The 44,792-nt window shown below is 60.9% G+C and carries 49 protein-coding genes, 1 tRNA gene and 1 rRNA gene (1 of these 51 only partly in view); 13 read left to right on the top strand and 38 right to left on the bottom strand.

Annotated elements, in window-relative coordinates; translation table 11 throughout:
* Together rrf and HDE79_RS15515 are read left to right on the top strand one after the other, a co-directional pair.
* Positions 1-89 (top strand): 5S ribosomal RNA (gene rrf / locus HDE79_RS15520); the annotation flags it as partial.
* A 150-nt stretch (positions 90-239) separates the two neighbouring features.
* The gene (locus HDE79_RS15515; RefSeq protein WP_184603017.1) at positions 240-923 is read left to right on the top strand and encodes a rhomboid family intramembrane serine protease; all 684 of its coding nucleotides are present in this window, start codon (positions 240-242) and stop codon (positions 921-923) included.
* A gap of 13 nt (positions 924-936) precedes the next feature.
* Here HDE79_RS15515 and HDE79_RS15510 read toward each other — a convergent pair whose 3' ends face one another.
* Both HDE79_RS15510 and HDE79_RS15505 read right to left on the bottom strand, forming a co-directional pair.
* Positions 937-1,665, bottom strand: coding sequence for a glutamine amidotransferase (locus HDE79_RS15510; protein ID WP_184603015.1), 729 nt, complete (start codon positions 1,663-1,665; stop codon positions 937-939).
* Between the two features lie 33 nt (positions 1,666-1,698).
* Positions 1,699-3,534: a GspE/PulE family protein gene (locus HDE79_RS15505; RefSeq protein WP_184603013.1), complete on the bottom strand. Its 1,836-nt coding sequence runs from the start codon at positions 3,532-3,534 to the stop codon at positions 1,699-1,701.
* 111 nt (positions 3,535-3,645) lie between these two features.
* Between HDE79_RS15505 and glyQ the strand changes: the two genes are divergently transcribed.
* Complete coding sequence (gene glyQ / locus HDE79_RS15500) at positions 3,646-4,554, top strand: glycine--tRNA ligase subunit alpha (RefSeq protein ID WP_184603012.1); 909 nt, start codon at positions 3,646-3,648, stop codon at positions 4,552-4,554.
* A complete protein-coding gene (gene glyS / locus HDE79_RS15495; RefSeq protein ID WP_184603010.1) occupies positions 4,551-6,698 on the top strand; it encodes a glycine--tRNA ligase subunit beta in 2,148 nt (715 codons plus the stop codon). The genes glyQ and glyS overlap by 4 nt, the downstream gene beginning before the upstream one ends.
* A 68-nt stretch (positions 6,699-6,766) precedes the next feature.
* Here the strand turns inward: glyS and HDE79_RS15490 are convergent, their stop codons facing one another.
* A complete protein-coding gene (locus HDE79_RS15490) occupies positions 6,767-7,339 on the bottom strand; it encodes a helix-turn-helix transcriptional regulator (protein ID WP_255488437.1) in 573 nt (190 codons plus the stop codon).
* 363 nt (positions 7,340-7,702) lie between these two features.
* Between HDE79_RS15490 and HDE79_RS15485 the strand changes: the two genes are divergently transcribed.
* The gene (locus tag HDE79_RS15485) at positions 7,703-9,577 is read left to right on the top strand and encodes an MFS transporter (protein ID WP_184603008.1); all 1,875 of its coding nucleotides are present in this window, start codon (positions 7,703-7,705) and stop codon (positions 9,575-9,577) included.
* Between the two features lie 21 nt (positions 9,578-9,598).
* Here the strand turns inward: HDE79_RS15485 and ampE are convergent, their stop codons facing one another.
* From ampE to HDE79_RS15445, 8 genes are all read right to left on the bottom strand, one after another.
* Positions 9,599-10,468 (bottom strand): regulatory signaling modulator protein AmpE, encoded by an 870-nt coding sequence (ampE, locus tag HDE79_RS15480; RefSeq protein WP_184603007.1) that lies wholly within the window; start codon positions 10,466-10,468, stop codon positions 9,599-9,601.
* Between the two features lie 154 nt (positions 10,469-10,622).
* Positions 10,623-11,597 carry an NAD(+) diphosphatase gene (nudC, locus tag HDE79_RS15475; RefSeq protein WP_184603005.1) on the bottom strand — a complete coding sequence of 325 codons (975 nt, stop codon included), beginning with the start codon at positions 11,595-11,597 and terminating at the stop codon, positions 10,623-10,625.
* A 13-nt stretch (positions 11,598-11,610) separates the two neighbouring features.
* Positions 11,611-11,979: an iron-sulfur cluster insertion protein ErpA gene (gene erpA, locus HDE79_RS15470; protein WP_179480793.1), complete on the bottom strand. Its 369-nt coding sequence runs from the start codon at positions 11,977-11,979 to the stop codon at positions 11,611-11,613.
* Positions 11,980-12,290: 311 nt separating this feature from the next.
* Entirely contained in the window at positions 12,291-12,710 is a 420-nt protein-coding gene (locus tag HDE79_RS15465; protein ID WP_184603003.1) for a polymer-forming cytoskeletal protein, read from the bottom strand.
* Complete coding sequence (locus HDE79_RS15460) at positions 12,697-13,449, bottom strand: DUF6776 family protein (RefSeq protein WP_184603001.1); 753 nt, start codon at positions 13,447-13,449, stop codon at positions 12,697-12,699. The genes HDE79_RS15465 and HDE79_RS15460 overlap by 14 nt, the downstream gene beginning before the upstream one ends.
* A 117-nt stretch (positions 13,450-13,566) precedes the next feature.
* Positions 13,567-14,037 (bottom strand): bacterioferritin, encoded by a 471-nt coding sequence (bfr, locus tag HDE79_RS15455; protein ID WP_184603000.1) that lies wholly within the window; start codon positions 14,035-14,037, stop codon positions 13,567-13,569.
* 167 nt (positions 14,038-14,204) lie between these two features.
* The gene (locus HDE79_RS15450) at positions 14,205-14,405 is read right to left on the bottom strand and encodes a (2Fe-2S)-binding protein (protein WP_184603085.1); all 201 of its coding nucleotides are present in this window, start codon (positions 14,403-14,405) and stop codon (positions 14,205-14,207) included.
* A 57-nt stretch (positions 14,406-14,462) separates the two neighbouring features.
* A complete protein-coding gene (locus HDE79_RS15445) occupies positions 14,463-15,023 on the bottom strand; it encodes an RNA pyrophosphohydrolase (protein WP_184602998.1) in 561 nt (186 codons plus the stop codon).
* A gap of 179 nt (positions 15,024-15,202) precedes the next feature.
* On the opposite strand from HDE79_RS15445, the gene HDE79_RS15440 reads away from it, so the two are divergent.
* Both HDE79_RS15440 and HDE79_RS15435 read left to right on the top strand, forming a co-directional pair.
* Positions 15,203-15,279, top strand: a tRNA-Met gene (locus HDE79_RS15440).
* Positions 15,280-15,500: 221 nt separating this feature from the next.
* Positions 15,501-16,733 (top strand): integrase arm-type DNA-binding domain-containing protein, encoded by a 1,233-nt coding sequence (locus HDE79_RS15435; protein WP_343205984.1) that lies wholly within the window; start codon positions 15,501-15,503, stop codon positions 16,731-16,733.
* A gap of 74 nt (positions 16,734-16,807) precedes the next feature.
* Here the strand turns inward: HDE79_RS15435 and HDE79_RS15430 are convergent, their stop codons facing one another.
* Positions 16,808-17,011, bottom strand: coding sequence for a hypothetical protein (locus HDE79_RS15430; protein ID WP_184602995.1), 204 nt, complete (start codon positions 17,009-17,011; stop codon positions 16,808-16,810).
* Positions 17,012-17,259: 248 nt separating this feature from the next.
* Here HDE79_RS15430 and HDE79_RS15425 point away from each other — a divergent pair, with 248 nt between their 5' ends.
* Both HDE79_RS15425 and HDE79_RS15420 read left to right on the top strand, forming a co-directional pair.
* On the top strand, positions 17,260-17,532 hold the full coding sequence (locus HDE79_RS15425; protein ID WP_184602993.1) for a hypothetical protein: 273 nt from the start codon (positions 17,260-17,262) through the stop codon (positions 17,530-17,532).
* Positions 17,533-17,641: 109 nt separating this feature from the next.
* Positions 17,642-17,851, top strand: a complete 210-nt coding sequence (locus tag HDE79_RS15420) for a hypothetical protein (protein WP_184602992.1) — start codon at positions 17,642-17,644, stop codon at positions 17,849-17,851.
* Positions 17,852-17,885: 34 nt separating this feature from the next.
* Here the strand turns inward: HDE79_RS15420 and HDE79_RS15415 are convergent, their stop codons facing one another.
* From HDE79_RS15415 to HDE79_RS15385, 7 genes are all read right to left on the bottom strand, one after another.
* Positions 17,886-20,576: a toprim domain-containing protein gene (locus HDE79_RS15415; RefSeq protein ID WP_184602990.1), complete on the bottom strand. Its 2,691-nt coding sequence runs from the start codon at positions 20,574-20,576 to the stop codon at positions 17,886-17,888.
* Positions 20,573-20,836: an AlpA family phage regulatory protein gene (locus tag HDE79_RS15410; RefSeq protein WP_221440181.1), complete on the bottom strand. Its 264-nt coding sequence runs from the start codon at positions 20,834-20,836 to the stop codon at positions 20,573-20,575. Before HDE79_RS15410 ends, HDE79_RS15415 begins: the two co-directional genes overlap by 4 nt.
* Positions 20,833-21,015 (bottom strand): hypothetical protein, encoded by a 183-nt coding sequence (locus tag HDE79_RS15405; protein ID WP_184602988.1) that lies wholly within the window; start codon positions 21,013-21,015, stop codon positions 20,833-20,835. Before HDE79_RS15405 ends, HDE79_RS15410 begins: the two co-directional genes overlap by 4 nt.
* A gap of 65 nt (positions 21,016-21,080) precedes the next feature.
* Positions 21,081-21,251, bottom strand: a complete 171-nt coding sequence (locus HDE79_RS15400; protein WP_184602986.1) for a hypothetical protein — start codon at positions 21,249-21,251, stop codon at positions 21,081-21,083.
* Between the two features lie 24 nt (positions 21,252-21,275).
* Positions 21,276-21,620 (bottom strand): hypothetical protein, encoded by a 345-nt coding sequence (locus tag HDE79_RS15395; protein WP_184602984.1) that lies wholly within the window; start codon positions 21,618-21,620, stop codon positions 21,276-21,278.
* Positions 21,621-21,652: 32 nt separating this feature from the next.
* Positions 21,653-21,952 carry an ogr/Delta-like zinc finger family protein gene (locus tag HDE79_RS15390; RefSeq protein WP_184602982.1) on the bottom strand — a complete coding sequence of 100 codons (300 nt, stop codon included), beginning with the start codon at positions 21,950-21,952 and terminating at the stop codon, positions 21,653-21,655.
* Entirely contained in the window at positions 21,949-22,257 is a 309-nt protein-coding gene (locus HDE79_RS15385; protein ID WP_184602980.1) for a hypothetical protein, read from the bottom strand. The genes HDE79_RS15390 and HDE79_RS15385 overlap by 4 nt, the downstream gene beginning before the upstream one ends.
* 42 nt (positions 22,258-22,299) lie before the next feature.
* On the opposite strand from HDE79_RS15385, the gene HDE79_RS15380 reads away from it, so the two are divergent.
* The 3 genes from HDE79_RS15380 to HDE79_RS15370 all read left to right on the top strand — a co-directional run bounded on the left by HDE79_RS15380 (position 22,300) and on the right by HDE79_RS15370 (position 28,239).
* Positions 22,300-22,704: a helix-turn-helix domain-containing protein gene (locus HDE79_RS15380; protein ID WP_184602978.1), complete on the top strand. Its 405-nt coding sequence runs from the start codon at positions 22,300-22,302 to the stop codon at positions 22,702-22,704.
* 646 nt (positions 22,705-23,350) lie between these two features.
* On the top strand, positions 23,351-27,559 hold the full coding sequence (locus HDE79_RS15375) for a putative toxin (RefSeq protein ID WP_184602976.1): 4,209 nt from the start codon (positions 23,351-23,353) through the stop codon (positions 27,557-27,559).
* Positions 27,559-28,239, top strand: coding sequence for a hypothetical protein (locus tag HDE79_RS15370; RefSeq protein WP_184602974.1), 681 nt, complete (start codon positions 27,559-27,561; stop codon positions 28,237-28,239). Before HDE79_RS15375 ends, HDE79_RS15370 begins: the two co-directional genes overlap by 1 nt.
* A 65-nt stretch (positions 28,240-28,304) precedes the next feature.
* On the opposite strand, the gene HDE79_RS15365 is transcribed toward HDE79_RS15370, so the two are convergent.
* The 14 genes from HDE79_RS15365 to HDE79_RS15300 form a co-directional block, all read right to left on the bottom strand.
* Positions 28,305-29,327 carry a phage late control D family protein gene (locus tag HDE79_RS15365; RefSeq protein ID WP_184602973.1) on the bottom strand — a complete coding sequence of 341 codons (1,023 nt, stop codon included), beginning with the start codon at positions 29,325-29,327 and terminating at the stop codon, positions 28,305-28,307.
* On the bottom strand, positions 29,324-29,785 hold the full coding sequence (locus HDE79_RS15360; RefSeq protein ID WP_184602971.1) for a phage tail protein: 462 nt from the start codon (positions 29,783-29,785) through the stop codon (positions 29,324-29,326). Before HDE79_RS15360 ends, HDE79_RS15365 begins: the two co-directional genes overlap by 4 nt.
* 3 nt (positions 29,786-29,788) lie before the next feature.
* Positions 29,789-32,533, bottom strand: a complete 2,745-nt coding sequence (locus HDE79_RS15355) for a hypothetical protein (RefSeq protein ID WP_184602969.1) — start codon at positions 32,531-32,533, stop codon at positions 29,789-29,791.
* Positions 32,534-32,536: 3 nt separating this feature from the next.
* On the bottom strand, positions 32,537-32,650 hold the full coding sequence (locus tag HDE79_RS15350; protein WP_184602967.1) for a GpE family phage tail protein: 114 nt from the start codon (positions 32,648-32,650) through the stop codon (positions 32,537-32,539).
* 8 nt (positions 32,651-32,658) lie between these two features.
* Positions 32,659-32,982, bottom strand: a complete 324-nt coding sequence (locus HDE79_RS15345) for a phage tail assembly protein (protein WP_184602965.1) — start codon at positions 32,980-32,982, stop codon at positions 32,659-32,661.
* 38 nt (positions 32,983-33,020) lie between these two features.
* Positions 33,021-33,530, bottom strand: a complete 510-nt coding sequence (locus HDE79_RS15340) for a phage major tail tube protein (RefSeq protein ID WP_184602963.1) — start codon at positions 33,528-33,530, stop codon at positions 33,021-33,023.
* A gap of 57 nt (positions 33,531-33,587) precedes the next feature.
* Positions 33,588-34,766: a phage tail sheath protein gene (locus HDE79_RS15335; RefSeq protein WP_184602961.1), complete on the bottom strand. Its 1,179-nt coding sequence runs from the start codon at positions 34,764-34,766 to the stop codon at positions 33,588-33,590.
* Between the two features lie 22 nt (positions 34,767-34,788).
* Positions 34,789-35,148: a GPW/gp25 family protein gene (locus HDE79_RS15330; RefSeq protein WP_184602960.1), complete on the bottom strand. Its 360-nt coding sequence runs from the start codon at positions 35,146-35,148 to the stop codon at positions 34,789-34,791.
* Positions 35,148-35,747: a phage baseplate assembly protein V gene (locus HDE79_RS15325; protein ID WP_184602958.1), complete on the bottom strand. Its 600-nt coding sequence runs from the start codon at positions 35,745-35,747 to the stop codon at positions 35,148-35,150. Before HDE79_RS15325 ends, HDE79_RS15330 begins: the two co-directional genes overlap by 1 nt.
* A gap of 121 nt (positions 35,748-35,868) precedes the next feature.
* Positions 35,869-36,558 (bottom strand): hypothetical protein, encoded by a 690-nt coding sequence (locus HDE79_RS15320; RefSeq protein WP_184602956.1) that lies wholly within the window; start codon positions 36,556-36,558, stop codon positions 35,869-35,871.
* Positions 36,558-36,959, bottom strand: coding sequence for a hypothetical protein (locus HDE79_RS15315; protein ID WP_184602954.1), 402 nt, complete (start codon positions 36,957-36,959; stop codon positions 36,558-36,560). Before HDE79_RS15315 ends, HDE79_RS15320 begins: the two co-directional genes overlap by 1 nt.
* Before the next feature lie 21 nt (positions 36,960-36,980).
* Positions 36,981-38,870 (bottom strand): tail fiber domain-containing protein, encoded by a 1,890-nt coding sequence (locus HDE79_RS15310; protein WP_184602952.1) that lies wholly within the window; start codon positions 38,868-38,870, stop codon positions 36,981-36,983.
* The gene (locus tag HDE79_RS15305) at positions 38,867-39,439 is read right to left on the bottom strand and encodes a phage tail protein I (protein ID WP_184602950.1); all 573 of its coding nucleotides are present in this window, start codon (positions 39,437-39,439) and stop codon (positions 38,867-38,869) included. The genes HDE79_RS15310 and HDE79_RS15305 overlap by 4 nt, the downstream gene beginning before the upstream one ends.
* Entirely contained in the window at positions 39,432-40,373 is a 942-nt protein-coding gene (locus tag HDE79_RS15300) for a baseplate J/gp47 family protein (protein ID WP_343205983.1), read from the bottom strand. The genes HDE79_RS15305 and HDE79_RS15300 overlap by 8 nt, the downstream gene beginning before the upstream one ends.
* 400 nt (positions 40,374-40,773) lie before the next feature.
* Here HDE79_RS15300 and HDE79_RS15290 point away from each other — a divergent pair, with 400 nt between their 5' ends.
* A complete protein-coding gene (locus HDE79_RS15290; RefSeq protein WP_184602946.1) occupies positions 40,774-41,520 on the top strand; it encodes a site-specific DNA-methyltransferase in 747 nt (248 codons plus the stop codon).
* 102 nt (positions 41,521-41,622) lie between these two features.
* Here HDE79_RS15290 and HDE79_RS15285 read toward each other — a convergent pair whose 3' ends face one another.
* The 5 genes from HDE79_RS15285 to HDE79_RS15265 form a co-directional block, all read right to left on the bottom strand.
* The gene (locus HDE79_RS15285; protein WP_184602944.1) at positions 41,623-42,648 is read right to left on the bottom strand and encodes a hypothetical protein; all 1,026 of its coding nucleotides are present in this window, start codon (positions 42,646-42,648) and stop codon (positions 41,623-41,625) included.
* Positions 42,649-42,746: 98 nt separating this feature from the next.
* Positions 42,747-43,214, bottom strand: coding sequence for a phage virion morphogenesis protein (locus tag HDE79_RS15280; protein WP_184602942.1), 468 nt, complete (start codon positions 43,212-43,214; stop codon positions 42,747-42,749).
* Positions 43,211-43,693, bottom strand: a complete 483-nt coding sequence (locus tag HDE79_RS15275; RefSeq protein WP_184602940.1) for a phage tail protein — start codon at positions 43,691-43,693, stop codon at positions 43,211-43,213. The genes HDE79_RS15280 and HDE79_RS15275 overlap by 4 nt, the downstream gene beginning before the upstream one ends.
* Positions 43,690-44,184, bottom strand: coding sequence for a hypothetical protein (locus HDE79_RS15270; RefSeq protein WP_221440179.1), 495 nt, complete (start codon positions 44,182-44,184; stop codon positions 43,690-43,692). The genes HDE79_RS15275 and HDE79_RS15270 overlap by 4 nt, the downstream gene beginning before the upstream one ends.
* Positions 44,181-44,792, bottom strand: partial view of an N-acetylmuramidase family protein gene (locus HDE79_RS15265; protein WP_184602938.1) — the 3' portion only. 207 nt of this gene lie beyond the right edge of the window; 612 of the gene's 819 nt are visible here — the last part of the coding sequence; its start codon lies beyond the right edge, outside the window; its stop codon occupies positions 44,181-44,183. Before HDE79_RS15265 ends, HDE79_RS15270 begins: the two co-directional genes overlap by 4 nt.

Here is a 44,792-nt window from a genome sequence, read left to right as displayed (position 1 = left end):
CACCTGATCCCATCCCGAACTCAGAAGTGAAACGCGCATGCGCCGATGGTAGTGTGGCTTTGCCATGCAAGAGTAGGTCACCGCCAGGGGCCTTATACCCTCAAACCCCTCGATCGTATGATCGGGGGGTTTGTTTTTGGGCGACATGTTTATTTGCCTCGCTGGACAAGCTCGCGAGCCTCCCTACGGCCTTATGATGGTCGGACCCGCGTCTTGGGTCAGGTGCCGAAGGACTGAATTTGTTTATCCACGTCGAAACTCGCCGCCGACCGCGCTGGCACTGGGCAACCTTGCTGGTGGTCACGGTCTGCGTGGTGTGTTTTCTCGCGTTGGCGCTGACGCCGGAACCCCAGCGCGGCCTGTTGTTGCTGGAATGGGGAACGGTACCGGCCAACATATTCAATTCGCACGAACCGCTGCTTCCGCAGCTGGCCGATCCTGCGTTGCTGCGATTGTTCACGGCACTGTTTATCCACGTGACCTGGCTGCATCTGCTGAGCAACATGCTCTTTCTGGCTATCTTCGGGCTACCCGGTGAGCGCGCGCTTGGCTCGTTTCGATTTCTGCTGCTATTCGTCCTGGGCGGAATCGTTGCCAACCTGATTGGTGCCCTTTCGCTGGCGGGTGTCCGGCTGCCAATCATTGGCTGCAGCGGGGCGGTATCCGCCGTGGTCGGCACATATGTCGCGTTGTTTCCCCGGGCCAAGCTTGGACTGGTCTTGCCGCTGGGTTTGTATCTGGAGTTCGTGCGGGTGCCGGCCTTTTTGCTGATCGGCCTGTGGGCGCTGCTGCAGCTGCTCTTCAGCTATATCGGACCGAGTTATGGTGCTTACGTCTGGTGGGCACATATCGGCGGATTCATGTTCGGGGTCGTATTCGCGCTGTTTTCGCGTGATTCGATCGGCCGCCGGTTACGTGGCTGAGTCATTAGCTGACTCAGCCAATGGCATGACTCCAACCATGTACACGCGAAAAATGACGAAGCAACCGCCGAGCCATCGGCGTGGCGGCGACTGCTTTGAAAACCCCTGTCGGGTCTGAACCTTCCTGCCGCATATCGGCGTGCTTGCGTCTGACGTAGGCGCGCATTACCTCGGCATTGAACTCAGGATGGAACTGCGTACTGATCGCGCTTGGCCCATAACGCAGCAGTTGATGCGGGTCACGCGTTGATCGCGCCAACACGGTCGATCCGCTGGGTGGCTCAAGCACGCTCTGCTCGTGGGTCGTATGCGCCCGAAAGACGGCCGGAAGGCCAGCCGTCAAAACATCGTGCGAAGCATCGTTGATGAGTTCGATTGGTTGAGTTCCGATCTCACGCCCGCCGGGAAGGTAATCGACCCGCCCACCCATAGCGTGTGCCATCAGCTGATGGCCATAACAGACGCCGAATAGCGGCAGCTCCAGATCCATCGCGTCGCGTATCCAGCCAGCGGTGCGTTCGCTCCAGGAAGCGCGCTCGGTGACCATGGCCGCGGATCCGGTAATCATGGCGCCGGCGACTTCGTGCGGCGGGGGCAACGACTCTCCGGCACTTACTTCAACCACTCGCAGTCGATGAGGTTCGACCCGCGTGCCGATTCGGAACCAGTGCGGAAAGTCGCCGTGGCGCCCACGAATGGGGTCTGGTGCTCGGCCAGTTTGAATGATCAGTACAGGTTTCATGCGGTACCAAATTGCGTGACGTTCTGGACGTCTTTACGGCTGTGCATCTTCGGGTAGCGTATCGTCAAAATTCTCAACCGGCGGCAGAACGGAAAGTATTTCTTGCACGGTTGTCAGGCCTACCGCCACCTGGTCAGCGGCGGAAATGCGCAGCGGTCGCATGCCTTCCAATAGCGCGGCCTTGCCAAAGTTGCCAAGATCCAGTTCGGCCGAGATGAGGCTGCGCAACCGCGGCGACAGTTTCATCATTTCGTAGATGCCGGTGCGGCCCAGGAAGCCGGTATTGCGACACTCGAGACATCCGAGCGGCTCAAAGACCCTTTCGGGAACAGGGATATCCCAGCCATGAGTAAGCACGTTCCATGCTTGTGGATCCTGTGTCGTCGGCTGTTTGCAATGCGGGCATAGGGTTCGCACCAGTCGCTGTGCGACCACGCCGGTCAGGGTGGACTGGATCAGATAATGCGGTACACCAAGATCCAGCATTCGGGTCACTGCACTGGGCGCGTCGTTGGTGTGCAACGTCGACAGTACCAAATGGCCTGTCAGCGAAGCCTGCACCGCCATCTGTGCGGTTTCGAGATCGCGAATTTCGCCAACCATGATGATGTCCGGATCCTGTCGCAGCAGCGTGCGCACGCCGGCGGCAAAATCCAGGTCGATCGCCGCGTGCACCTGCATCTGGTTGAATTCTGGCGAGACCATTTCGATAGGATCTTCCACCGTGCACACATTGAGTTCCGGCGTGGCCAGATGCCGCAATGTGGAATAAAGCGTCGTGGTCTTACCCGAGCCGGTGGGACCCGTCACCAACACGATGCCGTGCGGGCGTTCGACCATGCTGCGCCAGAGGGCACCTTCGCCAGGCGAAAAACCGAGCTGGGCAAAATCCTTGACGACCAGATCCGGGTCGAAGATACGCATTACCACTTTCTCGCCGAAAGCGGTGGGCATGTTGGAGATACGCAGCTCCACCTCGCGGCCGGATGCCGAACGCGTCTTGATGCGACCATCCTGCGGTCGACGTTTCTCCGCCACATCCATGCGCGCCAGAATCTTGATGCGTGCGGTGACCGCCGTCATCACGGGTGACGGCAACTCGAAGACCTTGTGCATGCGGCCATCGATGCGGAAGCGGATCAATCCGACTTCACGACGGGGTTCCAGATGGATATCCGATGCACGCTGTTCGAACGCGTACTGCAGCAGCCAGTCGACGATGTGCACGACATGGCGATCATCGGCGCCGACCTCGCCGGTCTTGCCCAATTCGACCAACTGCTCGAAGTTGAGGATGGCGGAGGAGGTCTGGCTGGTGCCCTTGGCATCGTGCGCGAGCTGAATCGAACGCTGTACGCCGTAAAATTCCTGCAGATAGCGATTGATGTCGATTGGGCTGGAGACCACGCGCTGCACATCCCGGCGCAGCATCTGCGCCAGGTCGACAGCCCAGGCCGCGTCGAACGGTTCACTGGTGGCGAACGTCACCTCGCCCGGTGCGACGGCCACCGGCAGAATGCGGTGACGCTGCGCATAGGCATGGCTGACCACCTGAGTTACCGAGCCCGCGTTGATCTTCATCGGATCGATTTTCAGATACGGCAGGCCGGCATGACCGGCCAGCCATTCGGTCAACGTTTCCAGTCGCAGCGGTCGGCCAGGATCGCGCTGGTTGACCATCTTGGCGTTGGCGATCAATACCAACGGATGCAGCTCTACCGTGGCGCGGCCGGCGCGCGCGCCCATGCGTACCTGCTTGGCATCGTCGGCGAGCAGGTAACCATCAACCACCAGCGCTGCCAGCATATCGTCCAGCTCGAGGCGGCCACGCCGGCCGAGCAGGGATGCGATTTGCGGTGATACAGCCATCCAGACGTGCCTCCGATAATGTCGCTTCTTGCGGGCATCCTATCGGAAGCATCCGGTAGAAAAGCAAGCTGCAGCTATACTAATACGCTTTATCCACGGTCACGGAAAACCATGTCCGCGCGCACCTTTCAGGACGTCATCCAGACTCTCAACCGCTACTGGGCGGAACAGGGTTGTGTGCTGCTGCAGCCGCTCGATCTCGAAGTCGGCGCCGGTACGTTTCATCCAGCCACCTTTCTGCGATCGCTCGGTCCCGAGCCGTGGGCAGCTGCTTATGTGCAGCCCTGCCGCCGGCCTACCGATGGCCGTTATGGCGACAATCCAAATCGCCTGCAACATTACTACCAGTATCAGGTGATGTTGAAGCCGAACCCGGAGAACATCCTCGAGTTGTATATCGGTTCGTTGAAAGAGCTGGGCATCGATCCGCTGGTGCACGATCTGCGCTTCGTCGAGGACAACTGGGAATCACCGACGCTGGGCGCCTGGGGGCTGGGTTGGGAGGTCTGGCTCAATGGGATGGAAGTCACCCAGTTCACCTATTTTCAGCAGGCTGGCGGCCTGGAGTGTCGGCCGGTGACCGGCGAGATCACCTACGGGCTCGAACGCCTGGTGATGTACCTGCAGAACGTGGACAGCATCTACGACATCGTCTGGACCCACGCTCCACACGGGGTCGTGACGTATGGCGACGTGTTTCATCAGAACGAAGTCGAGCAGAGTACCTATAACTTCGAACAGGCCAATGTGCCCGAGCTGTTGCATTGGTTTGACGTCTGCGAGACCAATGCCAACCAGCTGATTGCCGCCAATCTGCCGCTGCCGGCATATGAGCAGGTCATGAAAGCCAGTCATACCTTCAACCTGCTCGATGCGCGTCGCGCCATCAGCGTCACCGAGCGCCAGCGCTACATCCTGCGTGTACGCACGCTGTCGCGCAGCGTGGCCGAAACCTATGTGGCGCAGCGGGAGAAGCTCGGGTTTCCCGGCCTGAAACAGTCCAGGGAGCAGGCCGCATGAGCGCCGCCAAATCGCTGCTGATCGAGCTGGGTACCGAAGAGCTGCCACCCAAGGCGCTGGATGAATTGTCCGCGGCGTTTTTGCGTGGCATCAACGATGGACTGGCGAAGCGCGGGATTGCTGCTGATTTCGATCAGGCCAAGGCGTATGCGTCACCGCGTCGTCTGGCCGTCCATGTTCCGAACGTAGCGGCGGCGCAGCCGGAGCAGGTCGTCGAGCGTCGTGGACCGGCGCTTAGCGCCGCGCTTGATAAAGAAGGCCAGCCATCCAAGGCGTTGCTGGGTTTTGCGCAATCGTGTGGCGTCGACGTCGCGCAGCTTGAAAAGCTCGAAACCGACAAGGGCGGCTGGTACGTCTGTCGCTCCGTCAGAGCGGCTCAGCCGCTGGCGGCATTGTTGCCGGAAATCGTTGACGAGGCATTGAAGGCATTGCCGATCCCCCGGCCGATGCGCTGGGGCAGCCACGACTACAGCTTCGTGCGCCCTGCGCACTGGCTGGTGATGCTCCATGGCGCCGAGATCGTCGACGGACAAGTGCTGGGTTTGGCGAGCGGCCGCAAATCGCACGGTCACCGCTTCATGCATCCCAAGCCGGTGCATGTCGCGGATGCCGATAGCTGGCTGGATGCGATGCGAGCCGCCAAGGTGGTGGCGGAACCTACCGAGCGCCGTCAGCGTATTCGCGATGAAATTGCCGGGGTCACGGTGCAGACCGGCGGTGTGCCACGCGTGAATGACGGGCTCTTGAACGAGATCGCCAACCTTACCGAGTGGCCCGTCGCCATTAGCTGCACCTTCGAGCGCGAGTTCCTCACCGTGCCGCCGGAAGCGCTGGTGATGACGATGGAGACCAACCAGAAATTCGTGCCGGTGTTTGATACCGAAGGCAAGTTGACCGAGCATTTCATCGGCATCGCCAACATCGAGAGCCGCGACCCAGCCGAGATCCGCAAGGGCTATGAGCGCGTCATACGTCCTCGCTTCGCCGACGCCAAGTTCTTCTGGGATGAGGATCTAAAAACGCCGCTGGCCTCATACATGGCACAGCTGAAGAACGTCACATATCAACAGTCGCTCGGCAGTCTGTGGGACAAAAGCGTGCGCGTGGCCGAACTGGCGCGGATCGTTGCCAATAGGGTAGGCGTCGATGCCGGTCAGGCGACGCGTGCGGCGGCGTTGAGCAAATGCGATCTGTTGACGCGGATGGTTGGTGAATTTCCAGAACTGCAGGGCGTGATGGGTCGCTACTACGCCATGCATGATGGCGAAACACCCGAAGTAGCCGAGGCGCTGGACAATTTTTATCAGCCGCGCTTTGGCGGCGACGCGATTGCAACAGGCAAGGTTGGCCAGGTATTGGCCGTGGCCGAGCGGCTCGACACGCTGGCCGGCATTTTTGCGGTCGGCATGAAACCCAGCGGCAACAAGGATCCATTTGCCTTGCGTCGCGCGGCGCTTGGATTGGCGCGCACGCTGATCGAGGCCGGCCTGGAGATCGATCTGCGCAGCAGCTTTGTCGAGGCACTGGAGATGCTGCCCGATGCGGCGCTGGCGGCCGGCCTCAAGCCTGGCAAGGATGGCAACGCACCGGCACTCAACGCGGGTCAGCGACGTGCGGCCCTGGCCGAGGAGCTGTACGACTTCGTGATGGATCGTCTGCGCGGTTATTACGCCGAAAAGGGTTTTGCTACGGCGTCGTTCGAAGCGGTGCTGGCGGTACATCCGGGTAGCTTGCCGGATTTCGATCGGCGGCTGCGCGCGGTGGCGGAGTTTGGTCTGCGTCCGGAAGCAGCCAGTCTTGCGGCGGCCAACAAGCGTGTGGCCAATATTCTTCGCAAACAGGCCGAAGAGCCGGGTGCGTCAGCCATTTCCCGCACGGTCGATTCTGCGCATTTCGAATCGGATGCCGAGCGCGATCTGGCCGAAGCACTTGCCTCTGCACAGCGAGACACGGCGGATTCACTGGAAGCCGGCAACTACACCGCCGTGCTGAATCGACTCTCGCAGTTGCAGGCTCCGGTGGATGTGTTCTTCGAGAGCGTGCTGGTGAACGCGGAAAACCCGGCCGTGCGTGCCAATAGGCTGGCCCTGCTTGGCCAGTTGAAGGCCCAGTTCGGCGGAGTTGCCGATATCGCCCTGCTCTGAGCCGGTGGATAGCGTCAAATAAAAAAGCAGCCGTGAGGCTGCTTTTTTATTCCATCGAAACGATAGCTTCAGACCACGGGATTGCGCCCCTGCCGGATGCGCTTGGCCAGCCGGTGGTTGAACGTCACCATGGCTGTTGTGTCCACGTTGATGCCGCCTGGGCCGAGAATTTCATAGAGATCTGCCAGCATGTCGGTGTTGTCGGCCAGCGTCAGCGGGCTATCGGCCAGCTCGAGTTCGGACTGCAGAATTTTCATGGCGGTATTCAGCCGCTGCGAATCCACACCGTTTTCGTGGGTAGGCAGGATACTGACCGAAGCCGTACCCAGGCGGAGCTTGGGGCGTGCCGAGATCACTTCGGCGCTGTACTGATCGTCCGGCGTGCTAGTCGAGGGGTCGGACTGGATCGCACCTTCACCAGCAACAAGCCAGACCAGCGAGATGCCGAGCGTGCGCGCCAACGTCACGCAGCGTGCGCGGGAGGGATCGGTATTACCATCGCGCCAGCTGCGTACCACGCCTTCCGAGAAGCCGCACATACGCGCAATTTCAGTGGCGCTGCCAACCCGCTGGATCAGCAGCTTGATGCGGTCTGAAAAAGTCCCTGCCGGCGCGGGTGGATAGGATGGCTGCATATTCATGATAATGGCCGTGACAAGTGTTGTGTAAGAGGTTGCGAAAACTGCTGAAAGTCTTGGTGGGTTATCTAAAAAGAGACGCCACCGTCACCCTGATTTTGTGCCGCTTTCAACAGGATATGTTCTGAGATTACGCGCTAAACGTAAATATTTACATATCTTTACTTAACTGCATGTCATTGAAAAATATCCACGAACAGCACAGTGACCTTGGCCAAACAGGCTGCTCGGCTGTCTTGAAAGCATGTAGCGCATGATAGATTTCAACGTACGCGCAGTTTCTTTCTTGGGAGTTTCGTAAGCTAATCTCTCGCAACGCGCCAGCATGGGTGCGGTTGACAACGCGGACCCACCCCAAGGAAAGACATGAGTCAATTCGCGCTGCTGGGCAAACGCCGTTTCGCGCCCTTTTTCTGGACCCAGGCACTGGGTGCATTCAACGACAACGTGTTCCGCAATGCGCTGGTGATGCTGGTGGCGTTCCAGATGGGGCTGGATGACCACACCGTATCGCTCTACACCAACTTGGCGCCGGCGCTCTTCATCATCCCGTTTTTCCTGTTTTCCGCGACCGCCGGGCAGCTGGCGGAGAAGTTCGAGAAGACCCGGATCATCCGCTACGTCAAGCTGTTCGAGATCGCGGCGATGGTGCTGGCGGCGTTCGGCTTCTATACCCACAACACGGCGCTGTTGCTGGTGGTGCTGTTTCTGATGGGTATGCACTCGACTACTTTTGGTCCAATCAAGTACGCGATCCTGCCGCAGGCCCTGAAGCCCGGCGAGTTGGTCGGCGGCAACGGTCTGATCGAGATGGGTACGCAGCTGGCCGTGCTGATCGGGCTGATCGTCGGTAGTGCCTTGATGCAGATCCCGCACCTCGGCACCGTGCTGGCTGGGGCCGTGACGATCACGGTGGCGATTGTTGGCTACATCGCCAGCCGCAGCATTCCGATCGCGCCGCCCACAGCGCCGGAGCTGAAATTCAACTGGAATCCGTTGACTGAAACGTCCCGTGTGATGGGTATTACCAAGCAGGATCGTGGCGTGTTCAACGCCGTGCTGGGCATTTCCTGGTTCTGGTTTTTCGGCACCGTGCTGGTGGCGCAGTTGCCGAGCTATACCAAGCTCAATCTCGGTGGCGATGGCTCGGTCAATATCCTTGGGCTGACGCTGTTCTCGATCGGTACCGGTATTGGTTCGTTGCTGTGCGAAAAGATGTCCGGCCGGCGTGTGGAGGTCGGCCTGGTGCCGCTCGGCGCGTTTGGGCTGACTGCCTTCGGCATTGACCTGTTTTTTGCGCGACCGGGTCTGGCGCAGACGCACGGGCTGGACTGGCTGGCGTTTCTGCATGCCCATGGCAGCTGGCGTATTGCGCTGGACCTGACCTTGATCGGCGTTTTTGCCGGCTTCTATGTGGTGCCGCTGTTTGCCTTCATCCAGAGCCGCACACCACGCGACCGGCTGTCGCGGGTGATCGCTGGCAACAACATCCTCAACGCGCTGTTTATCGTCTGCGCTGCCGGCTTTGGATTGGGCATGGGCGCGTTGGGCTTTGGCATACCGCAGATCTTTCTGGCCATTGCGGTGCTGAATGCACTGGTAGCGCTGTACATTTTCACGCTGGTACCCGAGTTCTTGATGCGCTTTATCACCTGGGTGCTGGTCAACACGCTTTACCGGGTGCGTGTCGACGGCACGCAGAATATTCCCGAGGAAGGTGCCGTGTTGCTGGTTTGTAACCATGTCAGCTTCATGGACGCGATGCTGCTGATGGCCAACCTGCGGCGTCCGGCGCGCTTTGTCATGTACTACAAGATCTTCAATATCCCGCTATTGCGGTTCGTATTCCGGACGGCGAAGGCGATTCCGATCGCCGGGCACAAAGAAGACCCTGCGTTGCTGCAGCAGGCCTACGACGCGATCGACGCAGCGCTCGCCGATGGTGAAGTGGTGTGCCTTTTCCCCGAAGGGGCACTGACACGTGATGGACAGATCGCGACATTCCGCACGGGTGTAGAAAAAATCCTGGCGCGACGGCCGGTGCCGGTGGTGCCGATGGCGCTGCGTGGCCTGTGGGGCAGCGTATGGAGCAGGCGCGATTCGATGTTGCATCGCTCGCGATTGCCGCGGCGTTTTCGTGCTCGGGTGGAGTTGGTGATCGATACCGCGGTAGCGCCTGAGATGGTTACGGCCGTGTCATTGGAAAAGCGTGTTGGCGAATTGCGCGGCGCGCTGGCGTAACGCGCCGCTAGCCGAGTGAGGTCAGCTGAGCCAACCGCCAATCACGATCAATGCGACTGCGCTAAGCCACGCCAGTAACGCGCGCAGTAGCGCGCCGCGCAGGCGCAGCAATTCGGTGAGGGGTTCGCTGCGTTCCTCGAAGTAACCGTCACCGGCTTCAATATCGCTGATGATGTCGGCCTGAGCCGCTGCGCCGAGAAAACCTGGCGCTGCGCTGTACCAGCTCGTGGCAGCTGCCTGACTGTGCCAGCGCCGCCACGCACCGATCACCGCTTCCCAGTGGCCCACCACGGCCAGGGTGAATGTCAGCAGCTGCGCAGGCAGCCAGTCCAGCGCGTTGGCGAAATAACGGGCCGCGTTGCGGCTGCTCGCATCGAGTGCCAGCGATTCGTCGCGAGCCAGCGTTTGCGCCAATCGATAGAGCAGGGCGCCGAACGGGCCGAACAGAAAAAACCACAGCAGCACGGCAAACCGGCGGCGCAGCGCAGCGTACGCTACAGCCTCGCCCAGTGCGGGCGCGGTCCATGCCACGCTGCCGCCATCGTCGATGAGTTGCTGCGCTGCGGCCTCGCGACTGGCGGCATCGGGCGCGTTCAGAATCGCCTCCAGATCGCTTTCGAATTCGCGAGGGCCGAAGCAGTACAGCAGCACGATCAGCGAAAACAGCAGCCCCAGCAATTCGCCGAGCGGCGGATGATCAAACAGCCACGACAGCAGCAGGCACACGGCCAGCGGCGGTAGCAGGGCCAGTACCACGTGCCCGCTGCCGCTGGTGTCGGCCAACTGCGCTAGCCAGCGTCGGAACAGGCCATCACGACGCCAGCGCGCCAGTTGCGGCATGACGTGCAGCAGGCCGAGGGCAATAAGAGCTGTGAGCAGGCGGATAGCCATAAATGCGGACTCGAGGAGAGTGTGCGCATTGTATGCGAGTGTTCGATTCCACCGCAGATGGACGGTGATGCGCGTGCCGGACGCTATCGTTTGATGATGTGTGAGCGATAGGGCTCAAGTTCAGCGCAGGTTGACAACGGTGATCCGATCGACGTCAACGTGGGTGGCTATCAGCAACCAGCGCGTCCAGATCCAGTCCTGCACGCAGCTGCAGCCAGCCGGCAAGCAACTGGTACGAGACCGACAGCGCCATTGACGGAAGGAAGCTGCCGTCGGCAAGGCCGTCGATGATCTGCTGAGGCGTGAACCAGCGCGCTTCTTCAAGTTCACGGTCGCACAAGGTTATCTCGGGCGATGAGGCGGTGGCGATGAATCCCACCATCAGCGACGCGGGCATCGGCCACGGTTGAGAAGAGTGATAGCGCACTTCGTCGACGATCACGCCGGCCTCCTCGGCTACCTCGCGTCGCACGGCATCTTCCAGCGACTCGCCGGGCTCCACGAAACCGGCCAGCGTGGAATAGCGCCCCGGCGGCCAGCCGGCTTGGCGGCCCAGCAGGCAGGCGCCCTCGTATTCCACCAGCATGATGACGGCAGCATCGGTACGCGGAAAATGCAGATGGGCGCCGTCTGGATTAGTGCAACGGGCACGATGACCGGCGGCGATCAGTTCGAGCGAGGCGCCGCAGCGGTGGCAGTAGCGCATTTCGCGTTGCCAGTGCGACAGGCCCTTGGCATAGGCGAATAGACCGGCTTCATCGGCGGCTAGTTGCAAGCCGGCGGAGCGAAGACTCATGCGTCGAGCGTCGAGCGCTTGTTCCAGCGCGCCGTTGGGGGCGGATTCGTCCAGCACCAGCATGAAATGCGGAGTCGCATCGATCAGGCCGAGAAAGCTGGCCGGCGCTTTGCGGATCAGCTGCTCGCGTTCGCGGATATCCAGCCAGCGCAAGGCTTCGCGATCGCGATGCATGAACGCTTCACCGGCGGCATCCAGCAGCAGATAGCGCGCATTGGGCGCGCTTGCCTGTTCGTTGATCCACGTCGTTTCGTCACGCCGCTCAGCTGCCCGGTTGAGGATCAGGCTGAGTCCGGCAAACGTGTTTTGACGCGGAAGCATGGCCCGATCCATCAAAACATTCCGCTCAAGTCGAAAACGAAGAGCCGCACCCGCAGGTGGTCTTGGCGTTCGGGTTGCTGATCACGAACTGCGAGCCGCTGAGGTTCTCGGCGTAATCGATCTGCGCGCCGGTAAGATATTGCAGCGACAGCGGGTCGCACAGCAGCGTCACGCCTTCGCGCTCGAGCGCAAAATCGTCTTCAGCCTGCGCCTCATCAAAGGTAAAGCCGTACTGGAAACCTGAGCAACCGCCACCGGTGATGTAGACGCGCAGCTTCAGCGCCGGATTGCCTTCTTCGGCAATCAGCTCGTGCACCTTGTGCGCGGCGGCCGCGGTGAACAACAGCGGTTCGCCGCTGCTGCGATAGTCGGGAATGGTAAGCAGGGTTTCCATGGTCTAAGAGTCTGTCTTCATAATCCAAATACGTCGCGTTGTCCTGCAGCGGCTGGCAGGTGGTAGACCGTGGCGCAGCCCATGCTGGTTGCATGAGTAAGCCACGGGCTGCCGCATGACGGCCGCTGCAGGACAACCCGCAGGGCCGGAGTCTGTTTGCCCACTGGGCAGCGTCATCACTCGGTCATGTATCGACATACATTCCCTCTTTCTTCCTTGCCCCGCGGGCAAACAGACTCCGGCGCGGCGCATTTGGATTATGAAGACAGACTCTATATGGGGCCGTGTCGGTCGGGTGCAAGCATACCGCCTTAGGCCATCACACCCTCATCCAGCGAATCTGGCGATGGCAGCTCGCGCGGTGCGTCGTCGGCTTGACGGGCAATACGCCCGTTCACCTGGGCACCGGCGGCCATTTCCATCGTGTGATAGCGCAGGTCGCCGTCGATACGCGCGTGAGCGGCCAGTTCCAGTCGAACGCTGACATGTACATCACCGGTCACATGGCCGTTGATGACGGCCTGCGGCACGCGGATTTCGCCCTGTACGTGGCCGTGCTCGCTGAGGGTGAAGATCGCATCGTCTCCCTCGCCCAGCACGGCGCCTTCAATACGTCCGTCTAAGTGCAGCGCGCCACTGAAGCGCAGATCGCCGCGTATCACCGTTCCATGTGCGATCAGACTGGTGTCCTGACTGACCGGGCTGCGTTCGTTGCGTTTACGGTTGAGCATCGTGATCCCCCTGAGCTGTGATGATATTGCCACTGAGTGCGTCTTCCCAGGCAACCGTGCGCGTTATCGGAGCGTCGCCAGCGGACTGGATACCGATATGCAGTCGCATCGGACGAAAATTGGCAGGCAGTACGATGGTGCCGTGCAACTGCTGGAAATACATCAGGCGAAACGGCAGGCCGTCTTTCTGTGTGGCGTCACCCAGCGCGGCCCAGTCCAGTTGCACCACCTTGTCGCCACGCAGACCTTCCACGCTGACGGTCACGTTGCCGGTGATTTCATCGCTACGCTTGGCATTCTGGGTGAGGCTAAGCATGAGGTTCCAGCCGTGCGAGCCGGAGATCGGCTCCAGCTTCACTTCCTGCAACTTCAATCCCTGACGCTGGGTATCGCCACCGACCAGGCGAGCGTAGAAGCCCAGATTGGCGCGCAAGCCACTTATTTCTTCCTCGCGCTGGGTCAGCGTGACGCGCAATGACCTGGTGGCTACCTCGTTGACCTGCGCATCGCGCTGGACATTGGCAACCTGCTGCTTCAAGTCTTCGATTTGCGCGCTCATCGCGCGCTGTTGCCGGTGATCAATCGCCGCCGGGTTCGCATGCCGGCTCAGCAAGCCGACCACCAGTCCGGTCAGCAGCAGGGTACCCAGCCAGATCAGGCCAAGCCACAGCTGACGCCGCCTGAGACCGGCGTCGTCGTGCTTCCGCACCACAAAACGCGGCGGTGGTCGTGAAGCCATGCAGGTGGTTCCGGGGAAAACTCAAGGTATAGCCCCGGTGTGATGAAAGCGTCAAGGAACGAATGCACGCTTTGGCGTTTCAGGCGCGCAAGGTAAATCCCTGCGCGCGATGCGGGCTCAGCTCTTGGCTTTGTTCTGCAGATAGCGTTCCGCGCCAATGTCCTTGATCAGACTGAACTGGGTCTCCAGCCAGTCGATATGTTCTTCTTCGTCGTGCAGGATTTCCTTGAACATATCGCGGCTCACATAATCGGCAACACCTTCGCTGTAGCCGATCGCATCGCGCAGATCTTTCACCGCATCGATCTCCAGATCGAGATCACCCTGAATACATTCCAGCACGTTCTCGCCGATCCGCAGCTTGCCCAGATGTTGCAGATTAGGCAGCCCATCGAGGAAAAGAATGCGTTCGATCATGTGATCGGCGTGCTTCATTTCCTCGATCGATTCCTTGTACTCGTGTTCGGCCAGCTCCGTGTAGCCCCAGTCCTTGAACATGCGGTAATGCAGAAAATACTGGTTGATCGCGGTCAACTCGTTGTAGAGCACCTTGTTGAGGTACTCGATAACCTTGGCATCACCTTTCATGGGCGTCTCCGACTGGCCGTTCAAACATGCCGACACTATACAAACGCCGATCGCCCGGTGGTTGAATGGGAATGGCTATGGTTTGCTTGTGCGTTGGACGCAGGAAAGTGAGCTTTCAGGGATGCGACTGAGTTCGATCCAGAGCCGGGATAACCAAAAAGCGCTGATCAGGCCGCGACGGCAGGCCACTGAACGAGCGTCTGATGTTCGACAGCTTTGGCAAGCGTAGCGCGAGCCATTTGCTCGCAGCATCCGCAACAGTCAGAGCAACCCGTACGCGCCTGCAATTCGCTGAAAGACTGCACGCCATCGGCCGCCTCGCGGCGGATGTCATGGTCGGTAACGGCGTTGCACAGGCAGATATACATGCGTCTATGAGAACGCGAATGCGAACGATTGTCAACAATAAGCCGCTGCGGCATGCCCTAGGCGGCTTCGCACCCTTTGCGCGGGCCGCCAGACGATGGGTCGTCATTGTTTCGTGGCGGCAGCGTACCGAGTTGCAGGCTGCACAGGCCTTCAACCAATGGCGCAAATTGCCGCAATGCGCGCTCGTAGACTTCCCGCTTGAAATTGACCACATGCGCGGCGGGGTACCAAAAGTCGACCCATCGCCAGAGATCGAACTCCGGCTTGTCGCAGGCATCCAGTTTGAGCGCTTCCTCACCACCCACCAGCTTCAGCAGAAACCAGACCTGTTTCTGGCCAATGCAGGTAGGGCGCTGATGGTGTCGTACATAGCGATTGGGCAACCGATAACGAAGCCAGCCATGGGTGGCCGCCACCACCTCGACATGCTGCGGCGCCAACCCGGTTTCTTCTTCCAGCTCGCGGTACATCGCTTCCAGCGGTGTCTCGTCCGTCCGCATGCCGCCCTGCGGGAACTGCCAGCCGTCGCGGTTGATTCGGCGCGCCCAAAACAGCTGACCATCCGCATTCAGCAGAACGATGCCTACGTTGGGGCGATAGCCATCAGTGTCGATCATCGGGCCTCCTGGTACCATGCCGTGCAATGCGCGCAGGCATAACCTCTCCGGTTCTATGACTGATTCAACCACAGCGCATCAAGATGCAGCAAGCGCCGCACTTGTACCGACCGGCAGACGCCATTACACTTCCGCGCCCTGCCGTGGTCATGCTGATCCGGTATACTGGGAAATCCCATGGCTATGTAGCTCAGCCGGTTAGAGCACAGCACTCATAATGCTGGGGTCGGTGGTTCGAGTCCACCTATAGCCACCAAGAAATCTTCTCCCAACTTCTCTTAACGCCTCGCTGAAGTCTCGCGAGGCGCTTTGCTATGCGGTTTCCGAGGCCTGATCGTCTCAGTTTGTCTCACTAAATCTCACTACAGCGCGCGGCATTTAGTGGTATTTTTTGGGTTACATCCGGAGTAGATGGCCGATTCTTACCGGGTGTACCCCCAGCACGGGTGTGCGGTGGTGGTACTAAGGAGAGAGGACGTGGCAGAACTCACGGTGGTGGCCGCGCGTAACGCGCAGCCACGTGAAAAAGCGTATCGGATCGCGGCCGGCAAAGGCCTGTATTTGCAGGTGATGCCCAACGGCGCCAAATACTGGCGCCAGAAATACCGATTCCGGGACAAGTCGCTAATGCTCGCGCATGGCGTCTTTCCCGAGGTCAGCCTGGCGCAGGCGCGCGATGCACGCGATGACGCGCGGCGGTTGCTGGCCAGTGGCATCGATCCCAGCATGCAACGAAAGGCCAGCAAGGTTGCGCAACAGGCCGACGTGACCAACAGCCTTGAGGCGATCGCTCGCGAGTGGCACGAACTGCACAAGCATGAGTGGTCGGACACCTACGCCGAGCGAATCATCACGGCAATGGAGCGCGATATCTTCCCGTGGCTCGGCAATCGGGCCATCGGCTCGATCGAGCCGCGGGATCTGCTGGGGCGCCTGCAAGAAATCCAGCGCCGTGGCGCCAAGGAAACGGCTCACAGGCTGCGCCGATGGCTTAGCCCGGTGTTCCGCTACGCGATCATCAAGGGCGTTGCTGCGCGCGATCCCGCAGCAGACCTCAAAGGTGCCCTGCAGGGCATAGTTAAGAATAATTTCCCCACCATCACCGAGCCTGCAAGGATCGGCGAACTGCTGCGGGCGATCGAGGGTTACGCCGGTACCTACGTCACGCGCGCGGCCCTCAAGCTGTCCCCTATGCTTTTCATGCGCCCGGGCGAGCTGCGGTTTGCTGAGTGGTCAGAATTCAATCTGGACAAGGCTGAGTGGTCGATTCCGTCATTGCGCATGAAGCGGCGCAAGGAACAAAAGGCCAACGGCGAACCGCACGTTATCCCTCTGAGTAGTCAGGCGGTAGAGATCCTGCAGAACCTGAAGCCGCTTTCGGGTGCGGGTAGGTATCTCTTCCCCGGCGAGCGCGACGCCAAGCGGGTTATTTCGGAAAACACGGTCAATGCCGCGCTTCATCGCATGGGTTTTAAGGATGAGATAGTGGCGCACGGGTTCCGTCACATGGCCAGCACCGCGCTCAATGAGGCTGGCTGGGACGAAGATGCCATCGAGCGCCAGCTGGCGCACAAGGATAAGAACAAGATCCGCGGCACCTACAATAAAGCGAAGTACCTGGCCGAGCGGAGAAGGATGATGCAAGCGTGGGCCGACTACCTCGATCAGTTGCGGGATGGAAAGGTTAAAGCACTTTTTGAGGCTGCGTAGGTGACGCCCTCGCTAAGAGTGACAAAGGGCGTCCAGAACTGTAAGAAATTACGACTATTGGCGTGAGGAAATGTTTAGAGGATGAGGGCCATCAGCTTGTCGGCTCGTGTCTTTAGGTCACATGCCAACAAGTCCAGTAACTGGTAGACCGAGTCGGCGTTAAGCGTGTTGTTTCGGATGCCTTCGGTGATCCCAGTGGCGGCGACATCGAGCGCATTCAAGCGCAGACGCAAGCCTTCGATGTTTCGGATTAGCTCGATGGTGTGATGATCCAGCATGTTGTCTTTCCCTATAGAAATCGAATGCTCCGGCCGGACAAGTTCCGGACACGGCGCGTTCGCTCTTGCTCTATCCATGCCAGCGCAGCTAAAGGGCACCAAGCATTTGCACGGCGAAGCCGCCACCTAACGCTCAAAGGCCCTCACCCGTAACGGTCTCAGCTCCGCGATTGAAGACGGTCTAATACGAAGACAGTGATTACACTGCACTTTGAAATCTACTTAGCGTTAGACATGAAGGAGACAACATGTTCACTGAAAGACCACAAGATCAAGGCATCATTTTTGTTGGGCATCATGTGCCCGGCAAAGCAATTAAGCAGTCTATTTCAGCTGGAGATTCCGTTACTCTCCGGATCGGCGAGGAGCGCGTTCTTGTTCGCAATGTTGCGCCTACGGGTCGAGATCGTTTCAAAGGAACTATTTATGGCTTCGAGCCAAGTGTCAGCCTTGAGCACGGCAGCCTAAAACTTGAGCAAGAGGTCCAGTTCCAAGAGCAGCATGTTTTCGGGTGTAGCTAGACGCGTCTAACCACTCATCCAAGTGGACGGCTTCGCCATCGCTCAATTCCAGCGTTAGGTCTGCAATGCACCATGGCCTCGTCGAACAAATTAACCAAAGGACTGTCCCATGGCGACTACCGTTTACTTTGAAGAGACCATCACCGATCAGGGCGGCAAAATATCTATGGACGTAGAACTTGGCCGTTCTTCGTTCTACTCCGAAGACAGCATCTATCTGAAAGTTGGGGATGAACTAGTGATCATGGATCGGGCTACAGCAAAGCGGTTCGTAGAAGCTGTCGTTTTGGTTGGGCATTACCACGGCTTCGTGGGCTAGCCTGCTGCCCAGGGTTGCTACCGTGGCACCTCCGTTACGGCCTGCTCGATGCAGACCGTTCTCGTTGGAAAACCCAGCACTTCACCGTGACGCCGTGGCTGTCGACGATTCGGAGTTGGCTGTTGACTGCCCTGTAAGCGACGAACTTCCGCGCGCGGCTTTCGGGAAGAAGGCGTTTAAGGTCGATATGCGACGGCACCCTTAAGCCGTGTTGCGTGGCTCGACTCTGAAATTCGGGCAGGCTCACCGCGATCAGTGATTCATCGCGGCTGTGGTTGAGCTTTTCGCCCTGATCCGTGTCGTTGAGATGGTCGAACATCTCCCAGAATTCGCTCACGATCGGGTGGTCGGCGTTGATGGCCCGCTGACGCGTGACGGCCATGGCGATAACGGCGTCGTGTGCGAGCCGCTTCTGTTCCTTGCTGATCGGTGTGACAAACTCCAGCGCATCCACCAGCGCCATGATCTGCGCGTGGTTTTTACAGATGCGCACGCTTTTCAGGTCGGGGTGTGCCTTGAGCATGGCCTCGTAGCCAGGCGCGTATTCGCGCATGGCATCCATGATCTTTTTCTCGCGACGGATCGCTGCGAGGATGAATCCGCTGACGCTCTCGGTTGACCATGTTTCAAGCGCCTTGCCGGCGATGCCGCCCTCGATGCTGTGGTTGCTCTTGTCGAGGTTGATGTGGACGATGCGCTGCAAGACTGCGTCACTGGCATCGACCACGGCGTTCTGGCTGATGACCACGCTGCCGCGGAACGGTGGTTCGTAGGTTTCATTGCCGGCGCTCTTGTGACCACGTGCGCGGCCAATACGGCCGTTGTAGAGCGTCTTTAATTCATCCCAGTCGAACTGCTTGACGTTCATCCGCTCGTTGCCGCAGCTGCGGTCGGCCTCAATCATTACCATCGGCAGGTTGCCCACCTGACCAAACGTGCGTGTGCGGCCGGCAAGTGTGCTTTTGGTGGGGTCGGTACCCTCATGCTCTGGACGGCCCAGCAGCTTCCACATGAATTCGATCAACGTGGATTTACCGGAGCCGGCCTCGCCGATCAGCTCGAGGAACGGAAAGCTCTTGTCAGTGGCGCGGATTTGTTCGGCAAACAAACTGCCCAGCCAGAACGAAAGCGCAACCACGCCCTTCACGCCGAAGGCTGTCCACAGATTGCCGAACCACGCGTCGGTGTAGTCCTCCCGGGCGGTATTGATGTGCAGCTTCATCGACTGCAGAAGGCTTTTGATGTTGGTGCGGCCGATCTCGAAATAGTCCTCGTTGTTCAACTCGTAGAGGTTGCCGTCTTTCACTGCGACATCGCCCAGTACATAGGCGCCGTGCTCCTTGCTGTAGCCGATAAAGTCGATGGTCTCGACGGTCTTGATGCCGCTAACCGGTGTCTGGTCGCGCAGCAGCTGCATCAGCTGCTCGGATTTGCCGGTGAAAAAGCAGCCGGCGGCAACGCCGGCCAGCCGCTTGCCAAACTCGGCACCGGCCATGATCTGGCCACCGGTAAACGTGTTTTTTATGGCCGGCTGATCGCCTGGTCGATTGATTCGAAAGTAGTACCAGCTCTCGTCCGTTATGTCGTTGCGCTGGAAATACAACACGCGCGGGTAGCCGGTGCAGATCTGGTAGACGGCGTTGCATTCGGCCAGCGCCTGTTCTTTCAACTCGTCCTCGGTGAGGCCGGTGTCTTTGTCCTCCAGCTCGGCTTTGGTCTTGGCGTATTTCTTGAAGTCGAGCTCGAACCAGTAGAGCCGGTCGCCAAATTCAAATGGGAATTGTGAGCGTCCCGCTTGGTTGTACATGAGCATGGCTTTGGCGCTCGGCGTGCGAGCGATTAGCAGCGCGCCCTCGTACAAATAGGCCTTGATGTCTTTGACGCTGAGGCGATCACGCTGGTGCAGGTCGTTCCAGTCGATCTTGCTACGGCCGTCCTGCTTGATCTGAGCGGCCTTACACTCCCAGCCCAGCTCGCGGGCCTGTTTGACCCACTTGCGGATGTACCGCTGGCCAGCACCGTCGCCGTCGGTACCGTCGGTGTCGAGCGCCCAGACCAACGTCGGCCGATCGCCGCTGCGCAGCTTGGCCAGCTCGGCGAGTGCCTTCTCCGGCCAGTTGTTGCAGCTGAGCAGCGCGACAGCTGCGATGCCGTGCAGCCACAATGCGATTGCGTCGAAAATGCCCTCGACCAGCCAAAGCTCTTCCACCTTGGCCAGATCGAGACCGGGCGGTGTCCACCAATGGCCGGCATGCTTGCTGCCGTAGTTGAAACGCGCTTTTTTCTTGCCGAAACGTTGTGGCCTGTCGATCAGACGTTCCCAGTAACCACCACCGGGCAGCGCAAAGCGCACGGTTGCCGTGCCGGCATCCAGCTCGCGGTCGACGTAACTCTCTTGCGAATAGCAGCCTCTGAGCTTGCCGATGTCGAAACCGCGCATATGTGTCAGGTACGCATCTGCCGAGGCGTTCGGGTTGGTTTCGGTGACCCGGTATCGATCGGACCAGTTTTCGAATAGATCCGGATACAGCTCTTTGACGTGGCCTTCCCAGTTGCATTTGCTTTCGCGCCCGCAGCGAACAACCCATGGATGCTCGGCGTTGGTGTACAGCTCCTTTTTCGAGCATTGCGGGCAGCGGCCTTCACGCAGCCAGGTGCCTTTCTCTTTTAGCTCGTAGTCCTGCAGCAGCAGGCGGGTGATGTCGGAATGCAAAGATGGATTCATATACGACCGCCTTGGCCACGCGAGGCGATCCACATGTTGAAGTCGCTCTCGCGCCAGCCAATAGACCGACCACCCAAAGGCACCGAGTCTGGGAAGTCGTCATTAGGGTCAGCCATGCGTCGATAGATGGTGGCGCGCGCCAGGCCGCTGCGTTCCATCATCTCGGGCAAACGCATCACGCGATCGTTGGGGTTGATAACGGCCGGCGCTTTTGCTGGCATCGATCGATACGCCGCCATGCTGACGATATGGGCGTTCATGCCTGCACCGCCTCGGATTCAGCGTTCGCCTTAGACACTGCGATGTAGTGGTGTGCGGCCCGAATCATCGCTTCGCCAAGTTCGATGGCTTCACTGGTCGACAGCGACATGGTCATCGGTCCGAACGTCATCGACACCGGCCAGGTCATGTCCATCACACCGCTGGTGTTGACGTTCACAGCGGTGCCAATGACTCGAACGTCTACGCTCGAACGAAGCGCCGGTACTGCTCTATACAGATTCATCACCACAGCCCCTGCGTTGCGCCGCTGGCGACCGCGATGGAAGCCAACAGCATCAGTGCGAATACCCATTTGCCGCTGGGCGAATCCTCGATGCATTCCACTGGGGTACGTGTCGCCGTGCGCGCACTCTGTTTTTTTGCGGTCGGATCGACCGAAACGTTGACCAACAATGTGCCTCTCCCGTTGGATGTTTGTCAGTGCTTGGTCGAGGCGGAGGCCGCCGTCATTTCAGCCTGCTCGGCGCCATAGCGGGCGAGGTCGGCGGCAGTAAAACAGACGGTTTTCCTGCTGACCGGGTCAACGACGAACACGGCGTAACTGGTCGAGCGGGTCATATCGACGTGCGCCGAGGTGGCGCGCGCCTGCACCTCGCCGAGTGCTTGCAGCGATATGGTGGTGGCGGTGTCGCGGCTGATACCGGACTCCATCAGATGATCAGTGCAGCGACCGACCAGCCGATGGCGGTCGGGGTGCAGATGCTCGCCTTGATGGGCGAGCAGGTAGCTGATTGCGGCGGTGTGCAGTGTGGAATGGGCCATGGTTTCTCTCTCCGTAGGCAGTGGGTGCCGGCTTAGCCGGCGGCAGCGGCGGGAGCCGCGGGTTCGGCGCTTGTCGTTGGGACAGCGACGGTGAGCGGGATGTCGATCTCGGGGTTTGGCTGTTCGCTGGGGCACAAGGTGCGCAGCGTTTCCAGCCCGGCGAGCCAGACGTGACCGCAGGCGTCGTTGGTGCACTCGAAGCGCACCTCTCGGTAGATGGGCGTGAGCTGCTTACTACTGCGAGCACGGGCGAAGCTGTTGCAGTGCGGGCAACGCACGCGGAAACGGCTCTCGCGATGCTTTGGCGCAAGATGTTGCGCTGCATGAGTCATGCGTTATTCACTCCCGTGGTCGTATTCATTCCGCAAGCCGCGTGATGAACAGCCACGGCCCGCTCATAACTTTTGATGCCGCGCAGGTACATCTGGCGGGCGAACGAGGCGCTGGAGCTGCCAGTCTGTTCTGCCAGGGATTCGTGTTTAGCAAGCTCGGGGGCGAGCAGCCGCAGCGCGATCTGTTTCCGTACGACGCCGCGAGGCGCGTATACGACGGGAGGTTTTTGCGCCATGGAGATGGGGTACAGTTCTGCGAATGGGTTACACAATCCGCAGATTACACGCAATTTGCGTGATTGCAATACGATATTTGCTGAATTTACGCAAAATGCAGGAGAGAGATGATGGCCGAACTGAACGCAGGGCCGGTCATCGACCGTATGCAAGAAGTGGTAGGTGTGCGCACGGATATCGCGCTAGGAGCCCATTTCGGGTACGGAACCAGCGCCGTCAGCGGCTGGCGTTCGCGCGACAAGGTGCCTTATGAGGAATGCATAATTCTTGCAAAACGCAAGGGCATCAGCCTGGACTGGCTACTGCTCGGTGTCGGCAGCATGGATGGCGCGCCCACGACCTATCCGATGCATGAAGGAAGCGCTGCCGATGATCGCGTGCAGCGAATGCTCGGGTTTTTCACGCATTGGGATACGACCCGCAGCGCCGACGAAAAGGTATGGCTGGAAATGCAGCTGGCACGGTCCATACCCGAATACGCAGAATGGGTTTCAGCGCGAGGCAAGAGCGGCTAAATAGACGTCTAAGTCAACGCTAGGCTTCTCGGTCGTTCTTGTTTTTCGATCTTATCCCTGATAAGAAGGCGTTCAACAGGGGCGCTCGCGAAATTCGTGAGCCATGTTAATCGCCGCAATGGCGATCAGGGAGAGATGTATGTCAGGGATTGGCAAGCGTATCGAACGCCGCATCGAAATCGGCCGCATGGTCTTTCTGCTCGGGCTGCTACTGCTGGCCGGATGGGCGCTGCCGAGCGCAGCAAAAGCGCAGACCTATTACGGCCCCACGTACTATACGAGTGAAAATTATGTTGGTAACACCACGACGAAAGTTTTTTATCAAAGTCTAGGATCTGCTGAATCGGCACTGTCAAACGCTCTCTTGACTAACTATTGCACGACCAGCGTATGTGGGCCCGAAAACGTCACTTATTTCAGCAGTTCGCAGACTACTTCCAATGACGGGCTGACGGTCGCCAAAATCACAATCGCCATGTGTAATGCAGATCGCACTGACTGCACCGATTATGGCTTTGCTTCCGGTTCGGTTTACGCGACTACTTACAGCATTGATCCGCTGAAAAGTGCGGGTGGTTGCACGATATGTAACGGTCACAATGGGGACGCGGGAAGCGGTTCCAGCCCAGCCGGCAGCAGCGGTGATATGGCGCGCGATCTCCATAAAATATTCGGCACGCCGATGCATGGCGATCCGATCAATGCGTCTTCAGGCAACAAGTTTCAGCAAGACACGGATTACCGTGACTCGGCATGGCTGACCTTTCGGCGTTTCTATAACAGCAGAGCCCAGGTGGCATCAGCCACCCTGGGCGTGCGCTGGCGTCACTCGTTCGATCGTTCGTTGGATATCTTGCGATCGAGCCCCGGTTCTAGCGGCATCAGTGTGATCGTTCTCGCCCGACCGGACGGCACGCGAGAACAGTTCCAGCAAAGCAGCGGCGCATGGGTGGCCGAAGCCGATAACCCCGATACCCTGACCGAACAGGACGACGCCAGCGGTAACCCCACGGGATATACCGTCTTCGTGGCGGCTCCCCATCAGTCCGAGCAGTATTCGCCCACGGGTCTGCTGCAATCCATCACGGATCAGGCTGGCACCGTAACGACCCTTGCCTACAGCACGGCAACCACCCCGGCCTCGGTCGCACCACAACCCAATCTCCTGCTGACCGTCACCGATCCGAACGGTCGCACACTTCAGTTCATCTACAACAGCAGTGCACTTCTCAGCACGGTGACCGTACCCGATGGCGGCGTGCTGACTTACGGCTATGACAGCACTACCGGCAATCTGACCTCGGTGCAGTATCCCGACGGCAAGACGCTTCAGTACGTGTACAACGAATCCTCCCTGACCTCCGGCACCAATCTGCCCAATGCGCTGACCGGGGTGATCGACGAAGCCGGCATACGCTTCGAAAACACCGGCTATAACAGCGCGAATCATGCAATTTCTTCCAGCTTCGCCACCGGTGCCGATCTCACGACCTTCAGCTACGACACCGCCTCCAGTTACAGCGATTCGGCCACAGTGACCACGCCGCTCGGCCTCACGACCACGGTCGGTTTTCAGAACATCCTTGGCGCGCCCAAGGCTGGCAGCAGTTCGTTGCCGTGCGGTACGCAGTGCAATCAGCCGTGGTCGGCGCAAACCTATGACGCCAATGGTTATCCGTTGTCCTATACGGACTTCAAAAACGTCGTCACCAAGACGACCTACGACGCCAACGGCCTGCTGGATCAACAGGTCGATGCCTCCGGTACAACGAACCAGCGCACCACCACCACGACTTGGAACATTCCGCTGCGCGTGCCGCTGACCCGGACCGTCCTCGATAACAACGGCAACACCGTGGCGCAGATGGCATGGGTCTATAACGCGGCCGGCGAGCCCACGGCGCAATGCCAGATGGACCCCACCATCGCTGCCGCCGCCTCGTATACCTGCGCCATCACCGGCACACCGCCCAGCGGCGTGCGCCGCTCGACGAGTGCCTATTGCACCGCCGTCGATACGGTGCAATGCCCAATCATCGGTCTCTTGCTGACGACGACCGGCCCGCGCACAGATCTGACGGACGTCACGACCTACGCCTACTACCTGACCGATAGCGCCACGTCGAAACATGGCGACTTGCAGTCGGTCACCGATGCGCTGGGACACGTCACCACTTACGCTAGCTACGATGGCGCCGGTCGCGTCACCCGCGTGATCGCCCCCAATGGCGTGATCACCGATCTGACCTATACAGCACGTGGCTGGCTATACACATGCACTGTGCGTGCGCTGGCCAGCGGCGCAGCCTCCTCGGGTGATGCCACTACCACCATCACCTACACACCGTACGGGGCGATCGCCACGATCACCGACCCGGATGGCGTCGTCACCACCTACGGCTACGACACCGCGCATCGCCTGACCACGATCACCGATGCGTTGGGTAATTACATTCAATACACGCTGGACGCGTCAGGCAACCATACCAAGGAACAGACCTTCACCGCTGCGGGTGTCGCCACGCGCACACTGGGCCGTACGTTCAACACGCTTGGCCAGCTCACGAAGGTCACGGACGGTCTGAGCCAGACCGTGTTCAACGCCAGCACCAGCGGCAACTACGATGCCAACGGCAATCTTGTGCAGTCCGTCGATGCTCTGGGCTATCAACGCAAGCAGGGTTACGACGCGCTGAATCGATTGGTCAGCACGATCGATAATTACAACGGCACCGATACCGCGACCAAGAACACGACCAGCAGTTTCACTCTCGATGCGCTGGATCGACTGATCGGCATCACCGATCCCAGTGGTCTCACCACCACCTACACCTACGATGGCTTAAGCAACGGAAAGACGCTGCAAAGCCCGGACACCGGCACCAGTACTGATACCTTCGACGCCGCTGGCAACCGCCTCACACACACCGACGCCAAAGGCGTGGTCAGCACTTCGACCTATGATGTGCTCAACCGTTTGAGCAGCACCGACTATACCGACACCACCCTCAACGTCAGCTATCACTACGACGAGGCCGATACGGTCACGGGTTGCGCTGCGTCGAGCCCGGTGGGGCATCTCACTCGCGTGGTCGAGAATGCCGTCACCACCACCTACTGCTACGACATCCGCGGCAATGTCATTCAGAAGCTTCAGTTGTTGGGTACGACGCTGGATACCACCAGCTATAGCTACACCCTGGCGGATCGTCTGCTGACATCGGTTAATCCCGACAGCACCACGACCACGTATGCCCGCGATGCTGATGGCCGCGTGACCAGCCTTACGGTATCCCCGCCGATGGGCGCGACCGTGACCGCCGTGAGCGCCATCACCTACCGCCCCTTCGGGCCGATCAATAGCTACACGCTGGGCAACGGTCAGGTCATTGCACGCACCTATAATGCGAACGATGCGTTGACCGATCTCACCAGTCTGGCACTGAACCTCCATTTCGCGCGCGATGCGATGGGTGACATCACCGCCGAAGGTGCAGCGGCGGGCGCCAATCCGGCCACGGAAACCTACAGCTACGATCCGTTGTACCGGCTCACCAATATCGCTGATGGCACCACCGCGGTTGAAGGCTTTACCTATAACCCGACCGGAGACCGTCTGACCAAGACGGGGAGTGGCCTTGGCGTAGGTAGCTACGCCTACACCAGCGGCACACACCAGTTAAGCAGCATCGGCACCGCCGCCCGCACCGCGGATGCCAATGGCAACAGCACCGCCAGCACGAGTGCGGGCCAGACCTGGGGCTATGGCTACAACGGCCGTAACCGACTGACGGTGGTGCAAGCCAGCGGTGTGACCGTGGGCACGTATACCTACAATGCGATGGGCCAGCGTATCCAGAAGATCGCCACGTCGCCCGTGGCGATCACTCAACGCTATGCCTACGACGAGCAGAGCCATCCGATCGGCGAATACACCAGCGCCAACAACCGCGACACGATCTGGTTGGGCGATATCCCGGTGGCTACCGTTGATACCGCAGGCTCAACCAGTACGGTCAACTATGTCACCGCCGATCACCTCGGCACGCCGCGTGCGGTGAGCAATGGCAGTGGTGCCACGATCTGGTCATGGTCCTATGTGGGGAATGCGTTCGAGGAGCTGTCACCCGTGTCAACGAATGGGTACGTGCTCAATCTGCGATCCGCGGGCGAGTACTACGACGCCGAGTCGGAGTTGAATAGCAACGGCTACCGGACTCGCGAGCAGGCCAGTTGGCGCTTCTTGCAGAGTGATCCGGAAGGTCTGGGCGCCGGTATGAGCACGTATGCCGCGGTGGGTAACAACCCATTGGGCTATATCGATTCACTCGGATTGGATCAGCACAGCTCACCCTGGCTGCTGGCGTTTGTGCCTGGACAGGGGGCATGGGATGCGGCAGTAACATCCTGGCAGCACGGTAGCTATGGCATGTCAGCGCTTTACACCGCCGATATGCTTGGGGAGCAAGTGCTCTACGTTGAAACGTTTGGACGGTCGCAACCAGTTCGAGCGGGAGTGATATGCCCGTCAAGCGTGGCAAAAAGTGCAGGACAGCTTGGGCGCGAGGGCGAGGCGGCTGTTAACGAAGCCTATGACATTGGCGATAAGGCCAAAATCTCTATCAATGGCCGGACGCGAATTCCTGACGGTTTAAATCCATTTGCAAGAACCCTCAGCGAGGTAAAGAATGTAAACAGTCTCAGCTTTACGAGTCAATTGCGCGACTTCTCGGACTATGCCCAAAGCCAAGGTTTCCGGTTCGATCTCTATACTCGGTCGAGTACTCAGTTGTCAGGCCCGCTGCAGAATGCAGTGGACAGCGGCACTATCAACCATCTGTACATCCCAGAATGATGAATCCAAAACAATCAGTGTCGGCGCACGAGCCATTGAGCAATGAACAGCTTGAACGGCTTACCGCAAATGATTTTGTGCGGCTCAAGCTAACCGAAGACGAAAAGACTCGGCTGCGTGAAATCAACAAAGTACGAGAACAGGAACGCATAGCAAGTGTCGCCCGAATTCGTATAGAGGCTGCTGGCTTGTTGTCGGAGTTGCAAGCTGCCGGATTAAAAATTCAATCTGTTGGTGATTTGATTGGCATGTCCGAAAGGTATGAGGCAGTCATTCCTATTTTGTTGAAGCACCTACAGATGCCATATTCGGATGCGGTCAGGGAAACCATCGCTCGCTCATTGGCTGTTCCCGAACCAGAAGTGCGAAATGCGTGGCCGATACTGGTTGAGGAATATCGTAAGGCACCGACGGGCTGGGGTATCAAAGGGCCTGGCGACGCTAAGGAGTTCCGGTTGGGTGCTAAGGATGGTCTAGCTTGTGCGCTATCGGTTGCGGTCACTGACGAGACGCTGGCAGACTTGATCGCCATCGCAAAAGACCGCACGCAAGGCGAAAGCCGCGTCTTATTGCTGTCAGCCCTGCGCAAATCAAAGAATCCGCTGGCGAAACAAGCGATAGAAGAGCTGGCGAGCGACCCCGATCTTAAAAAGGAAATCGCATCCTGGCGGAGTCGATAACGTTATTGGATGGCTGTTTGGTCTAAGGGGATGTATGCCCTCGGTCTACCGGCCGTTCTTTCGGATCATACGTCGCTGTCCGGCGGGTTCTTGGCGTCGCGATGCTCAAGCTCCAGCTGGGTGATAAAACCAGCATCGCCGAGCAACTGCTCGGCCTTGACGATGATCCAGTCCACCGCATCGATCTCCGGTTTGAAGCCGCGCACGGTGACGTGCATTTCGGGATAGAGATCCGCGCGACCACGGGCGAGCGTGTAGTTGAACGTTACCGTGCCGCGTAGTAGCCGCGTGTACTCGCTGCGCGCGGCGCGCATTGCATTACTCCTGGTGGCGTAGATCGTGCGCAGCGTCTTGACGCCCTTGCCGTCGTCGACACCCACCAGCACGTCCCGCGTCTTGCTACTGCGCGTGTCGTCGTACAGCGCACGGATGCCGCTGTACGCGTTGCGGTCGGCGACGTGGTAACGGTGCTGGTCGCCCTGCGCGCGGGTCAGTGTGACCTTGGGCAGCGGCTGGCCGGTGGCCGTGGTGCCCTGACCGATCGGGCAGAAGATCAACGCGCTGGACTTGATCGTGGCGACCGCGTCATAGCGCTTGCCGAGCCGCGTCAGGAAGTTGATGTCACTCTCGTTGGTCTGGTCGATATGGTCGATCGCCATCGCCACCAGATCCGGGTGACAACGCGCGGTGAGCTTGTTGCGGCCGGCGAGCTGATTGACGATCGCGCCGACGGTGGTGTCGCTATAGCTCTGCTCGCGTTGCTGGCGCAGATCGCTGCGCAAGTTGGCGCTACGCCCACGCATCACGATCACGTCAGGGGCGCCGGCATGCTCCAGCTCATCGATGACAAAGCTGCCCTTGTCGGTGAGGCCGCTGTCGTCCCAGCCAAGCCATACGCGCAAGGTGGCGGTGGTGGGTGGCAGCGCCAGCTGGCCATCATGGTCGCTGAGTGTGATGTCGAGCTGGTCGGCAGTGTCCTGCCGGCAACTGGTGACGGCGAGCCCGACGAGGCGCGGCATCAAGGTCGCCGTGAGGTCGCGGCCATCGAGCGTGACCTTCCAGCGCGGCTGCGGGTTGCTGCTCGTCATGCGAGATGGCTCGCACCGCTGCCACTGCCGTCGATGGTCGCCATGGTGGCGCCGTTGCCCGGTGGTGCGCTGGACACCAGCATATCGTCGCTGCGTTTGAGGCCGATGCTGAAGTCGGTGCGGCGCGCGATGCCGTCCTGCGTGAACGCACTGCCACCCTCGGACAGTGTTTCGATCACCCATGCGCCGAACACACGGCCGGCGCCGTCGATCATCGCGTAGGCGTCACCGGCATCGGCCATGCCGCGCAGGGTATCCAGACTGTCCAGCTTGCCGGCGACTTCCGGCGCCAGCACGCCGGACAGCGTGATGGCGTCATCGCCTGGGCCGACGAACTGCCGCGCCGGCCGCGCACCGACACGACTGTTGGCCGCATGTCGCCACGCGGTGGAGCGCTGCAGCTCGCTGTACGCGAGATCCGACAACTGGAACACGAACTGGCCAAGGCACATCAGCATGGGTTACTCCGTATCACTCAGGCGGCTGCGGCTGGCGGCGGCTTTGGCACGTTCACGCCGATCCAATTCCGCCGAGGCGGCTCGGGCCGCGGCATCCTCATGTCCCGGCATCGCCTGCACCGTGACGCTGTACTGGTTGTGGTTCGTGATCGAGCCACCGCCGCCGGCACGTAGCGGTGGTCGGTTGTCCAGGGTGAAGCGCGCCGGTGGTTTCACGTCGTCATCCGCACCGGTGTTCCAGTGCAGCCCACTTGCTACCGCCGCATCGCCGTCGATGCCAAGCTTGGCCTTGAGCGCACGCCACTGCGCCATGAAGCTGTCGATCTTGTCGGAGATCCATTGGAACGCGGTGACGAAGGGCGCCTTGATCGCCTCGCTGACAGTCGACCAGGTGCTGCCCAGCCAGTCGATTAACTGACCCCCATGGACGACGATCCAGCCGGCGGCCGTGCCGATCGCGGTACCGACGGCGGTGAAGCCCTTGGCCAGCCACGTGACCCCCGTGATGACGCTCATGAGCACCTCACCCAGCACGCGGCCGAAGTTCACGCCGTTGGCGGTGGCGCCGGCCAGTTGCTCCTTGGTGGCCTCGAAGGGTGTGAACAGCTGAGTGATCCCGCGCCACACCGCGCCCATGGCGATCGCGAGGGCATCCCATGCCGGCTTCAGTGGTGCGAGCGCCTGGCCTAGCTCATTCAAGGCGGGGCCGGCGACGTCGCGGATGCCCTGGCCGAGACCGACGAAAAACGCTTTGATCGGCCCCCAGTATTTCCACACGAGGAACAGCAGCGCGGTCACGGCGGCGACCAGCGCCAGCACGGGCAAACTGATGCCGGTGATGGCCAGCATCGCGGCACGTGCGCCGATGCCAACGCGGCCGAGCAGGCCGACGCCAGCGGCTTCACCGCCGGCACCACGACGCGACAGCGCGGCACGACCGATGGCAAAGCGCAGCAGCGCGAACTGGCCGATCAAGCCGCCCAGCGCGATCATGACGCCACCGGCAGCGACCATTAGGACGCCGAAACCGGCAGCCATCAGAGTGAGGCCTTTGGCGATTGCTGGATGTCGCTGTGCTGCACCGGTGAGGGCTTTCAGCAGGGTGACGAGTTTCTGCAACGCGCCCACGTAGACCGGTAGCAGGGTGGTGCCCAGCGCTTTGTAGAGGTTGGCCTTCTGTGCGAGCAGTTCAGCCTCCTGCCCCTGCGCGGTATCTGCCGCACGCTGGTACGCTGCGTCCGTGCCCTCAAAATCGGCCGACGCCGCGAGTTGTTTCTGGATGTTGCCGCGCTGCATGTACATGCCGGCAAACAGGTCGCCGCCCTTGCGCGCGCTGAACAGGCTGTTGAGCTTGCTGACCACTTCGTTCTCGGTCAGCTTGCCCTTCGGATCGATGCGCGGGATGACCTCCTTCATCAGGTACTCGAAGGGGTTGGTCTCGTACAGCGCCTGGTTCTTCAGTGCGCCGGGTAGCATCTTGGTGATGTGGCCGTTCTTGCCGTACTTCACCGCGCCTTTGTTCAACAGGCCGAGTTGGCTGAGCGCCTCGGCGGTCTGCTGGGTGCTGCGGCCGGCCGCCCAGTTTTGATAAGCCGATGCAAAACCGGTACCGGAGCGCATGCCGCCCATTTCCTGAATCGTGTGCATGGCGCCGAAGAACAGCGACTTCTCGTCCATCTGTTTGGTGGCCACGCCGCCGACCTTCATCGCCTCCAGGTAGTCGCTGGGCTTCACCAGGCCGCCGCTGCCGACATAGGCCTTGGTCATCATGTCGAGCAGATGGCTGAACGCTTCCGGTGTTTTGGTCGCGTTGCGCAGCTCGCCGGTCTGGATCGCCGCGATCAGCTCGCCGATGGTCTCCTGCCCGTGACCGGCGCCTTCGCCCTTGGACGCCATCAACGCTTCGAAGGTGAGCTTGGTCTTGAGCAACGACGGGGCGACCGCGATCGCTTCGTGCATGTCGCGGAAGATGCTGTTGGCGTCCTTGAGGATCTCCAGCTTCTCGGTCTGCGAGCTGCCGATGGTCGCGTCGTTGGTCGCGAAGTGCTGCGCACGTGACACGTCGGCGGCGCTGGTGCCCTGCGCACGCAACTGCTCGGTGATGATCTGGTAGTGCTTGGCTTCGTCGATGGCCGGCGTGATCTGGCCCATGACGCGACGGCCGCCCTCGAGGGTGGCGTAGCCGGCGATGGACAAGTGTGCACCGAGCGCTTCGCGCTTGCGCAGTTGGTCGTGCAACGTGGCCAGCTTCTGCGCCTGCATACCCTGCGCACGCAAGGCCGCGGTCTGTTGTGTGATCGCGGTGGTGGCGCTGGCCGACTTCGCGCGCAGCGCGGCCTCGGCGGTGCCGAGCTGGTGCGTGTTGATGCCAGCCTCGCGCAGCGCATTGCGCAGTGCCTGCAGCTTGGCCTGTTGTTCGGTGTGTTCGGTCTTGAGCTTGGCGCCTTCGCGCGTGAGCTTCCCGAACTCCGCCGAGAGCTTGGCCGACGGGTTGGCGGTGGCCTTCAGCGCCGCCGCTGCCGCACGCGTGCGCGCCTGTAGATCGGCCATGCGTTTGGCCGTCTCGACGCTGCCCTGTTTGAGCTGGCGGAACGCGCCGACCTGTTTCTGCGTCTGGTCGAGCTGACGCAGCGCATCGCGGGTTTTCTTGAGTTGGGCAGCGGCGCCGGTCGCGGAGCCCTGCACCTTTTTGAGCGGCGCGCTGGCCTTGTCCAGCGCCTGCAGCAGCACCTGTAGTTTGAGATCCACGCGCTACTCCATTCCACACCGTTCACGGGCGCGCTCGCGCCACTGCATCAATTCCAGCAAGGTGAGGTCGACCATCGCGGCGGGTGACCAGTGGAACACCACCGCGATGTCGGCCATGGCGTCCTCTACGTAGCGAGGGAAGCCTTGACGTCCTTCGGTAACAAAAAATGGAGAATCTCGGTGCCGATCGCCATCAGGTCGGGCGCTTCGAGTTTGTTGATGTCCTCGGACGTGAGGAACGGATCGCTAATGCGTGGCAGCACCTTGGCGATGGCGCTGACTTCCATCTGGGCCAGATCGGCCAGGCTCACACCGCGCAGCTCGCCGGCTTTGGGACGACGCAGCGTGATACGGGTGATGGTCTGCTCACCGCGCGTGATCGGTGTGTCGAGCGTGACGGTGGCCGTGGCGTTGTTCGGCTGCGCGGGAATGTCGGTGTGCTTCGTCATAAATCTCTCCGTAGGGATCGGGTGGTCAGGGATGAGGGTTACAGGCCGAGCGCGCGGCGCTGCTGGGCGAGGCGATCGACGCCGCCGACGTTGAAGATGAAGTTGAGGCGGTCGATCTCGATCTCGACGAAGCCGTTGATCGTCAGCTTGTAGTACGCGCAGCTGATGCTGTACTTGTGTGCGGTGTCATCGCCGGGCTTGGCGTTGCCCATGTCGATCTCTTTCGGGCGACCGCGCACGACTACTTCGACCGCATCGACGTCACCGGTGTCGTCTCGCTGGTAGGCGCCGGCAAAGCGCGTCATGTAGGCGGTGGCGCTGGTGGCACCGAACTGTCGGATCGCCTCGCGGACGATGCCGCCGGCGGTGTATTCCAGCGTGAGCAGTTCACCGCCCAGATCGACCTCGACACCGCCGTCCATGCCGCCGCTGCGGATCTCTTCCATCTTGCGGCTGAGCTTGGGCAGGGTGATCTCGGGTACCTTGCCGGCGTAGTTGACGCCGTCGTTGAACACGTTGAAATTTTTGAGCTTGCTGGGCAGTGCCATGGCGAGGTTCCTCTAAAGGTGCGGGGACGCGCGACCGCCGTAGCGGCCGCACGACAGTCAGGCGTTGATCGCCGCGGCGAAATCGGCCAGGTACGAGGTGGTGATGTGCTGGCGCAGCAGAAGATCCTCCAGCGGCGGCACCGGCGAGTAGTCGTAGTCGACGACGGCTTTGCCGCCCGCGAGGGTGCTCTGGTCGTTGGCGCTGGCGTCGTACCAGGCGGTGCCGCCGAGGATGTAGCCACCGGTGGTGAGGTCACGGAATTTGGCGTTGATGCCGTCCATGATGTCTTTCACCAGACTCGGGTACATCGACTTGTCCGCGGCCCACTGGAAGCCGTCAGCGATCGTGTCGCTCAGCACCTGTGCGGTACGCGTGGCGGACTCGAAGACGAAGTCCGGATCATCGCTGCAGGTGCGGTTGCCCCAGAAACGAAAGCCCTGCGTGTTGATCAGCGTGGTGATGCCGGCGGCATTGAGTACGCCGGCATCGGTCGCCGAATCCTGCAGATCCCAGTGCACGTCACGACTGATGCCGGTGACACCGTTGACGGCGACGTTGCTGATGGTTTTCTGCCAGCCCTGGTCCTGATCGATCTGCGCGCGCAAGCCGAGCGCGTAGGCGACCGCTGGCACTTCGACGTCGGCACTGGCGACGGTATCGAACGCCATGACGTTGGGCCAGATCACCATCACTTCGCGCTGGCTGAAGGTGGCGCGGTACGCGATGGCCTCGGTGACGCTGGTGGCGCCGTGGGCGTGCACGTAGGTCATGCCGCGCAGTTTCTTTGCCACGATGGCCAATGCGACGGCGACGGCCGGCGTGTCCAGGCCGGGTGCGCCGATAATGCGCGGCTTGATGCCGAGGCGACCCTGCGCACCGAGCAGGGCCTGCATACCGGTGAGCCGGCCGTTGGCGTCGGTGGTACCGATCACATTGCTGCTGGTGGCGGCATCGTCGACACCCTTGGCCACGCGCACCACGATCACGATCGGCTTGGTCTGCGCGTTAATGGCCTGCAGATCCGGCAGCAAGGTACCCATGGCGGCCGACCCGGCCTTGCCGATCGCTGCCTGCACGTCGGTGACCAGCACCGCGGTGTTCAACGGGAACGCGGCGACATCGGCATCCTCGCCGGTGGCGACCAGACCGATGACGGCGGTGGAGGGAACGGTCAGCGTGCGCGCGCCGGAGGTGGCTTCGACAACGCGGACGCCGTGGTGGTAATCGTTGGGCATGGTGAATCCTCGGGTGATGCCGTTAGGGCACGGCGCTGAGTTGCAGAGGGACGGTGATCGCGGCGGGTTGGGCGACGGGTGTATCGGTGCGCACGCCTTCGAGCGTCACCACCACCTGGCCGGGCTGGTCGCCCAGAGCCATCAACACGCGCGACAACTGGACGCGCGGTTCCCAGCGCATCAACGCGGTGGCGACGGCGGCGACCAGGCGGATTTTTGTGGCGGTGTTGAATGGCTGGTCGATCAGGCGCGGCAGCAGCGAGCCGTAATCACGGCGCATGACGCGCGAACCGACCGGCGTGCCGAGAATGTCGCCGATCGACTGCTGCAGGTGCGCGAGCCCGTCCAGCGGTTTGCCGGTGGTGCGATCCATGCCGCGCATTACAGCGGCGCTCCGGTCACGGGACCTTCGATGGGATGAGCGTGGCCCTTGACGCTCTTGCCGCCGCCGGTGACGTCGATGGTCGCCGTGAGCTTCGTATCGACGGTGACATCGCTGGCGACGTGCAGCGTGGCGCCGAGGTCGGTGTCGTCGGTGACCGAGAGCTTGCCGACGATCCGGGTATCGCCAGCGAGAGTGATGCCGCCGGAGGCGGTGACATGCGACTTGCCGCCCTCGGGCAGCGTCGCGGTGAGCTGATGCGACTCGGGGTCATAGCGAAAGACGGCGCCATCGCGGAACGTGGTGACCTTGGCCGTGGCGCTGCCGGCAGGGCGCGGTACCGCGTTGGAGTAGATCGCCGGATGCACGACGCCGCGCGCCGTATCACCGCCGGGGCAGAACACCATGACCTGCTCGCCGATGCTGGGGTCCCAGCCCGTGCTGGCGTCACCGGCACGTTCCACAAACCACGGCATCGGCCGCGTCACCAGCGCGCCGGTCTTTACCGTGCACACGCCCGCGTCATGATCGACGGAGGCGATCGTGCCGAAGCGCAGCAGGTTCTGCAGCAGACGCAAGATTTCGACGAGCTGATCCATGCCGGCATGGTGCTAATGCCATGCGCGCGAGAGCTAGGCGCGGCCGATGTACCAGTGGGCTGGTACATCGATAAACAGCATCCCGTGTAAAAGCGATGCCGTCCTCTCGTCGAATGTCCGCTTAGACGGAGCCGTCCACGCTGCAGTGGAGTGTGATCGTTGTCGTCGACAAAACCTGCCCCGTTGAAGCGTTGCGGAATTGAATGGTGAGCGCACCGCTCTGGTCTTTGGAACCGCCTTGGAATCCTACGGTTTGCGCTAAGCCTGCTTGCTGCGCCGCGCCGCAGGAGAGCCAGTTCGATGCACTGCCAAAGCTCCCGCTCGTTGTTCCTGACGACTGCTGCAGGGTCCACGATCCACTGAAGGCGACTTGCACGGCCGAGACGGCCAGCCCGAAGGTGCTCCATGTGCCGGAGGCGTTGACCGTGTTTCCCGCAGGGGGATTACCGGATGCGGCGGCGTGTGCGCGGTAACCCGTGACGTTATAGGTGCCGTCCGCAGAGACGTTGAAATAAATGTTCGCTTGAGCCGTTTGCCGATTAGCCGCGACATCGCCAGCGTTATATTGCTTGCCGTTGATGGGCAGGCTGTAGACAGCCGTTCCCTTGGTCGTCCATCGCGGGCCGTTATCGACGCCCGCGCTGTTGCGGTAACCGAAACTCGGTCCCGGTGTTCCATAGGGCGCGGCGGCGTATTTCAAACCCACCCCGTTCGAGAGGCGAAAGTTCTCGGCTTGCGGCCCGTCGCCTACGATGTCGGTATCAAAAAGGTTGTCGGCATCGACAGCGGCGCCATTGCGATAGCCCGACATCAGCCGACTGCCGTTTCCGATACCGGAGCCGGCATGAGTGACGCCGCGGCAGCCTCGGCGTGCGCTGCCATGACGGCCGCGCGCTCGTTGTAGAGCGTGTCGTACGCCACCTTGATGACTAGCGCTAAGCCAGCCGTCGATACCTGCGACAAATCGGCACCAGTTACAGGGTCGGTACCGACGCCAAAGCAGCGCGGTGCAATGTCAGCAATGGTGACCTGCAACACGTCATAGTCGCCGTTCAATGGCTGATACGCGTTGTTGACGAACAGGCTTTCGCGCGCCTGAAAGGAGACCACGCCGCTGCCGGTCGACGGGTCGTAAAGAAGATGGGTTTGCTCGGCGATCATCTCGGCGGTGATGCCGTTGGCGATGGTGCGAATGCGTGCGTTGGTTGTCATGCGTAAAAATACCTTTTGGGTTTATGCGTGGAGTGCGTCGACGCGTGCGGAAAGCTCTTTAATGGCTTGAATCAATACAGGCGTGATCTGCGCGTAATCCACGGTCTTGCGACCGGCGCCGTCTTCGCTGACAGCCTCGGGGATCAGGGGTTCCAGTTGTTCGGCAATCACGCCCAGACGACGGCGCCCATCGGGGTTGTAGGCCTTTTTGTAGACGTAGCTCGCCGTCTCGATGGCGCACACTTCAGCGAGCCCGGATCGGACGCGTTTGAATTTTGTTTTCAGCGCCTTGGAGGAGCCCACCTGAAATCCGCCGGTGGCGTAGCACGTGCCTTGCAGCGCCGGGTTGGCGACGCCTTCATGGATGATGCGATAGGCGACAGCGCCATACGACCAGCCACCGATCTTCATCACGTTGTCCGTGTCCAGACCGAAGTGGACGCCGCACTGACCCTCGCGAATGAAGGACATCGTTGCCGACGCGCTGTTGTTGGCGGCGTTGCCGATTTGCAGGGACGTATTGCGGTCGTTGCCACTGCTACTGATGGATGAAATGTTCGGCGGCGCGCCAGATGAGAAAATGGTTCCGGCCGTGCTGTTGCTGTTGCCGCGTAGAATCGCCGTCTGATTCACCCAGCTTTCCAACGCGACGTTGCCCATATCGGTCGCATCGATAGTGACCTTGACCTTCGAACCACTCCATCCGATTTTCACCGCGTTGCTCAGCTGACCTGAGCCGGTGCCCTGCTGCACCGGCGTGAAGCCGAGTGAGTTCTGCTTGGCCGCCAGCGCTTTGGTCATTGTCGCTGCGAAATTGGGGTCATCGCCCATCGCATCAGCGAGTTCTTTTAGCGTGTCGAGTGCGCCGGGTGAGCCGTTGATCAGCGCGTTCACGGCCGCGGTGATCTGCGTGGTCACCGCCGTCTGCAGCGGCCGTGCGTCGAGCGCGGTCTGCAGACCGTTGATGTCGGCGATTGGATGCGAGTGGGCGAGGGCAGCGGCGCCGATATGGGCCAGCACTTGTGCCGGGGTTTTTTCCGCGAGTGTGCCGGTGCCGTTGCCCACCAGGTAATTGCCGGTGGTGAAGCTGCTGGCGCCGGTACCTCCGCGTGCCACCAGTAGAGTGCCGCTGGTGATGTCAGTCGCGGAGTGTTGGTGCGCGGACGGCGTGAAAGCGTCCGGTACATTGGTGAGGTTGCCGTAGCTGCGGTAGTACGCACCGTGCTGGCCGTCGAGCAAATCCGCATCCAGTCCGTTGTTGCTGCCGGTGTCGTACGAGGCCGCACCACGGATGCCCAGCGCGGTGACGAATGCCAGCGCGCTGACCTTGTTGAGTAGCGTCTTGACGAAGGCGCTCGGTGCGCCGACGCCAAGGCGCTCGTTGAGCGCGGCCAGCAGGCTCCTGGGCGTGATGGCGAGCTGAGGGTCGGTGCCGGTGAGGGTTTCGGCATCGGTGGCGAACCGCACCACGCCGGTGACATCGGTGGTGGCCAGACTCATCTGAAAGTTGGTGTCGCCGAACGTGAGGCTGTTGGCATCGATGTCGGCGAACTGCACGTCGCCGGCAAGCAACATGGTGGCCTGACTGCTCTTTTGCAGCAGGTCGGTGGGTTGGCTGTACACCGCGAACAGCGTGCCGTCGGCAAGGTACAGGCCGACGCCGCGGACGCTGTAGGTGTCGGTACTGTCATCACGGATGGTGACGTGCAACGTGTCGGTAGCGACCGCACCGCCGCTGATCGTGCTGATGCGCTTGCTCTCACCCGGGATGACCTTCGTCGTGGGCAACGGGGTGAAGCTGGTGGCCGTAATGCCGACGCTGACGATGGTGGTGGACGCCGTGCCGTCGTGTGTGGCATTACTCAACGCGGCGCGGCCGGCGGCCGTGACGATGATTTTGAGTGCGGTCATGGTGTGGCAGCCTCGGCGTACAGGTTCAGGCGGGCATAGATGCAGGGACGGATGAATACGGCGACGCGGAGGCGTCCAGTAAGCGTGGCCGTCTGCGTGAAGGTGAAATGGCTGCGCGTGGGCTTGGTGCGACTGACCTCGGCGATGACGTCGTCAACGAACGCGGCGCTGGCCGGCTCGCCGTCGACGCCGGACACGGTGAGCTGCATGTCGAAGGTGTACGGGATGCCGGCTGGGTCCATCTGCCACCACTCGGTGAGCACCACCGAACCGCCGAAACTGGCGATGACGTCGAAGACGCTTTGCGCGGTGCCCTTGCGTCGGGCGATGTCGATCGCACTGGCGACGCGTGCGCGTTTGACGGCCAGTGGCCAGTAGCTCTTCCACGCGCTGATGCCGAGTGCCCATGCCAGCCACGCGAGCTTGTCCTCGGGGCAGGTGTGCGGATTCCATAGCTCGGCGATGGGCACCGGAATATCCGCGAGGCGTGCGGTGGCGGCCTCGATGGCGCGCTCACTGGTCGTGGCATTGGGCGGCAGCAGGCTGCGTCCCCTCGGGGGGCTATTCATCGATCCCGCCATATGCGAGTGCGATCGATGTGCAGTGGGCGGCCTGCGTGCCGCTAATGACGATGTTGGCGCTCGGCGACGTCAGATCCGTGCGCTGGATGCCCGGCACGCGCAATGCGCCGTAGATGCCATCGAGCGTGATGTCGCGATCGAGCTTTTTAGAGTTTGCAAGATAGGCTGCGAGGTTTTTATCGGAGGCAGCCAACACCAGCTCACTATCGGGACCACCGAAGGTGTAGCGCGTACCGACGATGGCAAAGGGGACGATCTGCGCGCTTTGCACGGTGACGTGATCGGTCAGCGGGCGCTTGGTTTTTGCACTGAGCGCGCTGTACACCATGGCGAGCAGATCATCATCGGCCGTGCCATCGCCGATACGTGACAGCACGCTGACGACGACCTTGCCCGGTGTCGGACTGGTGGGCTTGGCATCGAGCACCAGGCCGGACGCGCTGAGCGAGAGAAAGATGTACGCGTCATCCGGGCCGGCGACGGAATAACCGGAAGGCGCGAGCGTGACGCGGCGGCGTAGCTCGTCGTCGGATTCAACCGTCGGCGGGATGCCCAGCGATGGATCGCCTGGGTCGAGGGTGAGACGGGTCACGCCGTAGAAGGCGGCGAGGTTGTCGAGTGTCCCCTTGACGGCGAAAGCGAGCAGGACGCTCTTGGCCGCATCGTTCACCCGTTGCCTCAGGTTGAATTCGCGGTACGCGGCGACCTGCAGGATCTTGTACGCCGGATCAGATTCCACCAACGCGGTGAACGACGGATCGCGCGTGATCAGGTCGGCCAGCGTCTCGGCGAAGATCTGCTCGTACGCGAGCGTTTCCACTACCTCGGGCGGCGGCAGACGCGATAGGTCGACGGACGTGGTGACCGTCATGGCAGGCAGGGAGCGCGTGGCGTAGGCATGCCGGCATGGTGCTAAGGGCATACGTACGCGTGCGAGGCGGTAGCGATGTACCAGTGGGCTGGTACATCGGAAGCGGCCTGCCCAGCGGGACCCCACGCAGGGCACCATGGCCGCCTCATTAAGTGGAGCGGCCGGCGACGCGCGTCAACGCGGCACCAGCCACCCGACACCGCAGCAACACCTGCAGGCCAAGCCAAAGGCTCCACACCCCGTCGACGGAGCCCGGCGAGGCTATCACGCCCGTCAAACAGGATCTGAGTGATGCAGGATGTCCGCTGTTCGCGCTGCGCGAAGTTGCTCGCGCGCGCCCGTGTTTTTGATGTCATCGAAATCAAGTGCCCGCGCTGCGGGACGATCAATTCTTTGAGGGCCGTGTCGAGTCCCCTGCCAGCGAGCCAGGGAGCACCGAACGGAAACACTCATGACGCACACGACTCTTCCCTACACGATCCATCGCGGCGACGCGCTGCAGGTGTTACGCGGCCTGGCTGATGCCAGCGTCGATGCAGTGATCACCGACCCGCCGTATTGCTCCGGTGGCCAGACCATGGCCGCCCGCGCACGGCCGACCGGCGAGAAGTACATCAACAGCGGCAGCAAGGCGCCGCTGCCTGACTTCGAAGGCGACTTCCGCGACCAGCGTGGGTTTCTCGCGTGGGCCAGCCAGTGGCTGGCCGAGTGTCATCGCGTGACGAAACCCGGCGGGCATCTTCTCGCGTTCATCGACTGGCGCATGTTGCCGACGATGACCGATGCGGTGCAGGTGGCCGGCTGGGTCTGGCAGGGCATCGTGGTGTGGGACAAAACCGGCGGATGCCGTCCACAGCGTGGTCGCTTTCGTAGCCAGGCCGAATACGTGGTGTGGGCCAGCCGCGGGCCGCTCGATATCAAGGCGCACCCGGTGGTGTTGCCTGGTGTTTTACCCGTGCATCCGCAGCTCGGTGGCAAGCAGCATCAGGTCGGCAAGCCTGAATCGCTGATGGAGAAGCTGTTGGCGATCGTACCGCCGGCCAGTACCGTTCTTGATCCCTTTATGGGTAGCGCAACTACGGGCGTTGCCGCGCTGCGCGCTGGCCATCATTTCGTCGGCGTGGAGATGTCGGAGGGCTATTTTGACGTCGCTGAAAAAAGACTTCAGCGTGAGCCACCGAATCGCTTCGTTCAGTAGAAGGCAGCGAGCCTAACGGAACAGAAAAGGCCTCACTGGGAAACGAGGCCCTTTTCTTGTAGGCAGTGCACCGATCATATTGCTTCGGCTAAATCCAAATCCTTATTCGGTCCCCGCGACACCATCCGCGCGAACTCGAACGCCTTGTCCATCTGGTCTTGATGCATCTTTTTTACCGTTGCCTCCTCTTTGGCTGACCCCTGCCCCTGCTTTGGGGTCAGCCTTTCCGGTTGCCTCGGTTCCAAGCCCATCGTCGACTTTTGCACCAGAGTTTTCATGATTAGTTCCTGTTTGGTTACTTTGTTGAGCTGTTTCGACCATCACAGGGTCAATGTCGGTTTGGCTACCGAGCGACTCCCACGCAGCGTAACAAAATGTCTTTTCAGCATCTGTTAGATGCGACACACGCTCGAAAAGTTCAGACGCTTCTTTGCGATCGATGACAAACCCATGAGCTGGATAGTTGTTGATCAGCTGCACCAGCGCGCCATCTTTAAGATTCTGCCCGTACTTGTCCAACCTGCTGCCATATTCAAATGCTACTCGCATTGCTCGCTGCATCTCTCCAAGCCTAATCGGGTCGATCTGCGAAAACAGTGGCGCAGCCATACCCGAAACCACTTGACCTGCAAATTCCGAGCAGAGTTTTGTTGAAAGTCCAAGGCCGCGCGACTCAACCAGCATTCTGTGAAACGTAACTTGTGTGTGCAACGTGACAGCTTGCAATGCCTGCATGATATCAAGGCCAGAGCTACTTTCTTCAAGCTCAGAAGCCTTCCGTACTTGAATATCTAGAGGTCCGAGTTCGCCAAAATCACCAATACCTAACTCATCAGCAGCGATAGCCACTAACGTTCCCGCGCTCTTGCAAAAACTTGGCACCACCAGTCTGATGTTTTGCGTGTAATGATGACGTAGACATCGACCAATTCGATAGCCGCCGTTTGGGTCACCACCATACGTTGTCAAAAACATCGTGCAGGCTTTGTTGCGCTGTTTGGACGCAATCAGACTGCTAAGTTTATAGTGTAGGTGTCTCGAAACTGCGTGAGACACGACTATATAGTCCCGGTTCGGGTCGGCCGCGTACAGTCCCGCTACAGCATCTGGAATGCTGGTTTCTGGCATGTTTTGGTCCCCCCCGGCTGGCCGCCTGTGTTGAGTCTTGCACATCTATCTATAGATCGGCCATAGGCGCCGATGAACACTGAATTTCCGAGCAAGGATCAGGCCAATCGATAGAGGAGGTTCTCAAGAAGAACGTTTCTGATCAGTGATCGATCAGCTTTCGTGAACCCTAGAAGGACGCGACGTGAATAACGCACGCGTGGGCCATGCGACGTCACGCGATCCTCGCCGCCCACCTGGTGCACGCTCGCGATCTGCCCGGCACGGCCGGTGAACTCAACGCTGGCGAAGGCATCGGTGGCCTTGGCTTTGAGGTATTTGGCGGTGCGTAGTTTGGTGAACATGGCATCGCGCTGGATGCGGCCTTGTTTGCCCCGCAGTTTTTTCCGTGCCTTGCGTGGCACGAACGCAGCGCCATCGGGGTCCATCTGCGCCGCGATGCGTTGCTGTTGGCTGTGACGTAATGCGCGGCTGATGGCCAGGGCGATCGCGCGGCGGCGGGCGGGTGCGAGCTTGAGTAGCAGGCCGGCGGCCCAGTTCTCGAGCAGGACGAGATCGTCGCTCACGCCGGCGGCACGTCCCAACGGGCGATCAACTGCTCGCGCAGGTAGACCTCCCAATGCTCGGCGGTGAGCTTGGCCTCGGGCTGCGGCTCGTCGGCGATGCGGATATCCAGCTTGCCGTTGCCAAGATCCTTGACGATGACGCGCTCGGTGAGTTGCAGCTTGATGCTGAGGTCGACCTTGTCGTGGTCGATGATGTCGGCCTCATAGGTGATGCCGCTTTGGCGCTTGTCGACGTTGTCGAGCAGCTCGGACTGGTGGACACGCAGCCAGATCAGGATAGCCACCCATACGACGAGCGGATCACCGGCGAAGTCGGTGAGGATCAGGTTGAGCGTGTACGCAGTTTCATAGCTAAGGCCGGGCGCGTAGGTGCTGTGCAGCGAGCCGGCGTCGATGAAGACCAGCAATCGCTCGGGATCGCGGGCGAGATCCGGCAGGGCAGCCACGAGGGCGGCGCGCAGGCTGGCCGGCTTCTTCATGGCTTGGCACCGGACGCGGTGTTGACGCGCACCCAGTCCTGCAGCGCGGTTAGCTGAGCGGCGGTGGCGTGGCAGGTGGTGTAGTTGTCGACGACGGTGCCGGCGACGGCAGAGAGTGCAAGACCGCTGGGCTGCGCATCAGCAGCGCTGGGGGTGTCGGGCAATACGCCCGCGGCAGCGGCATCGTGCACGCGGGCAAAGCCAACAGGCACGAGGCAACGAGCATCCGCTTGGGCAGTGACATAGACGGGGATCTCCTTGGTGAGGGTGGCGCCGATGTCGTGCACGACCTGCACGCGATCGACGTACTGCACAACGATGTGATCACTGACCTGTTTCTGTGCGAGCTGGCCCTGCGCGATGCGTTCGCCTGCCTCGGCGGCAGTGGCTCGCGCTTCGGCGGTGGCGATGCGGTGTTGGGTGATCCACCCGTAGAGACACAACACGGCGATCAGCGCGACGCCGAACAGGATCTGGCGCAGCACCGTCATGCAGCCTCCGCGGTCGCACTGAGCGCGGCGCTGTGTCGCGCGTACGCGCTGGCCAGCTTGGTGTCGTAGAGGTTCGTCGCGTAGGCCGGGCCGTTGTAGAGCTTGGCGAAGGCGCCCCACTTGCGCGCGCGCAAGGCCTTGAGCAGATCCGCATCCAACTGGACGAAGCGGACGAAGGCGACCAGGTGTTCACCCTCGCCCTTGGCGAATGCGGCGGCCATCGCGATCGCACTGGCGTAACCGAGTGAGGTCGCGTGATAGCCCATGATCTGGAAGCGGCCCCAGCTACAGGCGGCAGTGGCGGCTTCCGGGTGGATGGCGACGGCCTGCGCCAGGCGTGCGTATTCCGCGGCGCCGCCGACGTAGCCGCCGCGCTGTTGGGACAGGATCGACGCCGGCAGCGCGACGGTGGTCGGATCGATGCCTGCCGCCACCAGCTGCTGCCAGAACACGTGCCGCTCGAACAGGATCACCACGCGACCATCGGGCAGGAAACCGCCACGCGGGCTTTCGACCTCGATCACGGCGTTGATGGTGGCCGACTCACAGTCGAGTGTGGCGGCCGCAGCGACGATGTCGTTCTGGGTGAGTGCCAGCGGGTCGATGAT

Origin of the sequence: Rhodanobacter sp. MP1X3, from assembly GCF_014207165.1 — a bacterium.
In the GTDB taxonomy this organism is placed as follows: domain Bacteria; phylum Pseudomonadota; class Gammaproteobacteria; order Xanthomonadales; family Rhodanobacteraceae; genus Rhodanobacter.
The sequence above is the reverse complement of the archived record's forward strand: the minus strand, read 5'-3'. Positions and strand labels throughout refer to the sequence as shown.

What these genes read in the sequence shown, in the direction of transcription:
- HDE79_RS15460 (WP_184603001.1), bottom strand. Translation starts at nt 13,449, where the DNA reads ATGGCTTCACGACCACCGCCGCGTTTTGTGGTGCGGAAGCACGACGAC.
- HDE79_RS15420 (WP_184602992.1), top strand. Translation starts at nt 17,642, where the DNA reads ATGGCGACTACCGTTTACTTTGAAGAGACCATCACCGATCAGGGCGGC.
- HDE79_RS15270 (WP_221440179.1), bottom strand. Translation starts at nt 44,184, where the DNA reads ATGACGGTGCTGCGCCAGATCCTGTTCGGCGTCGCGCTGATCGCCGTG.
- HDE79_RS15415 (WP_184602990.1), bottom strand. Translation starts at nt 20,576, where the DNA reads ATGAATCCATCTTTGCATTCCGACATCACCCGCCTGCTGCTGCAGGAC.
- nudC (WP_184603005.1), bottom strand. Translation starts at nt 11,597, where the DNA reads ATGGATCGGGCCATGCTTCCGCGTCAAAACACGTTTGCCGGACTCAGC.
- HDE79_RS15365 (WP_184602973.1), bottom strand. Translation starts at nt 29,327, where the DNA reads ATGACGAGCAGCAACCCGCAGCCGCGCTGGAAGGTCACGCTCGATGGC.
- HDE79_RS15345 (WP_184602965.1), bottom strand. Translation starts at nt 32,982, where the DNA reads ATGACGAAGCACACCGACATTCCCGCGCAGCCGAACAACGCCACGGCC.
- HDE79_RS15490 (WP_255488437.1), bottom strand. Translation starts at nt 7,339, where the DNA reads ATGAATATGCAGCCATCCTATCCACCCGCGCCGGCAGGGACTTTTTCA.
- erpA (WP_179480793.1), bottom strand. Translation starts at nt 11,979, where the DNA reads ATGGAAACCCTGCTTACCATTCCCGACTATCGCAGCAGCGGCGAACCG.
- HDE79_RS15330 (WP_184602960.1), bottom strand. Translation starts at nt 35,148, where the DNA reads ATGCGCGGCATGGATCGCACCACCGGCAAACCGCTGGACGGGCTCGCG.
- HDE79_RS15375 (WP_184602976.1), top strand. Translation starts at nt 23,351, where the DNA reads ATGGCGCGCGATCTCCATAAAATATTCGGCACGCCGATGCATGGCGAT.
- HDE79_RS15390 (WP_184602982.1), bottom strand. Translation starts at nt 21,952, where the DNA reads ATGACTCATGCAGCGCAACATCTTGCGCCAAAGCATCGCGAGAGCCGT.
- HDE79_RS15320 (WP_184602956.1), bottom strand. Translation starts at nt 36,558, where the DNA reads ATGTCGGGCTATCGCAATGGCGCCGCTGTCGATGCCGACAACCTTTTT.
- HDE79_RS15315 (WP_184602954.1), bottom strand. Translation starts at nt 36,959, where the DNA reads ATGACAACCAACGCACGCATTCGCACCATCGCCAACGGCATCACCGCC.
- HDE79_RS15450 (WP_184603085.1), bottom strand. Translation starts at nt 14,405, where the DNA reads ATGTATATCTGCCTGTGCAACGCCGTTACCGACCATGACATCCGCCGC.
- HDE79_RS15360 (WP_184602971.1), bottom strand. Translation starts at nt 29,785, where the DNA reads ATGCTGATGTGCCTTGGCCAGTTCGTGTTCCAGTTGTCGGATCTCGCG.
- HDE79_RS15430 (WP_184602995.1), bottom strand. Translation starts at nt 17,011, where the DNA reads ATGCTGGATCATCACACCATCGAGCTAATCCGAAACATCGAAGGCTTG.
- HDE79_RS15505 (WP_184603013.1), bottom strand. Translation starts at nt 3,534, where the DNA reads ATGGCTGTATCACCGCAAATCGCATCCCTGCTCGGCCGGCGTGGCCGC.
- ampE (WP_184603007.1), bottom strand. Translation starts at nt 10,468, where the DNA reads ATGGCTATCCGCCTGCTCACAGCTCTTATTGCCCTCGGCCTGCTGCAC.
- HDE79_RS15350 (WP_184602967.1), bottom strand. Translation starts at nt 32,650, where the DNA reads ATGGCCGACATCGCGGTGGTGTTCCACTGGTCACCCGCCGCGATGGTC.
- HDE79_RS15305 (WP_184602950.1), bottom strand. Translation starts at nt 39,439, where the DNA reads ATGAATAGCCCCCCGAGGGGACGCAGCCTGCTGCCGCCCAATGCCACG.
- glyS (WP_184603010.1), top strand. Translation starts at nt 4,551, where the DNA reads ATGAGCGCCGCCAAATCGCTGCTGATCGAGCTGGGTACCGAAGAGCTG.
- HDE79_RS15300 (WP_343205983.1), bottom strand. Translation starts at nt 40,373, where the DNA reads ATGCCCTTAGCACCATGCCGGCATGCCTACGCCACGCGCTCCCTGCCT.
- HDE79_RS15445 (WP_184602998.1), bottom strand. Translation starts at nt 15,023, where the DNA reads ATGATCGACACTGATGGCTATCGCCCCAACGTAGGCATCGTTCTGCTG.
- glyQ (WP_184603012.1), top strand. Translation starts at nt 3,646, where the DNA reads ATGTCCGCGCGCACCTTTCAGGACGTCATCCAGACTCTCAACCGCTAC.
- bfr (WP_184603000.1), bottom strand. Translation starts at nt 14,037, where the DNA reads ATGAAAGGTGATGCCAAGGTTATCGAGTACCTCAACAAGGTGCTCTAC.
- HDE79_RS15510 (WP_184603015.1), bottom strand. Translation starts at nt 1,665, where the DNA reads ATGAAACCTGTACTGATCATTCAAACTGGCCGAGCACCAGACCCCATT.
- HDE79_RS15380 (WP_184602978.1), top strand. Translation starts at nt 22,300, where the DNA reads ATGGCCGAACTGAACGCAGGGCCGGTCATCGACCGTATGCAAGAAGTG.
- HDE79_RS15425 (WP_184602993.1), top strand. Translation starts at nt 17,260, where the DNA reads ATGTTCACTGAAAGACCACAAGATCAAGGCATCATTTTTGTTGGGCAT.
- HDE79_RS15410 (WP_221440181.1), bottom strand. Translation starts at nt 20,836, where the DNA reads ATGAACGCCCATATCGTCAGCATGGCGGCGTATCGATCGATGCCAGCA.
- HDE79_RS15340 (WP_184602963.1), bottom strand. Translation starts at nt 33,530, where the DNA reads ATGGCACTGCCCAGCAAGCTCAAAAATTTCAACGTGTTCAACGACGGC.
- HDE79_RS15465 (WP_184603003.1), bottom strand. Translation starts at nt 12,710, where the DNA reads ATGCTCAACCGTAAACGCAACGAACGCAGCCCGGTCAGTCAGGACACC.
- HDE79_RS15395 (WP_184602984.1), bottom strand. Translation starts at nt 21,620, where the DNA reads ATGGCCCATTCCACACTGCACACCGCCGCAATCAGCTACCTGCTCGCC.
- HDE79_RS15370 (WP_184602974.1), top strand. Translation starts at nt 27,559, where the DNA reads ATGAATCCAAAACAATCAGTGTCGGCGCACGAGCCATTGAGCAATGAA.
- HDE79_RS15290 (WP_184602946.1), top strand. Translation starts at nt 40,774, where the DNA reads ATGACGCACACGACTCTTCCCTACACGATCCATCGCGGCGACGCGCTG.
- HDE79_RS15325 (WP_184602958.1), bottom strand. Translation starts at nt 35,747, where the DNA reads ATGGATCAGCTCGTCGAAATCTTGCGTCTGCTGCAGAACCTGCTGCGC.
- HDE79_RS15335 (WP_184602961.1), bottom strand. Translation starts at nt 34,766, where the DNA reads ATGCCCAACGATTACCACCACGGCGTCCGCGTTGTCGAAGCCACCTCC.
- HDE79_RS15485 (WP_184603008.1), top strand. Translation starts at nt 7,703, where the DNA reads ATGAGTCAATTCGCGCTGCTGGGCAAACGCCGTTTCGCGCCCTTTTTC.
- HDE79_RS15275 (WP_184602940.1), bottom strand. Translation starts at nt 43,693, where the DNA reads ATGAAGAAGCCGGCCAGCCTGCGCGCCGCCCTCGTGGCTGCCCTGCCG.
- HDE79_RS15285 (WP_184602944.1), bottom strand. Translation starts at nt 42,648, where the DNA reads ATGCCAGAAACCAGCATTCCAGATGCTGTAGCGGGACTGTACGCGGCC.
- HDE79_RS15310 (WP_184602952.1), bottom strand. Translation starts at nt 38,870, where the DNA reads ATGACCGCACTCAAAATCATCGTCACGGCCGCCGGCCGCGCCGCGTTG.